Source organism: Chryseobacterium flavum, from assembly GCF_003385595.1.
GTDB classification, from domain to species: Bacteria; Bacteroidota; Bacteroidia; order Flavobacteriales; family Weeksellaceae; genus Chryseobacterium; species Chryseobacterium flavum.
Genome location: NZ_QNUE01000001.1, coordinates 1 through 57,671 on the forward strand (window position 1 = coordinate 1; position 57,671 = coordinate 57,671).

The window sequence follows — 57,671 nt, forward strand, 5'->3', positions numbered from 1 at the left end:
TTATTATTATTATTATTATTTCAATTGGTAGTTAGAGTATTTACCATCTAAACCTAAAGGAATTATTTTACTCCCAGCAAATTTCCATTGCTCATTTTCAAAAGTCCTTTGTCGTTCAAATCTTATATCAAAAAAATTACTTTTTTTGCTTTTTAAATCATAAACTGGAGAACGCTGACCTTCCGAACTTATTATATAAAAAGCAGATGGTCTATTTTTGATAATAGTCTTTTCAAACTGATCCTTATAAATAATCGTGTCCTTTTGATTATAAACTGTGTATAAATAGTAATTAAAAGGGTTTCCTTGCGAATCTTTTACATGGAAAACTATTTTCTTCCCTCTTTTCAAAGATTCATTAACAACTAATCTAGACCTCTGCGGACTACTGTCTAAAACCAAGATAGTATCGTTTCTCAATTGCCAATTACCAAATATTTCTTCTTTTAAAAATTCTGTTTTTTTATAATATTTAAATGTCCCATCTTTTAGTAGGTTAATGCTTTCACAATAATGCGGAGCTTTATATGAATATTCCCTTAATTTACTCTCTTGAGAAAAAGAAAGTATTGAACACAAAATAAAATACAAACTATAACATTTCTTCATATTAGTTATTTTTTTCCACTGCCTTTTTGATAATCTTTTTCCCATCCTTTATATACTTCTTGGACAGCCGTACCTATTTTACCGGCTTGTATTGTTTGTTGTCGTAATGCTTTACCTTCTTTAGAATGAATGTCTATTGGACCACTAGGTAAAGTTTGGTATGCTGGAGGTGTCATTCCTTTTCCAAAATCTTTAACATTCCCATCAGTCATTTTTAATGGATAGCCCTCTACAACAGCATTTGGCGTTTGAAAGAATTGAATCCCGTCCCTAATGCTCTTTCTCTATTATAAGATGCAGTCTCATCTGTTATATCATACAACTTTCCATAAGCTGAATTATCAACTACTAAAGATGTTTCTCCTGATTCATATTGATAGGCGTGTTTTAATTCGTGTCCTACTAACCCTATCCTTTTATCCCCTATACCTATTTTAATTTCATTCGTCGATAAATCATAATTCATACTTCCTTCCTTGCTCGAACTATCTGAAAATATAGTATATACTTGGTCGGACTTCTCTAGTTTCGTAATTTCTCCTAATGTACTAGTATAAAAGACATTAATTTGCCACCTAACTCCGAGTCAATAGAACCATTATCTATAAATGCTTTTAAAGCCCTCATATTAGAATTGAGTTGATTCTTATAATTTTTAACAATATCATCGGGATCTTAATTTTTCTACCATCTGGATCGATATAACGTATAGGATTATTTACAGCATAAGTAAAAGGAGAGATATTAAGATAATTCTCTGCAAGTTCATCTATCACACCCCATCTCCCGATATCAGGCATATAGAATCTTGCTCCATAATCATACATTCCTGTTTCCTGTAACTCTTTCCCGTTGTACTTGTACTGATAAACTTAGGTATTATAGCTTACCAACCGTCATTATATTCCTCTTTCATCTTAGTACATTTTTTTAAAACTATTCTTTTCTGTGGATTATTATATGGAGCAGGTGGTAAAATTTTAAACTTTTCGTTCCTAGTCTTATTTTCAATATTTATCATACAATTATTCTCAATATTTTCAAAAAAGAAATAAAGTGTATAATTATTATAGACAGAAAATCCTTTCAAGTTCTCTATCTCCTTGGGCATATCACTAGCCAAGAGAATATCCATATGATTCTCATTTTGATCTTTTAAATAAATAAGAATTGATTTTTTAGATTTTTTATCATGTCCATTCTTTTCTAGCTTTTTTATAAAATCATTTAGTTCTCTTTCTAAAGGTTCTTTAATTGTAATAAGATTTAATTTTACTTCAAAGTCTGTTTGAGATACATCATTATTATTTGCTAGCATTCCTTTTTTCTGAGAAGATGAATCACACGCCATACAAATAAAAAGAAAAATTAAAATGTAGAATTTCATAATTTTTTGATTTTTTTCATTACTTGATCATTATATTGAACAGTTGATTTTACCTTTGTACCATAAATATTAAAATATTGAGGTAATCCCGCACCATTACTTTCTTTTAAATATTTACAGTATTGTCTATCTCCAGTATAATCATTTGGAGTACCGTCTGAGTTATAACCTGACGGTTTAAATTCTTTTAAATCTGTTGCATTGGGATGAGAATGCCAGTTATCCAATATTTTTAAATCTTTTCCTTTTCCATAGAATGAATAATTAAACCAAGCTTGAGCAGTATCTACATTGGATTCATGATTCGTTGATATTATATAATAACCAAAAGCCAACTCATTTGAATTGGCTTTGGTTTACAAATATTATAATGTTCCATTCTCAAGTTCGTATTCATCATTTCCATTTAAAAATCTATATAATACAATCTTGTCATCTGGATTTCCACATAATTTCAAATTGTTTGTATGTGCATTATAGTAAGATTTTGTCATTTGCAAAACTATAATAATTACATTCTTAAGTTTATTTTGGTACAAGATATAACCTGATTTTTTCTTTAATACTTCTTGACTAATAACTAATTTATCTAAATAATTAGTCATATAAGGTTTTAAGTCTCCCAACTTGTTTTTTATATTAAGAGAACTTGGAAAAATAAAATCACTACTTACTAATGTATCATTATCTAACTTTGTATAACATTTATCTTTACTACATTTAGATAAATTTTTAATATCTGCGCTTGTAGTAACTAACAATATATTTTTTGACCCATCTATTTCATCATAATTTACCGTTTTCTTATGATGTATGGCTAAATAGTTGAAATCGCTCTTATGCATTATTTTGATAAATTCTATATCTTGTGCAAAAGACAAAAACGAACAAAGTATAAGCAATATGGAATAAATTTTATTCTTCATTTTTATTTTTCTTTTAAACTTTTAGGTTTTAAAAAATTTTCTTTCCCTGTATAATCTCCTGTAACAATTATCCTAAATTGAGATTTACCGATTATTCCTGATGCAGTAGATTTGACTTGTTTATAGTATAGAACTTGTATTAGAGTAATTAGGATTAGACATTTTATCGTAACTTTCAGCATAATTCATCACGCCACCATCATTTTCACCTTGCTCAAAAGTATGACCCATTTCGTGAGCTCTTGTTTTGTCATTGCTGCTGAACTTTTATTAGCAATATATTTCCCTGCTTTTACAAACTTTGCAAAGCTGTGAAATTTGTTTGGTAAATATTCCAATTAATTCCATCTGTAATTAACCAGCTTACAATATTTGCAGTAATCAAATCGGATAAATCTTTCTTTAACATATTATCATCTATAATTGTTTGCATGTGATTAGTTTTAATAAAGTTTTTAAATTTCCAAAAAGAAAATTTGATATCATATTCATTTAAAGGAGCTTTGTCATATTCACAAATGATCCCATTTTTCTCTACTGTAAATCCTGAGCCATGGCATATATAGTTATATGTAGCAACGGTTCCTTTTTCATACTTTCGTTCAACCAGATAACTCCAAATATTCATATCTTTTGGAATATCATATTCTTTTTTTAACACATTCTCAAAATTCACTATGAAAATTAAATACTCTTCTAGCAATTTCTTCGTATTTATATCTTTATTTGAATAATCCACTATCAATTTGTTTTACTTTGTCTTTAAACATTTGCATTGCTTTTTGTCCTGTAACTTCAATAACTTCTAAAGTTTTATTTTCTTGTATTGCAGCCTGTATCCTATGATGCCCATCTAGTATATATCTTTCACCATCTTTTAAGTAAACAACAATTTTTTCACCATAAATGCTGATATCTCCCTCTTTCATTAGTTTAGCTAGTTTTTGTACTTTCTCTGTACTTTGAGCAGCTATTTCTGTTGATTTAAAAGCCTCTAAAGCTTCTTTACTTGCCAATAAATATTTTAATTCTCCTGCACCACTAATATATTCTAATGGTCCAGCTCCTCCTATAGGCTTTACCATTGAGATTTTACCATCCCTAGCCACAAGATAAGTTAATCCCCCGCTTTCCCATTCCCTACTATAAAAATGAGACCAGAATGTATTAATAGGAGGAAGAACTTGAGGCTGAGCATCGTGTTTTCTCTTTTCTTCTCTAAAAAAAGTAGCAATAGGATTTATAATATGCTTTTGTATCCAATTAGATTTTTTTCCAGTTAAAGTTATTTCTCCAATTTCTGTTACTTTTTGACCGTTTACTTTTTTACTAGGAGGATCTTCCTCTGTTAGCCCAACAGGATCAACGAAATTAACTGGATTATTAAAGCTATATCTAAAAGGTGAAAGCTCTTGATATTTTTCCGCCAACGGATCTACTACTCCCCATCTCCCAATATCAGGCATATAAAATCTTGCACCATAATCATACATTCCTGTTTCTTGTAACTCTTTACCATTGTATTTATAATTCCGGTAACCTCCTAATAAACCTTTACCTCCACCAATATGATTGAGTCCAAAAGGATAATAATTGTTGCTGTCTGTAATTTCAAGAACACCTTCGCTGTTTTTGACATAGTTTACCCTTGCATTTCCTAAATGATCTTTATACTGGTAAATATAACGATTTTCTGTAAAGCTGTAAAACCCTTCAGAAGTTGGTACAAAATCAAGATTCCAGGAAGGGGTTATGGTTCCGGGATCCATTAAATCTACACCTTTATAAGCTTCCTGTTCATAAGCAACACTGGTTCTGCACCATTCACAAGGGGATAATACCTCCCTGTAACTGTATTGGAAACCATCTAAATAATCAGTCAGGATATTTGTGGTGGACTGGCCCTTTCCTCCTCCGGTAGTATAGGTCTTTCTCAGTTTTACTCCATCGGCACGATACAGATAACTCAGTCCAATATTGACATAATTTCCCATAATATCTTTCTCAGTAATCGAAAAATTATATGGTAAATTAAGGTAATTGTATGTAATACTCCCAATTCCCTTATCTTTCATATTGACCATATTCCCGTTTGCATCGTAATCAATAATGTTATTTCCGCCTTCATAGCCTGTATCATTCAGAGCATTTTCTGTAATTTTAGTCAAACGGTTTCCGCTCAGCTCGTAATCCAGGTTGTCTACCAGTTTAGGGGTTAACTGTAATGGAGGTACCGCTGTCCTTTTAAGGTTGGTAATATTCCCGTTCAGATCATACGTAAGGTATTCATCAAAATTACCGCTATTTCCGGTTACCGGTTCTTTATAGAAGGCATTTTTTAACCTGTTTAAGGAATCATATTCAAAGTTATAACGCTTAAGAAGAGGATCTGAGCTACTATTCCAGTCGATCTCGGCAATATTCCCATTGTATCTGCCAGCTGCATTCGTTGGATTGATGGGATTATGATAACGGATCTCATATCCAAACAGTTTTCCGTTCAGGTTTACAGGATCATTGATTTTGGTCATCCATCCCCGGATATTATACTTATAATCAATCTGCTGGAGAGGTGATGTGGCTACCACTCCTCCTACTTTCTTATTTTCCAGCTGGGAGAGTTCATTGTATTTGTTCTGGGCCAGGATCTCAACAGGATTGCTGTCCACCTTATGACGGTGCATGGTCAGTCTGTTCTGGGAATCATACGTAAAATATTCAACAATATTTCTTTGGGTATCGGAAGCCAGCCTTTTATGATAGGTATTGGTCTGAAGGACCGTGCCTGAAAAGTCAAGCTTGTGGTTGACAATAGTATATCCCCCAAGATGGTTAATGCTCCTTGAACCGATCACCCTTCCTTTGGTATCATACCAGGTATATGTCTTCGTCCAGTTGTCATCTTCAATGTTTTTGACATATGAAGCTACAGGAAGTCCTTTTGTGCTGCGGTTCTGCGAAGGATCATCCTTCAGAAGGGGCTGGGCAAACACATTGGTCACTGCAGGGGAACCGGGAGGATAGCTATCATAATAATTGACACTCAGTATTTGGGCAATATTGCTTAAAGGAGAGGCCACTGCTGAATAGTATACAGCCATCCCGCTTATGGTAAAGGCAGTAGTGCTTCTTGTTTCATACAAATTATTGTTCAGCTCAACTGCATTCTGTAAAGACAGCCTGCTTCCTGTATTATTAATAAGACCTGTATATACCACTCTCCCGAACTGGTCATACTTGGTAAAAAGCCATTGTCCTTTACCTGCAAGGTTAGCATCCCGGGTCAGAACCAGTTGATCTGCCTTATTGTATACCATATGCTCCCAACCTTTTCCCGGAAGCTTCTTTTCCACCAAACGGTTCTTGCCGTCATAACGGTACTGGTAACACAAATCTTCCAATACAGTGGTGGTTACCTGCGTACCAACAGCTAAGCTTTTAAGGGCTAGGGATGCGGTAGGAGGAATGACAAAGGCAAGCTGGTTGTATTCATTGTAGATATAATAGGTATCTGCATTTTCTGTAGCACTCAGTACTTTACGTACCAGGATAACTTGGCCTTGTCCATTCTTAAATTCTATGGTTTCATTGCCATCTTCATCCTTAACAGAGTTTTTATACAGCTGGTTGGCCTTATAGAACCCATTTAACGCGTTGGTATCGTTAGCTACCTTTAACACAGAATTCGTCCTGTTTTCTGCAAAAGTGGTCGTTGTACTGTATTTTCTTACATCGGTATCGGTATTGACTGCATATCCAAATACAACAGGTTTACTGCTCCATGCATTTCCTACCTGGATCTGCTGTTGGATACGGTCTAAAGGGGATTTTTCCAGATCCTTCTCTGCATAGATCTTCTCTGATCCGTACAAAGAAGGCTGGGTGGCATTGGCCAATGGATTGGGAACGATTGCACCGTTCAAGGTACCAGGCTGGGGAACCGGTAAATAATCCTTTACCTGTCTTCCGAACGGGTCATATTCGATGTGGGTGACCACATCCCTGCCCAGAGGGGAAGCTTTTACATTCACAATTTGTTTCGGCCTGCCCAACCCGTCAAAATACTGGACGGTATGGATCTGTTTATTGGTATTGGCGGAATCAAGGTATACTTTTGTCTGGATATAGTTTTCAGTATTGGGAAGGGTTTGTGCATACATGGAGCCCGTTAGCATCAAAAGCCCAATGGGAGTTATTATTTTCTTCATCGTGTATTAGTTTTTATAATTGTATTTCATTTCCTTCAGTACATTACCGTTCACATCCACTACTTTCTCCAAGCGGTTGGCCGTATCGTAGATATAACTTTCCCTGATCCCGGATGGCGGAGTGATGCTGGTCACACCGATCAGTGGATTATAGGTATAGGTACTGATCTGATAGCCTGATAAACCGCTATTCTTCCTGAAGGTATCCAAAGCCGTAATTAATGCTCCTTCCTGGGCCGGATTTAAAGCATCCGCATTGGAGGCATCCACAATAGCTGTTATCACTCCAAGGCTTACCAGCTGGTCATATGTGGCGCCTTCTACTTTGGCTATAGGCTGGGTATTGTTATACCCCCATACAATAGCAACAGGAACACCATCTTTGGTGGTGTACTGCAGGATATTTCCCTTGGCATCATATTTATCGTAGCTTACTTCAGTACGCGCGTTGCTAAGGTTTTGAAGGTCATAGGACAAGACGGAAGTCGGCAGCACAAGACCGGAGGTTTTGGTATTGGCCTCGGTCTGGCTTACCGGGTAAATGGTTGATGTTTTGGAAAGGGTTTTGACAGTACTCCCGATAGTCTGAGTGCTTATTGTTTCTAATGGAATACCAATCATGTTCTTTTCAATCATCAACTGGTTGCCTTTTTCATGAGCGTAGCTGTAAGTGGTCTCCTGGATCGTGTTATCCGGAAAAGTTATCTTTTGAGAAGTTGGCTGCCAATGTTGATTATTTCCATAAGTTGTACCTGATTTTGTTTCAACGATCTGATTAGTAATATATTCTTTTGAAATGGTTTCTATTAATTTAGAAAAACCATAATAATTCTGATAAAACGTATATGATATATTAGGAATAGGACCATCTTGAGGATTGCTAACATATCCAGGACTTAATGAAAAATTCTCCTTAAATATAAAAGATGTCACATTATTTTGAACAAAATTATAGGAATAGTCAGTACTTTTTATAATGTTATAGTTATTGTTATTAAAACCATATTGCATCTCATTCTGTAGCAAACCTCTTTTTATTTGACCACTATTACTATGTGGAGCATCTAGAATAGGGGGATCGTATAAGTATGCATTTGAATCCCCTGCATACAAATAATTTTTCTCAACAGCTTTGTTATTATCAATTAATTCCGTAATAGATTTATAGAAAATTTTATTTGATCTGTCATTATAATCGCTCAAAATATTATCTTTATAAAATCGATATACAGGAATTGGAAATGATACAAGCGGAGGATTTCCCGTACCGCTACTATTGCATTCTAATGCACAGTTTCTTTTGGTTACTATATAATCAAATAGCTTTGGAGCAGCTGCATTGGCAATGCTTGTTTTTTGTAAATCTTTATCAACAAGTTTATTATAATAAAACCATTTTGTGTATATGCCATTCTCCGTATTATTTTCTTCAATTTTTTTAACTCTACTTCCTCCATAATGCTTCAAAACAGTTTGCAATTCTTTCCTAAAATTATAATATACCGATGCCATCCCATCTATTCTACCTATATAAGAAGAAACAAAATATTCAACCTTATAAAGATGACCCGCTACTGTATTTACAGGACAGTTATAATCTGTAGGCAGTCCTGTAATACATTCCTTGGCTACTAATGGAATGTTATAATCCCTGCTATGACCTCTTACATTTTGTCCAGTTGTCAGATCAGTTATACTAATACCATGTACTTCATGAGAATCGGGATAACCACAGTCTGAATAGTCCGTACTGGCATACGCTGAATAGGTGATTGGGGATCCATTAGAGGTAAAAGAGAAACTTTTTGTCATTGTTTTAGGACTACTGCATAATCTTGATATTTGCAAACCTATACTTTCAGATTTTTCAACCTCTTCAAGGTCAGAAGAACTGTTTGATTCATATGTGATCTCTGAATACCCTCCGGTAGGATAATAGATCCTCTTCAAATTTCCAAGATACATTTTGTCCGGATCTACATCTTTATCAGCAGAAGCCCAACCGTTTGTTTTAGTAAGAATGTAATTGGGAACTTTTCCTGATATATTTGCAAAAGGTGTTTGATTGGCTTTGCCATTTGAATATCCATAAAAATCTGTTGCCAGGCTAAACCTTGCCGGAATACTTTCTTTTGAATAATATTCAAATTTATATTTTTGATTGGAAATGCTTTCATAAACGTTATTTAAGAAATGTCGGTTAACTGTACTCTGCTCATTTAAAGGCAAACCATAATAAGTGACGGCAGAACCTGCATTTATATCATCATAAGCCAACTGGAAATTTTTTATAACCTGGTTATTCTTTTTGGAAAGAACTGCAATTGAGGTAAGGAGCTTTCCATCGCCATTCAGTAAATCTTTCCTTTGTTTATCATACAAAAAATTAAGCTTAACTACATCACTTTCAATTGTTAATAATCTTGGTTTCAGTGCGACCATTGTCGTCTTACTTTTTGTAATGCCACTATTTTCATAGGTATTAGGAACGCAACAGCTTTCAGAAACACTAAAAGAAGCACTCATAGAGGCATAATAACTGATTTGCTCTACAGAATAATCAAAACTGATCTCTTCATTTTTGTTAGTAATAATTTTAGATAAATACCATCCGGAAGTATAGTATTTATCCGGTCCTTTATAATCAATTCTGGATCTTTCCAAAAACTTCTCTTCTCCTCCGAAATAGTATTTATTCCCCTGATTATCTGTAAGGGTAAACTCCAGATTTTTGCCATATTGCGTTACTATTGTAGTTTTATCCGTAATGGTCAATTTTGATCCATCGCCTCCGTTATAATGAACGTTAAGGTTTTTATCAATATAAAATTGTCCGGACATCCCGTTGGAAAGGGAGAAACTAAACCAATCATATTCTGTATCAATAGAATTGTCAGGATGGGCGGCTGTTTTAATAGTATTTGCATCTGCATTAACATCAATGGTACCGGGAAACCAAACTGATGCTGACGTTTCATCCTGTTCATCCCTTACAACCCTTGAAATGGCTCCTCCTGCAACCAACTGCCAGGACATTCCTATATTGTTTCCTGTATCATCTACTTTAATTCCGCTGTTATATCCCAGGCTTACAGGTACATTAATACCTGCATTTATATTATATATTGGTAAACTATAAGTAAACTCTCCTGAAGGCGAATTATTAAAATCCAAACTATAAGTACTGATTTTATACGTTTCTGCCGATGGTGGTTTAATATCAGGTAATGATTTATCAATATTACTTTGTGCGCTAAAATTATTTGTAGTAATGAGTATGCCAAGCATTACCACTGATAGATATATTTTCTTCATTTATATTTTATTTTTTTATCAGTTTAGCGTTCGCTGTTTTGTTATCATTAGTTTTTATTGTCACCAGGTAAGCTCCCTGTATCAAAGCCTGGGTATTGATCTTCGTTACAGAATTCTTTGTTGTGAGACTTTGAAGCTGTCTTCCGCTCATATCGTAAACTGTAATTTGAGCATCTTTAAAGTCAAAACCTATTTCCACATAGGCATAATCAGATACCGGGTTCGGATAGATCTTAATGTCATGTTTCTCGATCAGCTGGTCTACCTGTCTGTCTCCAAGCTTTACGATCTTCCAGTTCTCTTTCCCCAGCTCTTCTGCACTGGTTCCTGCAAGGATTATCGAGCCATCCCGGTTAAGCCTCAGATCTGAAAGCCTTTCCTCCTTCTTTTTAGATTCCCCTTTTACATGCTTTCTCCACTGTTCATTGCCATTGCCATCCAGGTACAGCATCCAGAAGGTTTCATCCCCGGTTTCTATTCTTCCTTCTGCCTGGGTGTAACCACCCAAAAGAATTCCCCTGGTTCCTTTATCATCTGCTGAGTGAAGAACATTCATTCCCATCAGGAGATCACGGTTTTTAAAATTGTAAGATTTCTGCCACTGTTCATTGCCACGTTCATCAAGGGCAACCAGCCATAAGTCCGTGCCTTCCTCTATTCCTGTGGTCTTGTTACCGGATCTCTCTGATCTTGATTCACCACCGATAATATATCCGTCGGATTTCAGAGAAAGGGTCCGTAAATGGTCATCTCCGGTTCCCCCATAGTTCTTTTCCCATTCCACCTTTCCGTTCTTATCTAACTTTATGATCCAGTAATCCCCTTCACCGAAGTTGCTGCTGGATTTTGGCAAATAGCTTATGGCTGTAGAAGCTGCAGAGGACAAGTTCCGGTGGGCAGATGGATCAGCCGGATTCCTTACTTCCGAATCACGCATCCCGGAGCTTCTGGAATACACTCCTAATAAGACTCCTCCGTCTTTCGTGGGAATCATTTTCTCTACCTCATCCAGGCCTTTTCCTCCTAAAATAAGTTGTGACAGTTCTTTTCCATCTTTATCCAATCTGATGATCCAGGCATCTTTGGAACCATAGCCTTTGGGGGAGTTGTGTACGTTTCCTGCGACAAAAAAACCTAAGTCTGTAGTCTGGATCACTGCCCTGGCTTCTTCATCTGAAGAGGTGCCCAGGGTTTTCTGCCAGAGTTCATCCCCGAATTCATTCAAACGGATCAGCCAGATATCTGAACCGCCTTTGGATGCTTCTTTCTTATCCAGCCCTTTCCCGGAATAGGAAGTTCCTGAAATTAAAAATCCACCATCCTGAGTGGCTACTGTTGCGGATAAATAATCATGGTTCTGGCCGGAAAAGTATTTCTCCCAGACTTGTTCTCCCTGCTGGTTCAGTTTCACCAGGTGGAAGTCATAGCCGTTATTTTGTTTATTTCCTGAGACCTGAAGCTTATCGCTTTGAATGCTGCTTCCTGTAATTAAATACTGCTGGTCAATGGTCGTAGTCACCTGGCTCAAAAAATCCTGCGTGGAGGATTTGATGTCTTTCTGCCAGATCGTTTCCTGGGCAGACATACCCAGGACCGTGCATAACGTCAATGCACCAAGATAAATTTTTTTCATAGGCATTTGAATTTTTTTGAAAAATAAAAATTTAAAAATGAAATAAATAGGTTTTTATGTGTATTTCATTTGTAATTTTACATACACATTTATATAATTCTTCCGCAAAAATCATAATATTGTACAACCTGCATACAAATTGTACAAGTTTTTACGGTTTTGTGAGTTTTAGGGAAAGGATATCAAAGAGATGATCAATATCCGGATTCGAAATAAAAGGAGCGGAATACTCCGTTGTAAAATTCTTCATGTCAGTGTTAGTTTAGGCACAGTTATTATAATACCACAAAAATAAGCTTTTCAGTTCACAGAGGAAAGACTTATATCATTTTATGTGTGCTGATTTTCATCATAAAATCATGTGGATCAGATATCTTTGGATTTATAGGGCAAAGATAATCCGCTAATACGTCAAAAGCTGTCGTGTATTCCGGAAAAGTTTTATTTATTCAGAATGAAAACAGACTTCCGGATCCTTTTAACGGAATGGCTTGGGTTTCTCACTTCGGGCGGCATGCACAGCAATTTCATCTATCCTTTTTTGCCGCGTTTCAGGTCTCCTGGCCAGCACGATCCATTGCAGCAGCATTTTCTTTACCGATTTGCTCAGGCCCGTAAAATACGCTTCAGCTCCTGTATATTGCCTGAGAGCTTTATCCAGGTCTGCAGGAATCTGCAATTCCTCTACACTGTCCAATAAGGTCCACGAGCCATTTTGTTTTGCTATACTGATGCTCTTATATCCGGCTTCGGTCATCAGTCCTTCCGAGATCAACCTTTCCACTTTTTCTTTATTGATCTTAGACCAGGTTCCGTTAGGTTTACGTCTGCTGAACAACTGCCTGAAAGAGTGTTCATCAATAGTCTTTCTCGTGCTGTCTATCCATCCAAAACAAAGCGCCTCATCCACCAGCTCACTCCATTCCACCACCGGCCGGCCTGATTTTTTGGTATTGCAAACCACCCATACAGATTGTTCAGAGTCATGATGCTGTTCCAGCCATTTTCTCCAGTCCTTTTTTGTATGAACGGATATAATCTGTCTGTTTTTTGAAGTTTGCATAGAATCTGTTTTTGCAGTTACTAAAATAAGCTTTAAACCATTACGATCAATACATCTGGTGAAAAAGCGGGATAATGAATTGATTTGTTTTCCTCTCTTCCATCATTCCCGGCTCCGAACCATTCCCAAAACTAAAATACATAAAACAAATGCCTCGGAAACTATTTTAGGAACAAAGGTTTATTAAAATATTTCTTTAAATTTGTGTACACTTCACAAAACTTTAAAAAAAACAATCCCAACATGATACAGCAGGAATTCGCCAGTAACGCAGTTAAAGTTCTGGAACCGGACGACCAGGTCATAGGACTGGCTGTAGCCGGCTCATGGCTTACCGACGAACTTGATGAGTTTTCTGATCTTGACCTGATCCTGGTAACAAAGGAAAAAATCTCAGATGATAAGAACCTGATGCTTGAATATGCAGGAAAGCTGGGACATCTATTATCCGGTTTTACAGGAGAACATGTGGGAGAAAAAAGACTGCTGATCTGTTTGTATGACCACCCGCTTCTGCATGTTGACATTAAGTTTCTCACCCTTGAAGAGTTTCATGACCGTGTAGAAACCCCTACCCTGTTACTGGACAAAAATCATCAGCTGGAAAAGGTAATCCACCATTCAGAAGCCATATTTCCACATCCTGATTACCAATGGATAGAAGACCGCTTCTGGACATGGATTCATTATGCTTTAACAAAAGCCGGCCGCGGAGAATATATGGAAGCATATGATTTCCTGGGATTTTTACGGATGGTGGTGCTGGGACCATTATTACATATTAAAAACGGAACCCTTCCGCGGGGAGTACGAAAAGTAGAAACAGAACTAAGCAGTAATGATCTGGCAGATTTACTACACACCATTCCGGAGGTTTATAACAAACGTTCAATCTTAAACAGCATAGAACATGCGGTGTCCCTGTACCGCCAACTGAGAACCGAACTGTACGGCAAAAACGTCCACTTACTGACAGATACCGAAAAACGTGTGATGGAGTACTTTAAACAATTATCCTGATTCCAAAAATGGATCTGAAAACAGAGTACACCGCTGATCAGGTAAAACTGAAAGAAAAGTGTTATCCCTGTACAATAAGCCTGTCCATGAATCTAATGGGCAGAAAATGGAAAGCCGTTATTCTTTACCATTTAAAAGATAATGCCAAAAGATATAGTGAGCTACGCAAAGAAATGCATTTTATAACTGAAATGCCCCTGAGCCTGCAGCTGAAACAATTAGAAAGAGATGGTCTGGTGTCAAGAAAAATCTACGGTAAGAAACTTACGGTGAAAGTAAATTACAACTTAACAGAATTTAGGGAAACTTTAATTCCGGTACTGGATGCCATGATGAACTGGGGAAAACCAGGTTATTGCTGAAAAGGGGGAATTTATTAAAAAAAAATATATAATCCCATCCTGCACTTCAAACCGGTAATCCTGCCAACGGGATAAATAATCACCGGCCAATTTTGAAGACTTTCAAAAAAATAGGCTGTCTCGCTTTTGAGACAGCCTGTTTTCTAGTCTGTATGCTGAATTCATTAAATTACAGGCTGAATTTTTCCAGGATGGCTTTTAATTCTTCTAGCGTAATATTATTTCCGGTACCCGTAATATAATACCTCTTCCCTTCCAGATATTGGATGCTTACAAATTTATCTTCAGCATACATGGATTCATCAAAAAAAGCGGGATATCCTTTAAAATCAATAATTTTCGTTTTTGAATCAGGAGTCACATATTGCTTAAAATCCAGATTGCTGATCAGACTCTCGGCAACCTGAGATGCTGCTTTTCCTGCTCCGTCCGTGATCATAAGGTATACAGACTTTTCCCCGTTTATGTATTGGGCTGTACAGGAAGATCCTGTCTCCGGTTCGTTATAAGCTTCAACTTCAGCTAATGTAAAACCACTTATTTCTTTTTTAATTTTAGATTTGAAAGTATCCGGATCAAGCGGTTTCAGCTTGCTAAGCTCTTTTTTCAACTGGATGATGGAGGCTGAATCGCTTACCATCTCAATATGCTTTACAGGCTGCGTACCCTTTAATGTTTTAGCCTCTGCCTGGTTAATTCCTCCGGAGATCGTAATGCCGATCATCATTGTTAAGATGTGTTTCATAAATATATTTTGATTTTTCGAAATTTCAATGTAATGTGAGGAATATGAATCCTGATTGTTTATTATTCAAATTCTATCCTCATGGGGTTAGATTTATATCCTCTCATATCATAATATTCTATTTTTCACGACATTAAGATATAGCATTATAAACGGCTGCAAATCTACTAATATTCTATCGTATGCGGCTCCTGTAACCGCATGATTGTTTACCAATTTTCATGCCAGCAAAAAGAAAGTGTAATCCATTATAAATAGAATAAAATGCATTTAACAAAAATATTTTATTAATAAATTTACTTCATTTGATAAAAAATAATTAATTTCGAACAGAACTAAACTCTAAATATTATGAAAAATTTAAAAAAAATCGAAAGACAGGAACTAAAAGCTATTAAAGGAGGGATCAATTGCCCTGGGGGCCAAATATGCCTGATTAACGGAAAATGGACCTGCATGCCATATGATGGATGTGGCGGAGGAAACCAACCCTAATTTTCAAGTTTAACCAAATAACTTTATCATGAAAAATTGTAAAAAAATTTCAAGAGACCAGTTAAAGGTAATCAATGGCGGAGCACTAAGCTGTTCCGAAGCATGTTGCCCACCTCCGGGAATAAAAAGATGTCCGTGGGTGATTTGTGTTGCACCTTGTGATATATTAAGTTAAACCTGATAATATCCTTTCAAAAACAACAGGCCTTAGAATCTTTGATTTTAAGGCCTTTTTCCAGGCATCATCCAAAACAGAATCATGCTTTACCTAATGTTCCTTCACACCGGTATGTATTAATAAACAACCCTGTAGGGGTTATTTTTGAATCAGCAAAAACCAGTTTTTGGGCAGAGAACTGATCTGACAGCAACCGTTTACCTTGTCCTAATAAAACGGGATAGGTAATAAGAACAACCTCATAAGCCAGTCCATGTGCCAGCAACAGGGAAGTAAGCGTTGAACTTCCTATAACGATCAGGTCCGGCCCCTCTCCTGATTTGAGCTTCCGGACCTCGTCAGTAACGTTTTCGCCCAGGCTTTTTACCGGTCCCCACCTCAGGCTTTCCGGCCTGTGTGTAACCGTAAATTTTGTTGCTGAATTTATGGCATCTGCCATTGGGAACCTTCCTGCATTGGGCCAGAAAGAACTGAATAAATCATAAGTATGGCGGCCAAGCAGTAAATCGAAATCCGGTCCATATGATTTCAAAAGCATTTCAGCTCCTTCAGCACTTCTATACGGTGTTGTCCATTCACCATAAGCATAGTCTTTGTCATGCTCTATTATCCCGTCAAGCGAGATATGCTCAAAAATTCTGATTTTTCTCATTGTTATGGCTTATTGATTATGTAGCAAATTTAAAGAGTACAAAATATTCTCATGAGGGGTAATCACGACAATTGCAGGGTATAAGCTTGCAGGAACATCATCAGGAGGATTATTTTAAAAAAGCCTGTAATTTGTAATTACAGACTTTAATATCTTTAAAATTCTAAATTTTCACAAATCAAAAAACCGGCTCATACATGTTCACATCTTGTTTCCTGAATCCCTGTTTCCTCGGCCTTTTCATAAACTGCAATATCTTTTGGAAAAGTAATAAAGCTCAGCAAAAATGTAATTCCAAGCAATAATATACTTCCCCAAAGAACATAATGCACCCCGTAACGGACACTTATTACTCCCCCGAGAAAGGCACCCAGTGAAATCCCGATATTGTAGGATGATGTAAGTAAGCTGTTAACAAATTCCAGCGCATGATGAGGCACAAATTGTGTAGTCCGTATATTGGCAACCAGAAATCCTCCTGTATGGATCATTCCCCATAAGGAAACAATAATAACCATAAGCGTAAAGGCACCTCCAAAATAAAAAGCCAGAACCTGAACGATAATTAAAAGGACAAAAAACAGCCTTGCTGTAAGAATTACATTTCTGCTCAGGGCAATTCCCATAAGCCAGTTCCCTATAGTTCCCATTCCTCCGAAAAGAAGAAGCATCATACTGACCTGGGCCCCGTCCATACGGGTGATATCTTCAAGATAAGCAGTAAGGTAGGTATAGCTTGAAAACATAGCAGCCAGTGTTGAAATAGCAGAAATCAGGTTGATCCACAACAAAGGACTTTTCAATATACTCAACTGATGATTTGCAGATTTTCCTTTATCACCCGGAATGGAAGGCACAAACAATAATAATCCCATAAAAGCGATTAAGCTTATTCCGCTGCTAAGATAAAACGAAGCCTGCCAGTTATTAAACAGATCTGCAGCAAAAGTTGTCAGAGGAATACCAAGCACAGTAGCAAGGCTTAATCCGAGCAGTATTGTGGAAACTCCTTTGGCCCCTCTTTCCTTGAATGCAATAGCAGATGAAATATTCCAAAATAACGGATGTAATATTGCCGGTAATATACGGGCCACCATTAGCATCGTAAAGTTTGCAGAAAATGCAGATATTAAATTCGAAATGACAAATATGCTCATTACCAGGCACAAAAGTAGCTTCCGGTTAATTCTGGTTGTAAATGAAGTAATAAAAGGAGAAGACACTGCAACAGTTATGGCAAAAGCACTTAAAAGCCATCCTGCCGTATCAATAGATACTCCAAATTGCCGGCTGATATTTGGTAAGACCCCGATTACTCCAAATTCAGTTGTAATAATACCAAAAGCGCCTAATGCAAGGACATAAATTGATCTTTTCATTGATATAAAATTTTTATATAACAAATTTGAACAGAAAATATCTAAAAAATCAGTACATTTTAATGACAAATAAGTATTTTTACTATATGAAAAAAGAAAATATTGATCAGCTGGTAAAAATAGAATATCATCAGACAGATAACCTTAGCTTAATAGACAGCCAGTTAACTTTCTTTCAGATCTACTATGTCATTTCCGGAAAGGGCACATTTAAAATAAACAACAATATTGCCTGCTTCAGTGAAGGAAGCCTGATTCTGCTCACTCCCAATGATCAGCAACATCTTGAAATTATTGAGAAAACTGAACTCCTTCTCGTCAAATTCAGTGAAAGATATGTAAAGGATTATAAATGGAACAGTATTAATTCCATGGACTGCCTGCTGTACCGGGCCTCCTATCTTTCAGGCTGTATCCTTCAAAACAAGCCTGATATTGTACTGGTGAACTCAATAGTCAGCTCTCTTCTTCACTGTTTAAACCATCCTGACCTCTACCATGAGGAGCTTACCCTCCATTATGTGAATGCATTGATTGTAATTGCAGCCCGTAATATTTCAAAGATGAGACCGGAAAACCTTCCTTCAAATGCTGATAAAAGAATATTGGACATTATCAATTATATTCAGGGAAACATCCATGATCCTGAGCTTTTGAAAGTCTCCGTCATCGCCCGGGAGTTCGGATTGTCTGAAACCTATCTCGGAAGTTATTTCAAAAGGCAATGCGGAGAGACCATCCAGTATTATATACTTAACTATAAAATGCGTTTAATTGAACATCGTCTTCTTTTCAGTGATATGCGGATCAATGAGATTGTGACAGAATTCGGTTTTTCCGATGAAAGCCACCTCAACAAGTTTTTTAAAAAAAAGCATCACATGAGTTTAACAGAGTTTAAAAAACAAAGAAAATAAAAGTGAACAACCAAATTACAATAGAGAATCAGCGATCTCAAAGTTTGGAGGGAATGAGGAACTTAAAAGTTTAGTAAAAATAAAAGAACCTACTGAAATATAGTAGGTTCTTTTAGTATTTAGCGGAGAGTGAGGGATTCGAACCCCCGGACCTGTTACAGTCAACAGTTTTCAAGACTGCCGCAATCGACCACTCTGCCAACTCTCCTTAAACTCCGGCTATACCGTCGTTTTCAGTGGTGCAAATATAGAAAGTTTTTTATTACTGACAAAATATTTTTTTACAAAATTTACTGTTTTTTAATTTCAACTGCCTTTTTTAGATAAACATCAGTGTGATTCAGGAATTCCTGATCTGTTGTCTGAATTTTAATATGGGGAACCACCCCGCTTCCTTTCTTCTGATCATCAAGCACCTGAGCGTCCTGAATCACATGGACGATTGAAAATCCGGTCTGAATTCGGGTATTCGGCAGCTCATAAACAACCGGAAGATGCCCGTTATGCTCATAATAACCGCCGTTGGTCTCTCTTCCGATCACAATAGCATTCGTATAAGATTTTATCAGGGAAGCCAGGTGTGATCCTGCGGAGGCCACATGTTCATCTATAAACAGGTAAAGCTGGCCTTTAAAAGTTTTCTTATTGGGTAATATTAATGGATTTTTCTCATCTGTCCAGTAATATTTTCCCTGTACTTCCTTAGGATAAAGCTGTTTAAGATAGGCATCCAGCCCATACCCGTCTTTCACTCCATTGGCAAGAAAAAGAGGACTCATTACCAATCTTTCCTTTAAGGGCGCTTCATTAAATAGAGTGTAAGCATAACGGCTGTCCCGAAACGGATGCTGTGTAAGATAGGAGAATACTTTTTCGTAAAGTGCACCTGCTCCTCCTCCATTTCCCCTCAGGTCAATAATAAGATGTCCTGCTTTTTCATTTTCAAGAGTTTCCATCATTGCATCCAGGAAGCTGCTGAATTTTTTGTATGCAGGATCATTCTGATCCGTAGCAAAATCAAAAGTTTTTACGACAAGCCTGTACATCCCATCCGTTACCTTATCTAACCCGTACTTTTCACCGTCCTTTCCTGAATACGAAACTGAATAACGGGATTCCTGAAGTTTTTTGGCCTGATCAAACGATATTCCGGACAAACGTATCCCATGTAGCCGGCCTTTCCATTGGTAAGCAATATCATAATTTTTATGTGTTCCGAATTCTATATAAAATTTATCCAGCAAACCCTTCTCGAATCCTGCTGCTTCTCTGAAAACTACAGAAAATCCATCTGCAGAATAATATTGAGACAACCTGCTGATCATCTGTTGAGAACTGATACCATTGATGGACACAATTTCAGCGCCAAGCGGAATAAGAGTCTCCTGTGAATCCTGCAATAGCCGTCCATCTACATTTTTTAGGGTAATGGGCAAATATTCAGGTTTCTGTGTCAGGTAATAAGAGGTATAATTAGGAAGTTCTGTAAAATTGTGGCAGCTTCCTTCAAACACTGTAAGTTTTGCAATGACCTTATAGAAATCAAAAATATTCCGGCTGGCTGCCACTTCCCTTTCTGCCCATTTATAAATACTGTCGATCTGCGGTTTACTCCGGTATACATACAGTCCTGAATTCACTTTCTCCCTGATGGAACGGAACATGTGGAGGTCTTCCAGAAACTCTTCCGTGCTGAAACGGCTTTCCACCGGGGACAGACGCTCTGATTCTTTAATAATAACCTGTACCGTTCTGGCTTTTTCAACGTAAGAGGCAGCCCATACTTTAAATTCATAATTCCGGTTTTTGCCGGGGACAAAATAAAAACGTTCGGTACTTTTTATGCCTTTTGAATGATTTTGCTCTTTTATCTTTTTTCCATCCTCAGAAAGTGAGACTGCCAGGTTGGCTTCGTCAGATGTCACTGAGATCCAGGCAGGATTCCGGGATTCCGGCACATAAGTTACTGTATCCCCGGATTTTAATTCTAAACGGGTCTGTGCATAGGCTGTATTGATTAACAATAGCAACGGGACTATCAACTGCTTGGTCATTGTCTTTTTTTGAGCTGTGAAGATACGAATAACCTTAATCTCTGAGAAGATTACCCACCAAACAAATAAAATTTGCAATATGAATAAACAACTTATATTTTAGATAAAAATAAATAACACATGAAAACATGGTTCCTTTTGTTTCTGTTCGTAATAACAAATCTGGTTGCACAAACAGGAAAAGCAGATCCGGCAAAATTACTTGAGTACTATGAAAACCAGCATTATGCTGAAGCCGCACAATACTTACAGAGCATGTATCCGGATGATACCCGGGATATAAAAGTGCTGAATCAAATCGCATACTGCAATCTGATGGCGGGAAAACTGACGGAGGCAGAAAAAAACTACATAAAAGCCAACGCCATTCAACCTGATAATCCGGCAATATTATTCAGTTTGGCTCACATCAGTTCAAAACGGGGAAACCCTGTAAAAGCAAAATCTTATCTGCAGCAGATCATCCGCCTGGACAGTCTTAATTTCAGTGCATACAAACAACTGGCTGTTTATGAAGATGCCCCTGAAATAAAATTAAAATATCTCAGGAAAGCCAATGCCCTGCACTCATCTGATCCCGATGTAGCGTATGACCTTGCAATGGCATACAAAGATCTTAAACAATATCAGCAAGCGTATGAGGTTTTAAAAACCGCTATTGCTTCAGACACAGAGAATTTTACTTTACAGCAGGCACAGTTACCATTATCCAACCTGCTGGGCAAATATCAGGAAGTGATTGATACCGGTAAGCAATTGATGGAAAATCATACAGATGTTAATGTCATGAATGAAATGGGACAGGCTTATTTCTATTTAAAAGACTACCAGAAATGCATCATGATCTATAAAACGCTTGAAGATCTCGGCATCCGGAATGAAGGAACTCTTTATTATATGGCTTTAAGTTACCGTGAACTGAAAGAGTATGATCATGCAGCCATCTATGCCCAGAAAACTATTGATGAAGCTGTTTCAGACCACATCACTCTGTATTATACAGCACTGGCGGGAATTTATGAATCTAAAAGTCAGTTTAATGATGCTTTGGAAGCTTATAAGCGAGGACTTACCTTCAGCATTCACAATACTATTTATTACCGGTTGGGATTGCTTTATGACCTGAATCTTAAGCAGCCAAAAAATGCGGCAACCTATTATAAGCTATACCTTAAAAGCAAGCCGGATCAGGAAAAGGAAAAAGAACAGATTACCTATGCAAAAGAAAGGATAGCTCTTCTAGCAGGTATCAATAAATAACTTTATCTTATTATTCAATAATGTTCCGCCATGCTTAATTTGGATAAAAACATAATATTTTGTGACGATAATCACAAAATGAACAGAAACCAATACCCTAAATTTGTTATCATAAAAAACAGTATTATGGAAAATACAGCCAATAATCCCGTAAAACAATTCATTCAGTACCTCAATGAAGAGAATTTTGACAAAGCTGAGACCTGCCTTGATCCTGAATTTAAATTTAAAGGAGTCATGGGAAGCAGGGAAAATGCAGCAGTATATATTAAAGACATGAAGCAGATGAAATTTAAATATAAGATTCAAAAGCTTTTTACAGCAAATGAAGATGTGTGCCTCTGGTATGATATTGATATGGGAGAAAAAACCATCACCGCCTGCGGGTGGTACCGGGTGGCAGATGGAAAAATCAAATCATTGGAGGTTCTTTTTGATCCGAGGCCCTTACTTGATCATCAGAAATGATTTACTTGTGATTTATACAGCATCTATATTAATATAGGTGCTTTTTTTACCTGCGCTATGGTCAGGATATCAAAATTCTTCATATCCAGCCGGTTTTTTTCCTCCAGATCGTATATTCTGTATCATTCCCGTCTATTTCGGGGATATCTTCAGCCTCCGGTATCCTATTTATTTCCTTAACAGTAAATGAAGGCAGATTGACCTTTTCCCGTTCGCTGTTCAGTAGGTGTTTATCTTCTACCGGATAGACCCTTCCGTCAGCAATCAGCTGTGTCCCGTATTTCTGAGGTTTACCCTGAAATACCTGAATCCTGTCAAACAGATAAGCCAGGTTTTGAAGTTTAATATCATGGGCATTTTCCATCATCATTTTATAACATTCCTTCATAAATCCCGGCTCTCCAATTGAATGCTGAATAATCAGCCAGGCTGCATTACTTGCATTTTCGCCTACTTTTGAAATGGTAGGAAAACCAATTTCCTTTATTATTTCCCTAAGCCTTTGCGCATTGCTTCTGTGAACACGTTCCATTTCAGGATGATATCCTTCTGAAAGCTGTCCCTGTGATATTAATGCTTCTCTTACCTCCAGATCTTTGTTAGCAAGTCCGATAAGTTCCTGTGAAAAAAAATGATCCATGATTTATAATTTTTAATAAGATATCCAGCATTATTCAATTACCCATTTCCGGTCATCTTAAGAATAAAACGGACTCTTTGTTCTACTGTATCCCGGGGAACTTCGATTATCTGATATCCATATTCCAGATATGTTTCCCTGATACAGTTAAAAGTATGTACGGCCTGTTCAGGACTTTGCTTTCTTTCCGGATCATTTTCATAGATTTCATTCCACGGAGGAAGAATAAAAACCTTCTTCTGATAGGTCATTTTTAAGGCCCGCGTTTTCATTTCTTCCGGAACAGGAATATTTTCTGTACGGAGATAACCGATAGTATCCAGGATGCCCCGGTCAAAGAATGCTGTTTTCACACCTTTTTTGTTCCTTATTTTCTGATAAGTTTTTACTGAGGCATCAAACATCAGTTCTGCAAAAAGAATCCTGTTCTTCCAGGGTACCCCTTCCCCATTCATCTGAAGCTGCTCCCTGATAATCCGCCGTCCTTCTTCAGGTGCGGTCACATAACCGTTTTTGTGTAATGCTTCCAGTAATGTAGTTTTTCCGGCTCCAGGTCCACCCGTAATTATATATAAATGTGAACTCTCCTTTTCCATTTTCTATTTTTGAAACGTTCTTATATTTCTTTAACAGAAAACCAAACTTCTGTTAATAATTGTTTTTTATAATACTCTTATAGGTATCCATACGGTCTTTCTCTCGGTACATATTGCACAATAAAAGAAGATTATCCGTATTGTACTTTTCTGCAATCTGCTGTAGTTCTCCTGAGATCGACTGCGGAGTTCCGATGATCATCCTGTTCAGAATGGTAAAGAATTCCTCCTCATCTTCTGTCCCTGAAATCTTTTGTTCTACAACTTCGGGAGGAAAAACAGCATCCGGACTTACCCGTTGGTGTGACTGTAAAAACTGATAAGCCATTCCATAAGCGTTTCGTCTGGCCACTTCTATATGATCGGCTACAGATACGGCTACAGCAACCTGCAAGGAAGGAATATCAGAATAACCGGTGTTATCAAATCCTTTGAGATATGCTTCCGTATTTTCAGGTCCGTTTTCACTGTTCATAAAAGCAGCAAAAGAATATCCTATTCCATGTCTGGCAGCTTCATTTGCAGAAGTCGTTCCTGAGCCCAGCCAAAGGATTTCCGGCAAATATTGCAAATTTTTTGGTTGGGCAATAAGTCCTTCGTAGATTCCTTTGTCTTCTTTGATAAACCCGATAATTTCTTCCAATTTAGTTTCCATACTGGACAGTACAACCGGCTTATGATTGTTCAGGGCCATTACAGCATCTTTTAACCCGCCCGGAGCTTTTCCCAGTCCCAGGATAAAACGTCCGGGATATATACTGCTCAGCAATTTGCTCCATTCTGCTATTTTATAGGCTGAATAATTTTTCATCATAATTCCTGCCGTCCCTATCTTTATCTGTCTTGTCCTGCCCAGCGCAACAGCTGCCAGAAGCTCAGGGCTTGAGCTTCCATATGCTTCCACCCCATGATGCTCAGCATACATCACACTGTGGAATCCGGCTTCTTCAGCGAACATGGCGAGATTAATACTGTTCGTTAATGCAATGGCTGCAGTACCTCCCATAGAGACAGGAGACTGGTCTAATATCCCTAGTTTTAACTTCATGACAAATGCTCAGGAAATGTGAAGATAAGAAAAAAACAATACCTGAAGGTGAAATTTATCAGGTATCTCAATGAACAATGAATTATAAGTCGTAATTTGTAGAATAAAAATGATTCATACTCAAAAACTGAAAATATGAAGAGAATATTTCATCTCAACTGTGTAAAGATAGTTATACCTATGAATGACAATGTTATAGGACATTGCCTGTTGATCGAAGAAAACAATGGTGACCTGATTCTTATTGATACCGGGATTGGTGTTCAGGATATAGAATCCCCCGACAAACGTCTTGGAGAGGAGCTTATAAAAGCTGTAGGTTTTCAGCTTGATATGGAACTTACCGCTCTTAATCAGATCAGGCAGATTGGCTTGGATCCTGGCCGTGTAAAACACTGTATTCTGAGCCATCTGGATCCTGATCATACCGGAGGCATCGCCGATTTTCCCCAGGCCAAAGTTCATGTAGCCAAAGAGGAATATCAGAACTTTGAAAGCGGAAATCCCCGCTATTTAAAAGAACACCTTGCCCATCATCCTGAAATCCTTGAATATTCATCTTCAGATGAACAGTGGTTTGGACTGGAAGCAAGAAGGATTCATACCCAACTGGAAACTGAAATATTGCTTATCCCTTTATTTGGCCATACCTTCGGGCATTGCGGGATTGCTTTTCAAAGGAATGAAAAATGGATATTCTATACAGGTGATGCTTATTACCTGAGGCTTGAACTGGAAGATGAACAACATCCTGTGAATCAGCTTGCCGCTGCAAGAGCAGATGACAATACGAAACGTCTTGAATCCATAAGAAAAATTAAAACATTAATGAAAGACCATCCGGAAATAGAAATTTTCGGATATCATGATGCAAAAGAATTTTCAAAATTTATTACAGAAAATCAATCTGTATAACGGATAAGATCTTGGAAAATACAATAACCCTTGCAGACTGCAAGGGTTTATTGTATAGTAAATGATCTGATTCTGCTATTCCTGCATGATTTTATTCACCTCGTCAAATTCATGTTCTATTACCTCATCAGGCCGATAAGTCAGCAATGAAACAATGATATTCGTTAATAAGGAAAGAATGAACCCCGGAATCATTTCATACCAGTCTTTGAAAGGATGGTCAGTATATACCCATGCAAGTACTGTAATCCCTCCGATAAGCATTCCGGCAAAACCTCCCTGCCAGGTTGTTTTTTTCCATAAAAGGGAAAGAAGAATCAACGGTCCGAAAGCAGAACCAAAGCCGGCCCAGGCATTCCCAACAAGGTTAAGAATACTGTCCTTAGGATTTAATGATAAAAGAACTGCTATAACAGCTACCAATAAAACAGAAAGTCTGCTTGCTACCAACAATTGTTTTGAAGTAGCCTTCCTGTTAAGAAAAGCCTTATAAATATCTTCCGTTAATGAGCTGGAAGTTACCAGTAACTGCGAGGAAATGGTACTCATTACGGCCGCTAAAATCGCTGTAAGCAAAAATCCTGCAATAAAAGGATGAAAAAGGATTCGGGAGAAATAAATAAATATGGTCTCTGCTTCAGTTTTTGAACCATCAAACTTCATCATGGTTTCCAGATCAAATTTCTGAAGATAAGCAATTCCTACCAAACCTATCGCTAAAGCTCCTGCCACAGTAAAAATCATCCATGTAATTCCGATCCGTCTGGCCTTTATAAGATCTTTAGGTTTATCTATTGCCATAAAACGTACCAGGATGTGCGGTTGTCCGCAATATCCCAACCCCCATGCTAACAGGGAAACAATACTTACAGTAGTAGTTCCTCTGAATAGATCAAGGTATTTGGGATCTTTAGCTTCTATCAGCGTAAAGGTCTCCTGAAAGCTTCCTATTTGTGAAATTGCAACAATGGGTACAATCACCAGTGCCAGTACCATAATAGTCCCCTGTACAAAATCCGTAAGGCTAACCGCCAGAAAGCCGCCCAGAAATGTATACAATACCACAACCACACTGGTCAGCAGTAAACCCGCCGTATAATCCATCCCGAATGCTGATTCAAACAGTTTTCCTCCCGATACCATTCCGGCTGAAGTGTATAATGTAAAAAATACCAGAATAAAAATAGAGGATGTAATCTTCAGAAGATGGTTTTTATTTTTAAACCGGTTTTCAAAAAAGACAGGCAGTGTAATTGCATTTTGAGCCACTTCCGTGTATATCCTGAGTCTCGGGGCCACAATAATATAATTGAGATAGGCTCCTATTGTCAGGCCAATTGCGATCCAGGAGCTTGAAATTCCGGACAAATACATAGCCCCGGGAACTCCCATCAGCAGCCATCCGCTCATATCGGCCGCACCTGCAGACAAGGCTGTGACAGCTGCCCCCATTTTTCGGCCGCCTATTAAAAATTCTTCTGAATTACTGGTTGATTTTCTATAAGAATATATGCCTATACCGATCATTAACAAAAGATACAACCCCACAGAAATCGCTTCATATACTTGCATATCATTTTTTTTAAAAAGCCGAATATAACTATTTTCTAAAAAATATTGAGGTCATATATGCATGTTGATTTATTTTTTCTGAAAACAAAGGCTAATTTTTTCACATTTATTTATATTAATTCCAAATAAATCATTTTATTTACGCTTATAATCATAAATAATTAATACATTCGCTCTATAATTGAAACAAATGGGATTACTCCTTAAACCAATTGATATTGTAGATGACATTTCGCAGGAAGATTTCCGGGAAAAATATCTAAAGCCATGCAAGCCAGTGGTAATCAAAAATATGGCAAAAAAATGGCCTGCCTATCAGAAATGGACAATGGAGTACATGAAAGAAATAGTAGGTGATGTTACGGTTCCGTTGTATGACAGTTCAAAAGCTGATCCTGCAGCTCCCATTAATACCCCAACCACCCGAATGCCTTTTGGAGAGTATGTTGACCTGATCCAAAAAGAACCCACAGACCTGAGGATATTTTTCTTTGATCCCATTAAATTTGCGCCAAAGTTACTGGAAGACTATGTACCACCCAAAAATCTGATGGGAGGATTCTTAGACAAATATCCCAGTATGTTTTTCGGAGGAAAAGGATCTGTGACTTTTTTACATTATGATATTGATATGCCCCACATTTTCCATACCCACTTTAACGGGAGAAAGCATATCCTTCTTTTCGAGTATAAATGGAAGTCACGTCTCTATAAGCTACCATATGCCACGTATGCACTGGAAGATTATGATATTGAAAATCCTGATTTTAAAAAGTTTCCGGCTTTGGAAGGAATTGAAGGAATAGAGTGCTATCTTGAACATGGAGATACCTTGTTCATGCCTACGGGCTGGTGGCACTGGATGAAATACCTGGATGGCTCTTTTTCCATTTCATTACGCGCATGGGACAAAAGCTGGGCTGTAAAGGCTCATTCCCTGTGGAATCTAACTGTTCAGCGTAATTTTGATAACTTTATGAAATCCCGTTACAAGAAAAAATATATGGACTGGAAAGAAAGCAAAGCCATTAAAAAAGCGGATGCAGCTCTCAGAAGAGGACTTCCAAAATAAAAAAATGATTACAACAGATTGATTTCCTTTTCAATCTGTTTTTTTATCCTATGATAACAGAATATAATTTTAATCTTCTTCACATTCTCAATTAAAATTTTATTTAAATTGCAATTACAAACCATCCTTCCCGTATGTTTGAAAAACTAATTGATAGCTTTGAAAAACTCTGCCTTCAGATTATTATCGAAATTCTTCTGGTTCCGGTAACGATCTTCAGGCTGTTTCAGAAGCCCAGCCGCTGTTATGAGTTTTCGGTAGAAGAAATGGAAAAAGAAGAAACAGAGCGTTTCCGTGATTATCTTTCTCCTATCAAACTCTCGGTATACACCTCTGTCATCATCTCAGTCCTTTTAATGGATTACAGCGGTGAACAAAACTTTATTTCCAGGGTTAAAGGACTAAGTATGGTAGAAAAGGCTTTGTTTATATTCCTGTTCAATAATTTTACAGCAGTATTGTTCAGTGTGATCCTGCTATGGTATAAAAAAGAAAAGGTGAATACAATCACCTTCCGCACTTTACTGTTTTCCTTTATCTATATTCATGATGCCGTTTAATTTGAAATTAATAAATTCTTATGTGTAAATTGCAAATATAGTTATACAAACAAAGAATCAGACTGTAATTCCGGTTATAATTGTCGCTCCCGGATTTTTATATACAGATAGCCTTCAGATCAGGTTAATTTCTTAATATCAGTATTTTTTCCTCTATTGTCACGTATTGTTCACTAAGTCTGTCAGACAAAGCAGAAAACTGTATATCAAACTGGTACAGGATAAGGTATTTGGAGGAAAACCACACCTTTTTTTCATATAATTTTATCAGACTTTAACTAAATTTACCCATCAATTTACAAGATGCATATACCCGATATCAAATCCTTTCTCAACACTGAAGTTCAGCTGTTTCAGGAAGTAACATACCCGGCAAAAACAATTCTTCTTAATGAGGGACAGATTTCAGCTAAAATGTTTTTCGTGGAGAACGGAGCGCTCAGGGAATATTTTTATCAGGATGGACGTGAACTTACGCTGGAATTTGTAACGGAAAATCAGGCTGTAGCCTCTTTCGACAGTTTTCTGAATGCTTCTCCCAGTGAATTTCTGATAGAAACACTGGAACCTTCTACCGTTTATGAACTGACTGCTGATTCTTTCCGGAAGTTGTTGGAAAATCAGGAATTCCAGCAGGAATTTAACACTTTATTCTATAAGAGGTTCAGTGAGATCAGTAAAAGGCTGATGTCTTTTATTAAATATTCCCCGCAGGAACGGTATGAACAGCTTCTGAAAAACCGTCCGGAACTTCTTCTCCGCTTTCCCCAACACTATATTGCTAGCTATCTGGGAATTACCAGTGTTTCGCTGAGCAGGATCAGAAACCGGAAATAATATCCCCAAGCTTAATCATTTACATGGCCCTATCATTTCTTTACAATTGTTATCGTCCGGCCAGCAATACCTAATGTAATTTTGTTTCATATTAAAAAACTATGAAACAATTTATCCGGCAAGTCTTCACCGACATTTTAGAAAATCCTGTATTTGATCACAAGCTGATTGAACATTACTTTTCAAAAGACTATGTCCAGTCTGTAGATCGCACACAGTTAAATTACGAAGAGTTTATTCTTCATATTAAAAAACTGAAAGAAAAAGTGATTGTTCAGAAAATTGATATCATCAACTATGCTGAAAGAGAGAGCACTATTTTCACCAATCATATGGCCAGATCGGCCTTAAAAGATGGAAGTACTGTTGTTCATAAAGTAATGGCAGAGTTTACCATTCAGGAGAATAAGATTATAAAGTGTGATGAACTGACCTTATTGGTGGAAGGAAAGCCTGCCGAAAAAGATCTGGGATCTGAAATCTGAAATCATACTGCTAAAATATTATATTAACAAATCTTAAAACAACGTTAATTTTTATTTCAAACCTTTCCCCAAACAGACGTTTAATTTTGTTCATGATTTAAATCTACTTTAAAGTGAAAAAAATTTTTACATCTGTTTTGTTTTGTGCCGCTGTATTTTTTTATGCCCAGACAGGTTCTCTTTCAGGAAATATCAATGACAATTCAAAAATAGCTTTACCGGGAGCCAGAATATCCCTGATCCCGGGAAATATTTATACGACTTCGGATGAGCATGGAAATTTTGTATTCCTGAATGTTCCGCCGGGAAATTATACCATGAAAATTGAATACCTGGGATATGGAACCCATGAATACCAGGTAACGGTTGATCCTGAAAAAAATACCCGGCAAAATATTGTTTTTGATAAAAAAGAGACCTCTATTGCTGAAATTATAGTTTCCGGATCAACTCTGAAAAACCAGGCCAGAGCTTTAAATAAGCAGAAGAATAATGCAAATATTACCAATGTGATCTCGTCTGATCAGATCGGACGTTTCCCTGATGCCAATATCGGGGATGCTCTGAAACGGGTTCCCGGAATTACCATACAAAACGATCAGGGAGAGGCTAGAAACCTTATTATCAGAGGACTTGCCCCGAACCTGAATTCGGTAACACTGAATGGAGACCGGATTCCTTCTGCTGAAGGAGACAACCGGAATGTACAGATGGATCTCATTCCTTCTGATATGATCTCTACCATAGAGGTTAACAAAACACTAACTCCTGACATGGATGCAGATGCTATTGGTGGTTCTGTAAATCTTATTACCAGGGCCTCTCCCAACGGTCAAAGGATTTCAGCTACATTAGCCGGAGGATATAGCCCGATCCGCGAAAAAGGAAACTATACAGCAGGATTAGTCTATGGAAACCGGTTCCTGAATAAAAAACTCGGAGCTGTATTCAGTTTTTCCTATAACAACAATAATTTTGGTTCTGATAACATCGAACCGGTGTGGAGCCTTGCTGACGATATTGCCCAAACCGCATATATAAGTAAAATGGGAGTACGTTACTATAACGAGCACCGCATCAGGCATAGTTTTGATCTTAATATGGATTATGAATTCAATTCGCGGAATAAGATCTATGCTTCAGCCATGTATAATTTCAGAAACGATAAAGAAAACCGGTTTGCCCTGGGATATAAAATAAAACCGGTTTACAATGACGACGAAACAGAAATCACCGGATGGAAAGGAAGTATTACCAGACAAAATAAAGGTGGTGATGTTGCCAATGACAATACCAGACTGGAAAAGCAGAAAGTACAGAACTATGCTTTAAGAGGAGAACATCTGCTGGGATCAAAGGTTGATCTGGACTGGTCGATGAACTATGCCACTGCAAGTGAGGACAAACCCCACCAGCGTTATATTGAATTTGAAAACAGCAAGATGACCTTTTCCCAGAACCTTAATGATCCCCGAAAACCTATCATCACACCTCTTGCTGCTGATCATCTGGGAAGCTATACGCTAAGTGACCTTTCTGATGCCAATAGTTTTACACAGGAAAAGGAATTTGGAGCAAAAGTTAACATCCGATTCCCTTTTACTATTATTGATGGTCAGAAAGGAAGACTTCGTACCGGTTTACGAATGCGTTTAAAGGAAAAAGAAAGAAATAATGATTACTATGCTTTTGAGCCTCTTAGCAATATCGGAAGCCTTCTTTCTATTCCTACCATACACTTTGACGGGCATCATTTTCAACCGGGAAATTATGTTCCGGGAACGTTTGCTGATCCATCCTATCTTGGAGGACTGGATCTGTACAATTCCAGCCTTTTCAAAGGAGAGCTTAAACCGGAAGAATTTCTCTCCGCCAACTATATGGCAAAGGAGCAGATCTATGCAGGATACATCCGATGGGACCAGGATTTCAATGATAAACTGTCCATGATTGTAGGAGCCCGTATTGAAACTACAAAAATCGATTATACCGGAAATTATGTAATGGACGAAGAAGATCTGATAGGAAAGATCAACAATACCAATACGTATACGAATGTACTTCCCAATATTTCATTCAAATATGTACCCGTTCAGGACCTTGTGCTAAGAGCTGCCTTTACTACAGCACTAGCGCGTCCTAATTATTATTCATTGGTTCCTTATCTTAGTGTGATTTCGGGAGATGAAATTATTGCTGCAGGAAATCCCGGCCTGAAAGCAACCTATGCCTATAATTTCGACCTTATGGCCGAAAAGTATTTTAAATCTGTAGGAATCCTTTCAGGAGGTGTTTTTTATAAGAATCTCAATGACTTTATTTACACGTATTCACGCAGAAATTATATGGCAAATGACTTTGCTGCTGATTTTCCGGGACAGACCAATCCTGTTCCTGCCGGTGAAAGCAACTGGAATTTTACCCAGCAGCGTAATGGTGATAACGTAGATATTTACGGATTCGAGGTTGCCCTGCAGAGACAGCTTGATTTTATTCCGGGAGCATTCTGGAAGGGACTGGGAGTGTATGTTAATTATACTTATACCCACTCAAAAGCAAAAGGAATTACCAATGAAGATGGTATTGAAAGAACAGACGTAGGTCTTCCGGGAGCAGCACCTCATATGTTCAACGGGTCTCTTTCCTGGGAGAACAAGAGATTTTCAGCCAGAATATCTATGAATTATGCCTCTCATTATATTGATGAATTAGGAGGTAAAGCTTTTGAAGATCGTTATTATGACAAACAGATCTTCCTTGATGCCAACGCTTCCTATAAAATTACAAGCCAGCTGAGAATTTTTGCAGAAGCCAACAATCTGACCAATCAACCGTTACGATATTATCAGGGAATACAGAGCAGAACAGCACAGGCAGAGTATTACAGACCACGATTTACTTTAGGGGTAAAATTTGATTTCTAGATCATGAAAAAAATAAAATATTATATCATCGCACTTTCAGTTTTTCCTCTTGTGACGAACTGCACAGGACAAAAACATTTGGGAGAAAAGCTGAGACCAGCCGTTATAACAGAAACAGTAGCACATGATACGGATGATCCCGCAATATGGATTAACCCGGACAATCCGGCTCAAAGCATTATTATCGGAACGGATAAAGATTCTGACGGTGGTTTGTATGCCTTTAATCTGAGCGGCAAGATCCTTCATAAAGTTACAGGGCTTAAACGTCCTAATAATGTAGATATTGAATATGGATTTATTTTAAACGGGAAAAAAACAGATATCGCAGCAGTTACGGAAAGAGAAACCAATAAAGTAAAGCTATATGCACTTCCGGAATTGAAAGAAATTGGCGAATTCTCTGTATTTGATGGAGAAACTGAACGTGGACCAATGGGAATATCCATGTATAAGAATCCGGAGACCGGTGATATTTTCGTGATTACCGGAAGAAAATCCGGCCCTCAGGACGGCTATTTATGGCAGTACAGATTATCCGAAAAAAATGGTTTCATCACCGGAGAAGCAGTCCGTAAGTTTGGAAAATACAGTGGACTGAAAGAAATTGAAAGTATTGCGGTGGATGATGAAAAAGGCTATATCTATTACTCTGATGAACAATTTGGAGTTCATCAATATTATGCTGATCCTGGAAAGGGAAATGAAGAGCTGTTGGTTTTCGGAAAGGGAGACTTTAAATCAGATATAGAAGGAATATCAATATACCCTACTTCCAGGGACAAAGGATACATTCTGGTTTCCAACCAGCAGAATGATACGTTTAATGTATATCTGCGGGAAAATCCGGCACAAGGAAGAATTGCGGAGATTCCTGTTTCAACCAATGAGAGTGACGGCTCTGAAGTAACCAATGTTAATTTAGGACCTCAGTTTCCCAAGGGGGTATTTGTAGCTATGAGCAATGGAAAAGTTTTTCACCTGTATGACTGGCGGCTTATTGAAGAAAGAATCGAAAAGGCTTTAATGGCTTCTGAACATGCAAAATAAATATCAGTTTTTAGACCATTAAGATCCGGCTAATTGTAAGAATAGTAAACAGGGTTCAAATAAAAAGATTTTTCATACCGGTTTGCAATAACACTCTGAACCTGCCTGTTTTTTGAAATTATCCTTTACCTTAATGGTCTTTGTATTTATATTGAAGGTGCTTTCTCAGAAATTCAGCAGTGAATGATTTTTTATCTTTCAGGAGTTCTTCAGGGGTTCCCTCAAACATAATCTCCCCTCCGTATTTCCCTGCTCCCGGACCAATATCAATGATTCGGTCAGCATGTGCAATAATGTCCAGATTATGTTCTATAACGATCAAAGTATGACGCTGATCTGCAAGATGATCAAGAAAAGCCAACAGCTTTTGGGTATCACTGGGATGAAGTCCGGTGCTTGGTTCATCCAGAACAATAACCTGTTGACCGGGTTTCAGCTCTTTGGTCAGTTTCAGCCTTTGCCGCTCTCCACCAGAAAAGCTGTCAAGCCGTTGTCCTAAGGTGAGATAATCCAGTCCCAGTTTTGTCAGCATCTCAAAGTGTTTAAGAACAGCCTCTTCGGTAAAAAAAAGTAAAGCTTCCGAAACCGTCATATTCATTATATCTGCAATTGTTTTGTCATGATACCTGTATTGTAAGACCCGGGGATCGAACCCGGTTCCTCCACATTCCTCACAGGGCTGTTCAATATCATCCATAAAAGCAAGGTCTATCTTTTCAACACCTAATCCTCTGCAGTTCTTACAGGCTCCCTCACTATTTCTGCTGAACAGCTTTTCTGAGACATGATTCGACCTGGCAAAGAGCCTGCGTACAACATCTGAAATATTTAAGTAAGTAAGCAGACTGGAGCGGGCACTGGCTGCAGATAAGGACTGATCAATTACCGTTATATCCGGATAAAACACAGGAAGTACCTTATTAATCAGGGTACTTTTCCCGGAACCTGCCACTCCGGTAACTACTGTCAGCACTCCTTTCGGAATATCTACATTCAGATTCTTAAGATTGTACAGATTAGCGTTTCTTATTTTCAGATATCCTTCCGGTGTGCGGGACTTTTTTTTGAGTACGGGAGATCCTGCAAAATACAACCCGGTTTTGCCTTTTGATTTTTTTAATTTACTGAAAGGGCCCTGGTAAACAATTTCTCCCCCGTTTTTCCCTGAGCCTGGTCCCATATCCACTATCCAATCTGCCATTTTAATAAGATCAGGGTCATGTTCCACAATTAAAACAGAATTTCCTTTATCTCTGATTTGCTTGATAATCGTGGTAATATTTTGTAAATCTTTCGGATGAAGGCCAATACTTGGCTCATCAAAAATATACAATAGGTCAACCAGACTGTTTCCCAAATTACGAACCATCTTAATCCGCTGGGATTCTCCTCCCGAAAGTGTATCTGTATTCCGGTCCAAGGTCAGATACTGAAGTCCGATAGTAACAATATTTTCAAGTTTTGCGGAAAGTTCTTTCAGAATGACTTCATATGTTTTGGAGGTAAGGGAGTTCACAAATTTCAGTAAGTCATCAACAGAAAGTGCAGCACAATCGGCAATATTCCTGCCTTCAATCCTACACGACAGTATTTTCTCATTAAGACGCTGTCCCTGACAGGCCGGACAGTTTTTTTTTATGATCACATTCGTAAGAGCCTCTTTCCTGCTTACATTTTCTTTTGAGTCTTTTTTAAGGAACGCCTTTTCAATTCTTGGAATAATCCCTTCATACTTTACTGTTTTTCCCCAATCCTTATCCGGCTTTTTGGGTTTATGCTCGGCTGCGTACATTAGTTTTTCCCACTCTTCCGGAGAAAAATCTTTCAGCTTTCTATCATTGTCAAAATAGCCCGAGAGAGTATATCTGGTTAAACGCCATCCTCCCGGCTGGAAAGTCGGAAAACGGACAGCTCCCTCGTTTAAAGACAAATCTCTGTCAATCAGAGCATCAATATTGACCGTTTGAACCCAGCCCAGCCCTTCACATACCGGACACATTCCCTGAGGGTTGTTAAATGAAAAAACATTGGAATATCCCACAAACGGCTTTCCCATTCTTGAAAACAAGAGTCTTAACGTAGCATAGATATCGGTAGCTGTTCCAACTGTTGACCGGGCATTTCCTCCCAGTCTTTTCTGATTAATGATAATGGGTACATTAAGATTTTCAATTTTATCTACGTCAGGTATTCCGTAATGCTGTAAGCGATTCCTGATAAAACTGTTCTGTGTTTCATTAATCTGCCGCTGAGCTTCCCCTCCTATAGTTTCAAATACAAGGGAAGACTTTCCTGAACCAGAAACTCCCGTAAAAACCACAATCTTATTTTTAGGAATTTTTATAGAAATATTTTTGAGATTATTTTGTCTGGCATTTGTAATTTCTATATTTTCCATATTATAATACTTACCTTTGTCAATAATTAACTAAGTTAAGCATTTATCTTATGAAACCCATTGAAAAACAATTTTTTAACACTTTCACTGATTTTCAATGCCTTATTCTTGCCCATATGAACAGAGGTGATATTAACGGTGTAACAGCTGCCCATTATAATATTATTGAATTTATTCTGCGCAAAAAAATGACCACCGGAAGAGAGATATCAATAGCTTTTAACGTAAGTCAGGCCGCCATTTCCAAGCAGCTTAAATTTTTAATCAATCATGACCTGGTCATCCAGAAACAGGATAAAGCAGACCGCAGGAAGTTTAATCTTTCTGCTACAGAAAAAGGAAAGTTTATTGTAGAAAATTCTGAGACATTCCGGAAAAATATGACCCGCCAGGTGTCTTCAATATTATCCCGTAATGAGCTTGAGCAACTTAATGTTCTTCTTGATAAAATTCTGAACAGCCTAAATTTTAAACCGGAATAAAATGGCTTAACCTGGCAGGCAGATAAGTAACGGTGTTACATCATCAGATTTAATCTTCTTATTTCTATTTATAAGTTCCAAACAACCTGTCCCAGATTGAAGTATAGAATCCGAAATTTTTATGCTCATCCAAATGATGCTGATTATGAAACCGGGTTGTACCAATAAAGTATCTGTCAAACTGAGCCGGAAAAAACTCCCTGTTCAAGTGTCCTATTGTACCCCAGATGAGATTAATCAGCAAATAGATTGAAATGGAAACCACAGAAAAATCATATAGCGTCATTACAGCCAGCATCATCAGTCCGAATCCAATGGTTTCAAAAGGATGCAGAACGAAAAGACTCAGGAAATTGGTGCTTACATGCTCATGATGCTTAGCGTGCAGAATATTATACACAAACGGTAAATGGGCGGCATAATGGAAGAAATACATCAGCAGATCCATTAAAAGCAGTAAGGCAATCACCTCTAAAAAAATCAACCCTCCTGGCTCTCCGGCTCTTACTTCTATCCAGCCGTTTTTCCATAATACGACCCCAAAAAGCAAAACCAGGCAATTGCAGATCACAGTAATAAGACTGAGACAGAAATCAGAAAAAGTAACCGGATGATCCTTTTGCTGTAACAGGCTTTTACGACATGTTTTATCTATAAAAAGATATAGGCCAATGGAAAACAGGTATAAAAAAATATTAATTACAACACTGAATACAGTCCATTGGAACCATGAAAACTGCCGGAACAGATACAGGCAGCAGGAAAGTTCAGTTTCATTAAAGTTCATAATTCTTCATCAGCCAACTTGATGATATAAATGTATGAAATTTACTGAAAACAAAAGGCAATTTACCTCTGTTTCGCTTTTCTTTTGAGTTCCCGGAGCCTGACCGTTAACCTTTTCCTAAGATGATCATGATACTCTCTGTAATTTTTAATACTTTTTTCCAGGTTCTTTTTATTGAATAAATAGTCATCATACAGATTACCAAGTTCTGAAATCTGCAAAAAAAGATCAGAAGACTGAGATTCTGCGTCATCTACAGCTTCTATTAACAGGCGATAATATTCAATACGGCTGGTCAGGCTCGTGTGAAGTTTTGGCTCTATTCCCTGCATAATCTAAATTTTATCTAATTATTATCCTTGAAAGCTAAAAACGAAACAGATCGTTTTGTTTTGCTGTTTTGTAATTATCATTTATTGCTGCCGTCCTGCTGGTGTCCTTAATCTATTTCCTGCTTCTGCAAAAGGAACATCGCTTTGGAATAAATTTTTAATTTTTTCATACTCCGTTTTATGAACGGCTCCTTTTGAATAAACATGACTTAAAGCTGATGAAATAAGGGTTTCTTCGGAATCCCCCAGTGGCAGCAATGGCAGTACCTCATATTCATTAACTGTAATTTGTGGCTGGATCCCATTACTGTAGCCTCCCTCCCCACTGGCATTGAATACTTTATAGATTACAGGATGGATCTGCCATGAGATCTTTCTGGGTTTACGTTTATCTTCTACTGTAAATCCGGCCATATCCTTTCCTAAAGTAGTATCGCCGGCCTGGATAACCTGTACATAAGGTTTCAGATTATTAATTACTATTTCCGCTGCAGAGGCTGTACTGTTTGAAGTAAGAATATAAACTTTTCCTAATCCCAGTGCGTTAATTCTTAATGTATTAAAATCAATTGCCTTCGGATCATAAGCGATCTGCTGTGCAAACGTCCTTTTCACTTCACCTCCGTTTTTATTACCTTTAAAAAGAATAAATGGTGAACTTCCGGACAACCCTGCAGGAATAAGAGAACAAAGGGCTGCTGCAGATGAAACAGAACCTCCGTAGTTGTACCTTAAATCCAGGATCAGATCCTGTATCCCGGCCGCTTTAAAATCAGCAAACTTCTGGTAAAGTGCTGCTGTCATACCATCCGGAAAATCATATATGTATAAATATCCGGTTTTTTTACCATTTTTTTGAAAGACCTTTGCTAAAAGAGGTTGTTCAAAAGAATACCCGTAATATACTGTAAGATACTTTTCATCGGCAACGGTTCCGTCTTCCCACCTTCCTACAGTCAGTCCGATTACGTTCTGATCTTTCATGGATGAGGTTATTTCTTCAGCATTGGCGGCTGTAATTTCTTTCCCGTTAACTTTGGTAATAATCATCCCCCTTTCCAGTCCCGCATTGAATGCCGGAGAGTTTTTAAGAACCAGTTTCACAACAGTGACTACTTTACCGCTTGTCAGCTGAAGAACCGTATAGTCAAAACCGTACATATTGCGTATGGATCGTGGATAACTGGCCGGGTCTTCCGTATTGACGATGAAAGAAAACCGGTCCTGGGATGATAAAAGACTTTTAAAAAAATCTTTTGTTGGAAGACGGTAATCCGGTTTTGCAGGCATCTGATCTGCCCAGTAATAATACCTTTTCATACTGTCCTGCACCCAAAGGTTCACAGACTCTGTACTTCCTTCAGGAAACACAGGAGGAGCCTCATCATTATTCGTACACGAAATAATCAAGGTAAGTATAACAATAAACTGAAGCTTGAAAAAATTATTCATCATATTAAAGATATTCTGAAACATCTATATCTCCCCTTACCACCCATGTTCCGTTTTCAGGCTTTTCCTGAAGTACAATAAGATTGGCACCTGTATGCTGCTTTAGTTTCACCTGAATCAATCCGGTTCCGGCATAGGGTTCCGTAGTTCCGGGTTTATACAGTTCCAGAAAGACCGGGGCAGACGCACTGAAAGAATTATAGATTTTGACTTCTGTAAAACGATCTTTTCCAATGCTTTCAAATTCGGCGAGCACCGTTCCGTTTTCCCTTTTTAAAATGCCTTTTACTTCCTTAAGAGATGTTCCTGAATATTCTCCAAGGTTTGGAAAAATAAATTCAAATCCTACTTTTCCAAAATTGACCTGAGGTTTTTCTACATATGTTTGAAGAAAAATTCCCGGAAGATTAAAGAAGTACAGAGTTTTATAATCATCAATATTATCATAGGTAATATTGTATTTTGCAATTTCAGATCCTGTTTCATGATTATAGATAGCCAGTTTATTAGCCTCTCCTTTATCAAGGACAAAGTCAAGTTCAGTTTCTATCTGGTTGGTATAGGATGTATTTCCATTAATTGATACCGGAACACCGTTAAACCTAAGCTGAAGCACATCAGGCTTTGAGAATCCTTTAATGGTCACTTCTCCTGGTTTTTGTATTTTATCGTAAGCCTCCATTACCGTATTGTCTGTACACGAAAACAGTAATGTAAATAGTAACAATGCAAAGATTTTATTCATCTTTCTTAATTATATCATTTGAATTAAAAATATTGCCCCGCCCTCATGTGCAGGGCAATAAACAATTATAAAAAAATGGTTGGATATGCTCTGGATAATCCCTTTCCTGATCATCCATACTTGTATATTTAAATTTTCATGGTTTCTTCGGAATCAGTTTTGACGATCGGTTATTTTTTTATAAACTTCAATCGTTCTGTAGTCTTTCCGTCAGTCACTTCTATCAGATAAGCACCTTTGGATAGGACTGATACATTAACAGACCGGGAGTACGGAGCAGAAAGTACTTTCTGACCTGCTGCATTATAAATGGTAATAACGGTTATATTTTCTTTCAAGACCGGATTAAGCTGTAGTTGTAAATATTCTCTTACCGGGTTTTCTGCTATTCTTGTTATATTTTTATTTCCTTTCACATCTTTGGTTCCTAAAAATGAGGAAGCATAGATTGAAATTTCATCTATATTGATATTCTGGATGTTATTTCCGTTAGGCTTTCTGTTAGACCACAGTCCAATATAAATTTTCTTCCCTGCAAATGCGGAAATATCTACAAGATCTTCTACAAACTGGGTAAGGTCAGACGGAAATGGATTATCTGAACTTCCTACCTGTATTTTATATGGGCTTGGAAGATCATTCCCGTTTGCATCTACGGTCATTGCCTGAAAATCCGCTAAATCCGGAACTTGTTTTTGAGGAGTACTCACATAGATATAAAGATCCCTTCCAACAATAGTATGACTTGTTCTCTGCCTTCCCACATAAGCTGCCAGAGTAATTGTCCCTGTAGCAGATGTCAAATCAATTTCCGGGGATATGATCCAGTCATTTTCTGTCCCAAAACCTGCAACACTACCGGTAGGAACCAAACTTATAGAATGACGAAGCACGCCTGCTGTACCGTATGTCAGAGAAGTTCCGTCATGATAGATATTCTGTCCCTGTATCCATCCGTTACTATTGCTATTAAGATCATGGAATGTCCATCCCTGAAGATCTGCAGCAGTATCAAATGAATTACTCCATACCAGCGATTGTGCTGTAAACATCTGGGATAATACCAGAACAGATGATAAAATTATTTTTTTCATAATACATTATTAAGTTTTTTTAGAAATAAAAAGCAAGGAATCGGCATATGCCATTCCCTGCTCTTCAAAGTTTTATTCTACAATTGCAAAATTGTATTTTGTCCAAAGTCCCTGGAAGTTTCCACAGTTTCTCGGAGATACATTCCAGCTTCCTTCATTAAAGAATGGCTGGCTCATTCCCCATGCTGAAGCCGTAGCTCCTGTAAGAAGGTTTGCTGCAGGTATTCCTGCTGTACCTGCTCCTGTAACAGAAGTTGTAAAGCCATGAACTTTAATAGTGCTGTATGTAGAAGCAGAAGAAAGCTCAGAACCTGTTCCTTCTACTTTGATTCCTACAGGATACCCTGTAATTACAGCATCATTTAATGTTAATCTTCCATGTCTTCTGATATGGATTCCGTTTTCGTATAAAGCACCTTTACTGGAGTTCTTCGGACCTACGATTGTTAAGTTTTTAATCACTGGATGCGTTAAAAGTGTAGTAGAAGAACCATCAGCATTATTATCAAGCTCGATACCGTTAGAATCCGGACTTGTTCCGCTAAGACTGTGCGTAGAATTATAATCTGCCAAAGCAAGTGCACAGGTAATTGTTCCTGTATATCCGTTATCAAAATCAAAATTGTCGTCATCTGCTGCAAAAGATACAAGGTTTGATGCATTTACTGTTCCTCCGAAGAACTCAAAAGAATCATCTTTACCGTAAGATACCTGGATATGGTCTAATATAGTTCCGTTTCCAACTCCTCCTAAAGTAAGTCCATTGATCTCATTTCCTGAGTTTGGAGCTAAAAGGTCATACCCTGCGAATTCAATACGAACATATTTCAATGTTCCTCCATTATGTGCTGAATTTGTTCCTCCGTAATAGTAATCAGAACCACTTAATCCTTCAATGGTTTTGGTAGACGGAGTATTGGTAGGAGCATCTCCTAAGATAATAACACCTCCGAAATCACCAGGGGCTGCAGTGGTATCTTCATTCCCGTCCAATAATTTATAACTTGTGAAAATGATTGGCTGTGCTTCAGTTCCTGTAGCATTGATTTTACCTGTTTTAGCAATTACCAGAACTCCTGTAGCAGTATTGGTTGTGTTTGGTTTTGCTTTAATGAAAGTTCCCGGCTGAATAGTCAATGTAGCACCATCTTTTACGGTTACAATACCATTGATCTCAACCACTCCACTCCATGTAGTATTTGTAGTGATATTACCGCTTACACTTGTTACAGGAAGTGAAGAAGCTGTAAGGTATTCAGCAGAAGTCGGCTGCATTTCAAACGGAGATGAAGAATCTGACAGTTGATCGTGTTGACAAGCTGTAAGTGATAATGCTGCAACTGCAATTAGAGTTAGTTTTTTCATTGTTATAATTTTTAATAAATCCGGTCGTGTCATTTTTTTATACCAGATCAGTTTTTTAATATTCAGGAATATCTTCCTCTTATTCCTTCGATTTGTTTTTTGGTGTTCATCCCATCTCTGCAGGAGGAGCTGCATTGCGGGAGTCCCCGTAAGAGTCGTTAATGCCTGGGAAAGCTGTTAACGCCGGCTTTTCAGAACTGTACTGCTGTGCGCATCATCAGTATCGATCAGTTTTGATCAGGCTACCGGAACCTGTACATTACTATATCAAGAGCTCTTTATCATATTTCTTCCGGCTACCATAGGCCGGGATTTAGAAAGTATAGTTCACACTCAGGCTGAACAGTCTTCCGCTGTAGGCCCGAAACATAATCTTATCAATATTCTTATCATATCTGTCTGTTGCGCCGGGTAAAAGTCCCCAGGCTTCCCGCTCAGTTCCTACAGTACTTCCTCCATCACCTTTTGCGGCCAGATAAGAATTAAAATTGTTATAATATTCTTTCACTCTGTCAAATAAATTTCTCACGTTGAATTTTAGCTCCAGATTCCTGTTCTGAAGGAATTTGTATGAAATTTGTGCATCGGCTACAGCATAAGGGCGCTGTATTTCTTCTCCTTTATATGCGTATCCCACCGTAATGTATTGGTCTCCCTTAGCATTATACAGAAAACTCAGCCCCAAACGGTTACCATCATACATCAGCCCTAAATTATAAGCATAAGGAGTCTGACCATAAAGTGGCCGTTTTACCTCATAGGTTTCATCAGTATCTTCTGTCTTATATAAATCTTTAAAGGCAATTACTTTAGTGTCATTATATGTGAAATTTCCACTTATAAAAAGCTTTTGTAAAAAAGCTGCGTCAGTTATAAAGCCCAGATTTTTTCTAACTTCCACTTCAAAACCTTTTAGTTTAGCGTTCTTTGAATTTCCATTGTAAAGGAATAAGTTCCCTTCACTTGAAATATGCCCCTCACGCTCTATAGGCCGGTCTATGTTCTTATAATATAGTCCTGCCGAAAATATTTCTCCCAGTCCTGGAAACCATTCGAATTTGAAATCATAATTGTTAATAACAGAAGAGGTCATCGGTGTATTATAAATTAAGCCATTCGCAATCGGATCAAAATAAGGTAGTCCTGTTCTTTCGTTGAATTGAGGGCGTATCACAGATTTGTTATATGCCAGCCTCAGATTAATCTTGCTGGTAGGGCTATAAGTGAAATTCAGCGAAGGCATCCATTGCCATGATTTGTCCGCTATCTCTGCTTTATCAACATATTTAGAATCAGTTGGATCTAATTGTTGGGAAATCTGATCATATTTAAAATATTCAGCCCGAAGTCCCCAGACCAGTCTTAATTTATTCTTCCAGCGGCTATCAAACATAAGATAAAAAGCATGCTGCTTTACATCCCCTTCGTACTTATCGTTTTTGTACAACGCCCGGGTTTCCCATCCAATTCCTCCGGGAACATAATGAGAACCATTGAACCATTCTGCAAGAGGGCCATACATGGTTAAATAATTTTTTTCACTATTCGGAACATCCCGGTTTTCATCTACTCTCAGGAAAAATTTCTGTTGTTGATTGGTATTATTTTTTAAAGCACCCGCATACCCTGCTTTAATTGCATTTTTGAAATTTCCGGTATCCAAATCCCATTTGACTGAAGCGCCGAAATTATAATCTGTTTCCCTGTTTTCTATATATCCTCTATAAAAATCAGCACCGGAATTATAGATTTTATGATAGGTTAATATCTCATTCCCTATAAAATCATAACGGGTCAGATATTGCGTATAATCTTTAGTATCTGATGCCACACCAGTACGGGCAGCAAACCAACTGACCTCTATATTTCCCGTTTTATGGTTTCCTTCCAGCTTATTCTGCAAAAGAGTCTGAAAAATAGGATAATTAGTATTGTCGGTATAGGGTCTGTCCAGATTTTTGATCTGAGCAGGATCATTGCCAGGCACTATTCCGTAATAAAAATAATTATAGGCAGCCTCAGCATTGGAAGCCATCCCACTTCCTGTGGAATATTCATTCCATCCCGTTACTCTGGTAAGTGTATTATCAAAAATATGGGTATATGAGTTACGGAAAGAAAATCTGTTTTTACCCAATTGAAGGCCAAAGTTAAGCATTCCTGCCATCGTAGAGTTGTAGTTATAGGAAGCGCCTTTGTTTTTAAAATTATAAAATGGGATCTGTCCATTTTCATCAGGCATTCCCGTTGTATCCAGCCAGTTTCCTCTTCCGGTATGGTCGATGTCCAGTTTATTCTGTTCATTCCTGATCACAAATGCTCCGGCAAAACCCCATTTATTATTGTTTTTAAGAGCGTATGTTCTTCCTATTGCGAACTGTATATTTGACCCCATGTCACCTTTAGTTTTGTAGGTACTGAAGTTGTCATTTGTAAATTGTCTGGACTGCTCAAAAAATCTTGGATCTGTCCAGTTCATTGGCTCAAGTCCTTTGGGAAAATCCCTTGTTCCGTCATCATATCCGAAATAATCATACTTTCCGCGCTTACGGGTCAGAAATTCCTTAAAGGCTGACTGATCATTATAAGAAGTTCCCATTGTTACTGTCGTAAAATTTTCATTGGGAATATCTTTGGTTCTCACTTCCACATATCCTCCTGCAAAACTGGCATTCATATCAGGGGTTGCGGATTTGCTTACCACTACGCTTTCCACCATTGCTGTTGGAATGATATCAAAAGAAAAGTTCTGGTTATAGGCTTCGGTACTTGGCAGATTAATTCCATCCATGGCTGCAGTATTCCAGCGTTCTCCCATAGACCGTACCACTACATATTTGTTATCTATGGTAGTAATTCCTGTAACTCTTTTTAGGGTTCCCCCCACATCGCTGTCCGGAGTTTTGGAAATCTGTTCAGCAGAAATCCCGTCACTCATCTGTGCTGCTTTTTTCTGCTGCGCCAGTAATCCTGCCTGGGTATCTGCTTTACGGGTTGCTGTTACTACCACTTCTTTAATATCGGTTACTTTATCAGAAGCTTTATTCAAAGCAAATGAAACAGTATTGGTTTCCTTGTTAGTCACAGACAGCTTTTCTACCCTTAATGTATTATATTGGGGAGCCTTTATAGTCAATGTATAGACACCTGAGGGAAGATCGACTGCAAAATCGCCATTATTATCCGTCGTGGTGGTTTTCTGTGCAATACTTACTTCCGCACCGACAACAGGATTTCCTATTTCATTAACAATTTTTCCTGAAATCCGGCCATTTCCCGGCACAGCAAAGCCAGAACCCTGATATTTTATTGAGATGAGATCACCATGGAGACGGAATACAACAGGAAGTCCGTTGGTAATATCCTTCAGGCAATTATCTATTGAACTGCTCTCACATTTTACTCCTTTTATCCTCAGTTCTTTAATGTCTGTTTTTGAATAGGCCAATCTCATTCCCGTTTTTCCGGCAAATTCTTCCAGTACTTCAATTAATGGTCTGTTTGAAGGAACAGAAAATGAAACTTTCTGAACCAATTCCTGCGCTTCTGCTGCTACAGTAAAAAATAAAGCTGCTACGGTAAGACCACATTTCAAACTTTTCATACGTAAGTGTTCTCTTTTTTAGAATTTTATGATTATTTATTTTTTTAATATCACTGACTAATCTTTTTCAGGGTATAGGCATTTTCTTTTTTCTGCACCTCCAATCCCAGTATAAAGGCCAGTGATTCTATATTTTCTGCAACAGTACCTCCGGTAAAGTCAGCCGTAATTTTCTTGTTTTCTGCTTCTTTAGGATAATAGATTTTTGTATTATAATTGCCCTCCAGCACTGCAATAACTTCTTTGAGAGGTACATCATTAAAGCTTAAAGAAAGGAGTTCAGATTTTTGTTTTCCCTGAGCCTTAACTGCTCCCATTGATATAATAGCAGTGGTGTGCAGCACACCAAAGTTGGTCCATTTCTGATTGGGTTTCAGATAAGAAACAGGTACTCCTTCAGATGATACTGCCACTTTACCTTCATAGAGGTCAACTGTTTTTTTCTTACCGGATTGTGAAATCTTAAATACTGTTCCCAATACTTTGGTACTGAATCCGTCAGCCTGAACAATAAAAGGGTGTACTTTTGATTTTGCTACTGAAAAAACAGCATCCCCTTTCAGATGAACCACCCTTGTTGATGCAGGAAATGACTTGTCAACAGTAAGCTCTGCACCGGGTAACAGGGTAATAACCGACCCGTCTTTCAGGTGGATCTCCTTTTGTTCTTTTGTTGCCAAATAAACATTCTGTTTAAAAAATGTATTATAGGTAAAAAGACCTCCTACTGATAACAGCAAAACAATAACTGCTGCGATTTTATAAACCTGCGTTTTAAAGTGGCCGGCATTTCCGGCTTCCTTATGTGGCTTAAAATAGTATTCCAATGCATTTAATACCCGTTCTCTGGATTCTCTCATATGAATGGGGTCCATATCTTTTCCCACATGGATTTTCCAGTGCTCTATAATTTCATTTTCCTTTCGGGTTATTTTTTGCCCTGATACCTCACGGGCCCAAAGCCTGAAAACAAAGGCTTCGATATCTTTATATTTAAAACGTTTCATAAAATGGTTCATCGTATTCACAGATACTTCTATCTATAAGACAGTGAAAATGAAAAACTTCCCTACCGAATTGTTAACATTCTATTCATATTACAACCTGATTCAAGATCATTTTCAACTTTTTTTACATTTACTCAACATTAGATTCATATTTAAGCCCAGATTTCAAGAAATATTTAACCTTACCATAATTAAAGTTCACAAAAAGTTAATTTTCCTTTAGGTAATTTTGTAACAGCAATATGAACCTAACAGACTATACTTTACTAAAGAAAATAAAATCAGGCGACCGCCCTGCATTTATGCTGCTGTATGACCGATACTGGGATAGTCTATATAGCTTTGTTTTTGTCCGGACCCGTGATAAAGAAATTACAGAAGAACTGCTTCAGAATCTTTGGATGAAAATCCTTGAAAATACGGATGCCATACAAACAGATGAATCCGGAAATGCCAAAGGATATCTGCTCCGCTATCTTCATTACCGGGTTATTGATTATTACAACAGTTATAAAAAAGTACCTCCCACGTTAAGCATTGATGAGCTGGATGCCCCGGAAATAGAAATAACTGATACTGAATATTTTGAAATTCTTGAAGAAAATGAAATTTCTGCCCTGCTATCAATGATTGACAGTGTGGTTTCACAGCTTCCTCCAACAGAGCAGAGAGTATATGATATGAGGATCCGCAGAAATATGTCTGTCAATGAAACGGCAGAAGCACTGGGAATCAGTAATAAAACGGTAAGTAATAAGCTGAGTAAAGCTCTTGGTGAAATACGGGAACAGCTGAATCCTGAATACCAGTCTTCTAAAAAACTGATATCCATGCTTGTACTTATTGAGTTCTTTACAAGATAGATTAAAAAATGACTTTACAGAATTACCTATTCTGTAAAGCAAGACTTATAATGAAAACTCGGGTAACCGGGTCTCTTTAAAATTCATGATTTTAAAATCTGCAATGTCAAAATGAATGTCTTCGTTATCATTTGTGAAAACAGCCGTTTTCATACCGGCGTCTTTTGCTGCTTTTAAACCTGAATAGCTGTCTTCAATGGCAATGCACTGTTCAGGAGAAACTCCTAATTTTCTCGCAGCAGTAAGATATACAGCTGGATGTGGTTTTCCCTGAACCTCAGATTCTGCCGAATGTACGGCATCAAACAGGTGTCTGACCTCAAGTTTTTCGAGCACAGCTTCTGCAACCTGTAAAGGAGCATTGGTTGCCAGTCCTATTTTATAGGCTTTATTTTTAAAACGTCTGATCAGGTCCTCAATGCCTGGCATTGTACAATTATCTGAACGGATCAGCTCAATAACCCTTGTGATCACTTGCTGTTCTACAGAAGGAATATCAAGTTCACCCCATGGAAATCTGTTGTACCAGAATTCTGTTACTTCCCTGGTAGTCATATACCGGGTGAGAGATGCCAGATCTTCCGTTACCTGTACCCCATAAGATGAAAATACATCAAGTTCTGCCTGAGCCCAGAAACCTTCGGAATCTACAAGAACTCCATCCATATCAAATATCACTGCCTCTAAAACCATTTATATTGAATTACCGGTTATTTTATAAATACAACGCTGCCCTCCTGAAATAATATGATCTACCCTTTCTATGACGTATTCTTTGCCAATCAATGACTGAAAATTGGATAATTCGGCACGGCAAAATCCCTGACATTCCTTTGCTGCGGCACAGATCGGACAATGATTTTCTATCAGAAAATACTCCCGTCCTTCTTTTTTCCATTCTGCCATATATCCTTCTTCACTGCGGATTTTTGCCAGAGCATCCAGACGTTGCTCCAGTGTTCTTGTTCCCGAAAGTACTTTTTCATACCGGGTATGGGTGTTTTTTTCACGATCACTGATCAACAATTCCAATGCATTTTCTCCCAAAAGATTCTTTACAGACCTTAAAAGCTGAACCGTTATTTCCGCATGAGTATCCGGAAACTGAGACAATCCTTTTTCTGTAAGCACATAGTAAGTAGACGGACGGCCAACTCCTTCACTTTTTACCAGTGAACGAATCAGGCCTTCCTGCGCAAGGTTCAGCAAATGCTTTCTGGCTCCTTCTTTAGTGATAGATAATTCTTCGGCAATAAGAAGTGACGTTGCTTCTCCTCTCATCTTCAGAAACATCAGAATACGGTCTGCCGCCGGCTTCTTCATTTGACAATATTTAGGTTGTTTTATTTTCCAACAACAAATATAGTCATTTTCTATAACCTTAAAAAAATAAGCTTAAACAAAACATTTACAGCGAACTAGCTTTTTAACTCATAACATTAATAAAACAACAATAAAGTTGTTTTATTTAAATATATTTTTACCTTTGTCATACATTAATTAAAAAAATAAATACGATGAGGCCATTTACATTACCCCAGCTGAATTATAATTATAGTGATTTAGAGCCTTTTATAGATAAGGAAACAATGACTATTCATCACCAGAAGCATCATCAGGCTTATGTAGACAATCTGAATGCAGCTCTGTTGCAGACCAATGAGATCAATCCAGATCTTGATTCACTACTGCAAAGAATCAGCGAGTATAGTCCTGCCGTAAGAAATAACGGAGGTGGGCATTATAACCACTCTTTATTCTGGGAAATTCTTTCGCCGAACCCTAAGCTGAGTCCTGAAGGCATGCTTCATGACGATATAACAGCTACTTTCGGAAGCCTGGAAGAGCTTAAAGCAGAAATGAAAAAAGCAGGGTTGGCTCAGTTTGGCTCAGGATGGGTGTGGTTGTATGTAAAGTTCAACGGATCTCTGGCCATCAGTTCTACCCCTAATCAGGATAACCCGATGATGGATATTCTTTCAATGAACAGAGGTTTTCCGATCCTTGGAATAGATATATGGGAACATGCTTATTATCTGAACTATCAGAATAAACGTGCAGATTATCTGGATGCCTTCTGGTCTGTACTGAATTGGTTTGCTGTTGAGAAAAAATATGAAGAGGCTTTGTCAAAAGTAAGATAATAACATTGATTGTAAATAATCTATGACTGAGGAAATTTTTATCAATAAAGCAAAGGCTTCAGGCATTATTGCTCTTGACCTTTCAGACTACAAGCCGACAACGGAAATTGTAGAACTGGATATTAAAGACCATCTTTTCATGGGAATGATTGTGAAGGAAAAAGAATTTAAAGAATCTATTGCTGCAGTAGATTATTCTGTTTATGATGAAAAAGCAGTAGGAATTATCTGTTCTACAGATGCCATCATCCCACCCTGGGCGTATATGATGATCATGGAAAAACTTTCTCCTTATGCTTCCTATGTGGATTTAAATAATGCAGAAACAATTCTGCTTGATCTCTGGAAACGCCGTCTCATTTATGCTGATCTGAAACAGTATAGAAATCAGAAAGTGGTTGTCCGGGCCAACACCAATTATGATCCTTCTCTGTATTTGTTAGCGGCCGGACTTCTGAAACCTTTGGTAAAAACATTGATGTATGGTGAAATAGGACTGCCCAAAGTAATTTTTAAACAATAAAAAATGAAAGCAATTATATTCAACGGATCATTGGAAAGAAGAGCCTTATCTACATCCGGACTGATTTCGGATTATTTTTCAGAACATCTGAAAATGCTGGGGATTCAAGCTGATATTTTTACACTTGCAGACTCGGGAATTCCGTTATTTGATGTCACACTCACCAAAACTCCTTTGGCAGTGGAACGCATGGTCCAGATGTTTACAGATGCTGATCTTCATTTCTGGCTGGCTCCTCTTTATCATGGAAGTATTCCAGGGGTAATGAAAAACTGTCTGGACTGGCTTGAAGTAACGTCAAACAGATATGAGCCCTATCTTACGGATAAAACAGTGGGTCTGATATGCTGGGCAGATGGCCTGCACGCTGTACAGGGTATTAATGCAATGGATGTTATCGCCAAATCATTAAGGGCATGGCCACTTCCATTCAGCGTTCCCATTATAAAGTCATCCTTACTTGCCTCCGAAGATAAAACAAAAATTTCGCCACTTTATTCCGCAAAACTTGATAAGCTGATCAGTATTGCAACAACAAAGAAAATAGAAAAAACTACAATAAATCACTTATAATATGACAGAAACATGTATACTGATAATCAGCGTTATACCTTAAAAATTGAGATTAAAGAAGCTTCAGGCTATTCAATTCCAATATCTCAGGCAGATTAGCCTGCAAGCTATCTGGCCGCTGAAATGGATGGTCTGTCTGCAGAATAGTTGCAGATTAACGCTTTCAACATAAAAGTTTGCACAGTTTATGATGCTTATAAATTGTTGAAACTGTTTTAATTAAGTTTGTAGGGGTTTCTAAAACAGTACAATGTTAAAGAAATCCCTTTTTTTAACAATCTAAAAAGAATATCATGGCTATAAAAATAACAGATGCTTGTATCAACTGTGGTGCATGTGAACCGGAATGCCCCAATTCAGCCATTTATGAAGGGGCTATCGACTGGCGCTGGAAAGACAAGACAAAGCTTACAGGACATATAACATTCCCGGATGGCATGGAAGCTGATGCCGACGCTTACAATGAAGCGGTTTCAGATGACGTCTATTATATTGTTTCCGGAAAATGTACAGAATGTAAAGGCTTTCACGAAGAACCACAATGCAAAGCAGTATGCCCTGTGGATTGTTGTGTAGATGATCCTGATCATCGTGAAACCGAAGAGGTACTATTGGAGAGGCAGAAATTCATGCACAGCGCTTAAACTTCTATCTTTTATATTAATTTCAACAAAGGCGGGTTTTTACCCGCCGGTTTTCATATTTTTCTTTTTCGGCTTTAGCCTGACTTTATTTTGCTTTAATCTCAGTGTAGATTTTCTGAGTGAAAGGAGTATCAATACCTGTTTCAGAACCATATTTCAATACAGCTCCTGCAAACAGTTCCAGTTCGTTTTCTTTCTTTCCTGAATTAATATCAAGCTGTAAGGAAGTTGGAGTTTCAAAAGGAAATGTAGAGGCTTTTTCGAATGTTTTATCGATGATATCTTTCTGAAGATAGATTTCTTTTTTATCAGTAATCTGCTTTATTTCTTTCATGATTTCAGTAGCTTCATTCCTCTGTTGTGCATTTGTGCATACTGCTCCAATGGATGAATTATATTTAGCAGTTACCAGTCCGAAGCTGGCAATAAATATGAATTTTGTCCAGATATCCGTTAATGAATTATCTTTAAAATCAAAATCAATTTGGCTTTCTTTTAGCAGATCTACAATCCAGTCTACATTATCAGAAAAATGTTGAGGATCTCTTCCGATAATCATTTTTCCTGCTTTTCCTTTGTGCTCCACCATTCCTTTCTCTTTAATATGAGATGCAACATAGATACAGGTTGGAAGAATCATATGTTCAGGAATTATTTTCCGTATCCTGTCATAAATATCCGCCCCGTTCATCATAGGAAGCAATATGGTATTTTCATTAATGACCTGCAGCAACTGTCGGCATACATTTTCAAGGTCATATTCCTTCACACAGATCAATACAAGGTCAGGATTTTTAATATCACTGATGTTCTGCAATATAGCATCAGGATGAGTCTGCGGCCTGGAATGCTCCGGAGACAACAAGGTCAACCCGTTTTCTTTTACTTTCTCATACGTTTCCCCGCGGGCAACAAAGGAAACATTATATTTTTTGGAAGCTTCATTGGCCTGATTGATTTTAAAACCAAAATATCCGCCTACACCACCCAATCCTACAACAATAATATGTTTTTTATTCATGAATTATTTTTAAACAAATATCAGCGATTATGCAGGAAATACCACTTGACAAATGAAAAGAAATTACATTTTATACATATCCCTTCTGATCCTGCTTAGTGAACTGTCTTTGATTCCGAGATAAGAGGCTATTACTTTTAAAGGAACATACCGGAAAATTTCAGGATCTTTCTTCATCAGGTTCGCATATCTAGTGGAAGCTTTCTGACTGGCCATTTCAATCAGCCTGTCATGAATATTATAATAATTAAGAACAAAAAGAAGCCTGCTGAACTCCCTGAATTCGGGAATATTATGAAAATTATGCTGTACGTTTTCCAAACCCGTTTCCCAGAAAACACAATCCGTTACGGTCTGATATATTTCTTTGGTTGGCTGCTGCCTGAAAAAAGACAAAAAATCATTAACAAAGCAGGGTGCCGTATAAATATTGGTGGTAATTTCTTCATTATCTTCGTTCAGAATATAGGAACGGACATATCCTTTTTCGAGAAAATAAGTTTTGGTGCTGATCACATTTTTATCCAGCAAAACAGTGTTTGCCTTTAATTCAAAACGGCTGAATTTTTCTGTGATTTTTTCAACCACTTCTTTTCTGATTGTAAATAAGGAATGAAAATAGGTATTAAGTGATGATTTGTCCATAGAATAAAGGCTGCAGCATATTTACTTTTAAAAATCTTTTCAGAACAAAAATAGCATTTATAAACTATAAAGATAAACCACGGACTTTTTAATAAATCCAGTGATAATTTTGTAATTTTCTCCTTTAAAAACAGATCAGATCAATATGGAAAATGACTTCACTTACAATTTCATCGAACCCGACAAAGAAATCGCAGATTTTGTGGAAAATCTGGGAACATTTCAGAATCTTTCGGATGAAGCTAAAGAAGTGGTTATTATTCCTGACGGAAGAATTGATCTTTTTTTCTCCCAATCAGCTTCAGAACCTTTTCATGTTACCCTTCTCGGTTTAGAAACCTATCCTGAACAAAGGTATATTACCCCTCATACAATTGCTTTTGTTGTAAGTTTTAAGCCTCTTGCAGTTGAATATATTCTGAATACCTCCATTGCCAATTTACTCAATCTGGGAAAAGAACTCGCCCCTGATTTCTGGAGTTTCAGTGCAGACGATTTAAAAGATTTCAACAACTGCTGTATGAAAGCTACCCAAAAGATAAAGCAACTGCTTCCTGCAAAAACAGATGAAAGGAAATTAAAGCTCTTCGAACTGGTTTATGCCTCAAAGGGTGAAATGAGTGTGCAGGAGCTTTCTGAAAAAACAGGTTGGAGCAGCAGGCAGATCAACCGTTATTTTACCAAACAGCTTGGATTGTCGTTAAAGGCTTATTCTACTATTCTACGTTTCAGAGCTTCATTGGAACATATTGCACAGGGAAGATTATTCCCGGAACTCAACTATACTGATCAGAATCACTTCATCAAAGAAGTAAAAAAATTTTCCGGAGTTGCTCCCAAGGAATTATCCCAAAATAAAAACGACCGATTTGTACTATTATCAGTATTGAAAGGAAAATAAATTTGCATTGTAAAATTTAAATTAACAATGCTGATAGACAATAAATCAATAGCAATCGTTGGTGGAGGTCCTGCCGGACTTACACTGGCAAGACTTTTACAGCTGAAAGGAGCTGACGTAAAAGTATATGAAAGAGACTTTAATAAAAATGCCCGTGTCCAGGGTTCTCCTCTTGACATGCACGAAGATTCGGGGCTGGAAGCCATCCGTAAAGCAGGATTGCTGGATGAATTTAAGAAAAGCTTCCGTCCAGGAGCTGACAGAGCACTGATTGTGAATGAAAAAGCAGAAATATTTTTTAGTGATCACGAAACAAAGCCTGAAGAAGATTTTGGGTATGAACATTTCCGTCCGGAAATAGACCGAGGTCCATTAAGAAATATGCTCCTGGATTCTCTCCAGCCTGAAACGGTAGTCTGGGACAGTCATTTTACCTCTATGGAGCCTCAGGATGAAGGCTGGATACTGCATTTCAAAAACGGAACTTCTGCGTATGCCGATCTTGTCATTGCCGGCGACGGGGCCAATTCAAAAATACGACCTTATCTTACAGATATTAAACCTGTTTATTCAGGAGTGATCATGCTGGAAGGAAATGTTTCAAAACAGGAAGCTCCCCATATTGACGCACTGGTAAAAGGTGGTAAAATCATGGCTTTTGGAAACAGTCAAAATATTTTGCTTGGTCAGAAAGGTAACGGAGATATTGGGTTTTATGCAAGTTTTAAGGCTGATGAAAACTGGCCTACTGCCAGTGGACTCAATTTTTCTGATAATACCCAGATGCTGAAATGGTTTAAAACAGAATACTCTGAATGGAGCTCTGTATGGGAAGAACTGTTTGAAAATGCTGTAACTCCTTTTATTCCACGTCTGATTTACTATATGCCCTTTGATCAGACCTGGGAAACCCGGCCGAACCTGACCTTAATCGGTGATGCTGCTCATGTAATGCCCCCATTTGCAGGAGAAGGAGCTAATATGGCTATGCTGGATGCTCTGGAGTTGAGTGAGCATTTAACGGATAACCATTATAATACGTTGTGTGAAGCTATTTCCAGCTACGAACAGAAAATGCGTGAAAGAGCTGCCATTGCCACCCGGGAATCCCTGGAAAATGGGGAACGGATGCATTCTGAAACAGCACTTGCCACAATGATTGAATTTTTCACCACCCATCCTGATTAAAATAAAAAGCTGTCTCAAACATTGAGACAGCTCATTTCCCTCTGAATAAAGTTTTTTCCTCCCTGGATTCTGTTCAGGAGTTCATTTGTATTATTTCTTGATTAACTTGGTATTATATGTATTCTTATCATTTCTGATCGTAATCAGATACATTCCTTTTACCAGTGAAGCCACATTTATTCGCTCTCCGTTAAATTTACCTTCCTGAACCAGCCTGCCATCAGCACTGTAAATCTTGTAATCTGATTCTCCTTTCAGGTTTCTGACTTCGATAAAAGTGTCAGCCGGATTAGGATAAACAGATATTTCTGATTTTGTATCATCTACTTCTCTGACCGCAAGGTTTGTATTTTCAGAAATTTTCACAGAAAAGTCTCTGAACGAACCGCTTGAAACCACTCCACCACCGTTCACAGGAACTGTAGGACTTCCACAAGGTCCGCTGGCTGCATTAAAGAAGGTACTTGCTACCCTCATTCTTACGGTTTTATCTCCCGAATATGCTGTATTAGGCACAGTAAATGTTACATTACCATCACGAAGATAAGCCTGAGCGGCAGCTGAATACTGAGGAAGAGCTCCGTTAGATACTACTTTTTCCGAATCTTCAAAAACACCATTCCTGTTATAATCTATCCAGATTTCAAGCCAGTCATTATAATTACCTCCGGCCAGATTTCTGAAATTCGCAGTATACTGAACTCCTTTTGTAAGGTTCACTACTTTAGTGGCATCATTGCTAAAATCCAGATATGTTTTATAAACATCCAATCCGGTAAATACATAGGCCAGGTTTGATAACGTCAATCTTATCAGCCCACTGTTAAAACTACCTCCATTACCTCCTGTTGTCATCAGACAATAGTCTGTTCCTGTCCTTAAGCCTTTTGTTTTAAAAGTATAATTATTTGAAAATGTTCCGGGAACATTATTAACAACCGCGGCAACCTGTACTTCATAATTGGTTTCATCTTCCAGATTGCTCAATACAACAGAGTTGGTCTGGCTTACTGCATTTGACCAGTTTGTAGTTCCTGCCTTTCTGTAATTAACAGAATAAGCGGCTCCGGAAACTTTATTCCAGGACACCCTTGCCGTGGTCTTGAAAATTTCTGCATCTAAAGCAGAGACACCTGTTGGTGCAGCCGTTGCGGATGTAGGTGCAGCTCCTACGGTAACGGCAGGAGAAACAGCGTAAAAGATATTGTTTAAAGCTGATATTCTTAATTTGATATTTCCTGTTAAATTGGCGGGCAGCTGTGCAGAATAACTTCCGCTATTGGGGGTGGAAGCCGTCAGCAGTGTCCATGTAGCTCCGTTATCTGCTGTGTAATCAATTTTTACATTGGCAACATTATAAGGTGCATTACTGGTATTGGCTGTATCCCAATAAAGGGTATTGGATGCATTGTTATATAAAATAGATGAAGTTGTAAGCCCGTTAAACTTAAAAGGTCCGTCATTCCCTACCCTTACTACAGTTTCTGAGGTGGAAGTCATCGGACGTTGTGCATTTTCATCCCGAACAGTAAC

At 37.8% G+C, this 57,671-nt stretch carries 55 protein-coding genes, 1 tRNA gene and 1 pseudogene (1 of these 57 running past the window's edge); 22 read left to right on the plus strand and 35 right to left on the minus strand.

Annotated features, from left to right (window positions below; genetic code table 11):
* Positions 1 to 15: 15 nt before the first annotated feature.
* From DRF59_RS00005 to DRF59_RS00065, 12 genes and pseudogenes are all read right to left on the minus strand, one after another.
* Positions 16 to 609: a hypothetical protein gene (locus DRF59_RS00005; RefSeq protein ID WP_123873633.1), complete on the minus strand. Its 594-nt coding sequence runs from the start codon at positions 607 to 609 to the stop codon at positions 16 to 18.
* Positions 610 to 614: 5 nt separating this feature from the next.
* Entirely contained in the window at positions 615 to 821 is a 207-nt protein-coding gene (locus DRF59_RS00010; RefSeq protein ID WP_115956259.1) for a hypothetical protein, read from the minus strand.
* 17 nt (positions 822 to 838) lie between these two features.
* Complete coding sequence (locus DRF59_RS00015) at positions 839 to 1,075, minus strand: hypothetical protein (RefSeq protein ID WP_115956260.1); 237 nt, start codon at positions 1,073 to 1,075, stop codon at positions 839 to 841.
* 220 nt (positions 1,076 to 1,295) lie between these two features.
* A pseudogene (locus DRF59_RS21240) lies at positions 1,296 to 1,478 on the minus strand (RHS repeat-associated core domain-containing protein); the annotation flags it as partial.
* Between the two features lie 17 nt (positions 1,479 to 1,495).
* Positions 1,496 to 1,996, minus strand: coding sequence for a hypothetical protein (locus DRF59_RS00025; RefSeq protein WP_123873634.1), 501 nt, complete (start codon positions 1,994 to 1,996; stop codon positions 1,496 to 1,498).
* Complete coding sequence (locus DRF59_RS00030; protein ID WP_115956263.1) at positions 1,993 to 2,331, minus strand: hypothetical protein; 339 nt, start codon at positions 2,329 to 2,331, stop codon at positions 1,993 to 1,995. Before DRF59_RS00030 ends, DRF59_RS00025 begins: the two co-directional genes overlap by 4 nt.
* A gap of 30 nt (positions 2,332 to 2,361) precedes the next feature.
* A complete protein-coding gene (locus DRF59_RS00035; RefSeq protein WP_115956264.1) occupies positions 2,362 to 2,922 on the minus strand; it encodes a hypothetical protein in 561 nt (186 codons plus the stop codon).
* 292 nt (positions 2,923 to 3,214) lie between these two features.
* On the minus strand, positions 3,215 to 3,661 hold the full coding sequence (locus tag DRF59_RS00045) for a DUF6896 domain-containing protein (protein ID WP_115956266.1): 447 nt from the start codon (positions 3,659 to 3,661) through the stop codon (positions 3,215 to 3,217).
* Positions 3,645 to 7,130 (minus strand): DUF6443 domain-containing protein, encoded by a 3,486-nt coding sequence (locus tag DRF59_RS00050; RefSeq protein ID WP_115956267.1) that lies wholly within the window; start codon positions 7,128 to 7,130, stop codon positions 3,645 to 3,647. The genes DRF59_RS00045 and DRF59_RS00050 overlap by 17 nt, the downstream gene beginning before the upstream one ends.
* A gap of 6 nt (positions 7,131 to 7,136) precedes the next feature.
* Complete coding sequence (locus DRF59_RS00055; protein ID WP_123873635.1) at positions 7,137 to 10,445, minus strand: RHS repeat protein; 3,309 nt, start codon at positions 10,443 to 10,445, stop codon at positions 7,137 to 7,139.
* A 7-nt stretch (positions 10,446 to 10,452) separates the two neighbouring features.
* Positions 10,453 to 12,078 carry a T9SS type A sorting domain-containing protein gene (locus tag DRF59_RS00060; RefSeq protein ID WP_115956630.1) on the minus strand — a complete coding sequence of 542 codons (1,626 nt, stop codon included), beginning with the start codon at positions 12,076 to 12,078 and terminating at the stop codon, positions 10,453 to 10,455.
* Positions 12,079 to 12,556: 478 nt separating this feature from the next.
* On the minus strand, positions 12,557 to 13,141 hold the full coding sequence (locus DRF59_RS00065) for a YdeI/OmpD-associated family protein (protein ID WP_115956269.1): 585 nt from the start codon (positions 13,139 to 13,141) through the stop codon (positions 12,557 to 12,559).
* A gap of 243 nt (positions 13,142 to 13,384) precedes the next feature.
* Between DRF59_RS00065 and DRF59_RS00070 the strand changes: the two genes are divergently transcribed.
* Positions 13,385 to 14,161, plus strand: coding sequence for a nucleotidyltransferase domain-containing protein (locus tag DRF59_RS00070; protein ID WP_115956270.1), 777 nt, complete (start codon positions 13,385 to 13,387; stop codon positions 14,159 to 14,161).
* 8 nt (positions 14,162 to 14,169) lie between these two features.
* The gene (locus DRF59_RS00075) at positions 14,170 to 14,523 is read left to right on the plus strand and encodes a winged helix-turn-helix transcriptional regulator (RefSeq protein WP_407643375.1); all 354 of its coding nucleotides are present in this window, start codon (positions 14,170 to 14,172) and stop codon (positions 14,521 to 14,523) included.
* Between the two features lie 169 nt (positions 14,524 to 14,692).
* Here the strand turns inward: DRF59_RS00075 and DRF59_RS00080 are convergent, their stop codons facing one another.
* Positions 14,693 to 15,268, minus strand: coding sequence for a hypothetical protein (locus tag DRF59_RS00080; RefSeq protein WP_123873636.1), 576 nt, complete (start codon positions 15,266 to 15,268; stop codon positions 14,693 to 14,695).
* Between the two features lie 351 nt (positions 15,269 to 15,619).
* On the opposite strand from DRF59_RS00080, the gene DRF59_RS20675 reads away from it, so the two are divergent.
* Positions 15,620 to 15,763, plus strand: a complete 144-nt coding sequence (locus DRF59_RS20675) for a bacteriocin-like protein (protein WP_157967423.1) — start codon at positions 15,620 to 15,622, stop codon at positions 15,761 to 15,763.
* A 28-nt stretch (positions 15,764 to 15,791) separates the two neighbouring features.
* Complete coding sequence (locus DRF59_RS20870) at positions 15,792 to 15,938, plus strand: bacteriocin-like protein (RefSeq protein ID WP_167456625.1); 147 nt, start codon at positions 15,792 to 15,794, stop codon at positions 15,936 to 15,938.
* A gap of 82 nt (positions 15,939 to 16,020) precedes the next feature.
* Here DRF59_RS20870 and DRF59_RS00085 read toward each other — a convergent pair whose 3' ends face one another.
* Positions 16,021 to 16,593, minus strand: coding sequence for a dihydrofolate reductase family protein (locus DRF59_RS00085; RefSeq protein ID WP_115956272.1), 573 nt, complete (start codon positions 16,591 to 16,593; stop codon positions 16,021 to 16,023).
* Between the two features lie 191 nt (positions 16,594 to 16,784).
* Positions 16,785 to 17,972 (minus strand): MFS transporter, encoded by a 1,188-nt coding sequence (locus DRF59_RS00090; protein ID WP_115956273.1) that lies wholly within the window; start codon positions 17,970 to 17,972, stop codon positions 16,785 to 16,787.
* A gap of 86 nt (positions 17,973 to 18,058) precedes the next feature.
* On the opposite strand from DRF59_RS00090, the gene DRF59_RS00095 reads away from it, so the two are divergent.
* Positions 18,059 to 18,889 carry an AraC family transcriptional regulator gene (locus tag DRF59_RS00095; RefSeq protein ID WP_115956631.1) on the plus strand — a complete coding sequence of 277 codons (831 nt, stop codon included), beginning with the start codon at positions 18,059 to 18,061 and terminating at the stop codon, positions 18,887 to 18,889.
* Between the two features lie 123 nt (positions 18,890 to 19,012).
* Here DRF59_RS00095 and DRF59_RS00100 read toward each other — a convergent pair.
* Together DRF59_RS00100 and DRF59_RS00105 are read right to left on the minus strand one after the other, a co-directional pair.
* Positions 19,013 to 19,097, minus strand: a tRNA-Ser gene (locus DRF59_RS00100).
* Between the two features lie 82 nt (positions 19,098 to 19,179).
* A complete protein-coding gene (locus DRF59_RS00105) occupies positions 19,180 to 20,943 on the minus strand; it encodes a S41 family peptidase (protein WP_115956274.1) in 1,764 nt (587 codons plus the stop codon).
* 120 nt (positions 20,944 to 21,063) lie between these two features.
* Between DRF59_RS00105 and DRF59_RS00110 the strand changes: the two genes are divergently transcribed.
* Together DRF59_RS00110 and DRF59_RS00115 are read left to right on the plus strand one after the other, a co-directional pair.
* A complete protein-coding gene (locus DRF59_RS00110; RefSeq protein WP_115956275.1) occupies positions 21,064 to 22,203 on the plus strand; it encodes a tetratricopeptide repeat protein in 1,140 nt (379 codons plus the stop codon).
* Positions 22,204 to 22,329: 126 nt separating this feature from the next.
* Complete coding sequence (locus DRF59_RS00115; RefSeq protein WP_115956632.1) at positions 22,330 to 22,671, plus strand: nuclear transport factor 2 family protein; 342 nt, start codon at positions 22,330 to 22,332, stop codon at positions 22,669 to 22,671.
* Between the two features lie 79 nt (positions 22,672 to 22,750).
* Here DRF59_RS00115 and DRF59_RS00120 read toward each other — a convergent pair whose 3' ends face one another.
* The 3 genes from DRF59_RS00120 to DRF59_RS00130 are packed head-to-tail and all read right to left on the minus strand — an operon-like array spanning position 22,751 to position 24,955.
* Entirely contained in the window at positions 22,751 to 23,311 is a 561-nt protein-coding gene (locus tag DRF59_RS00120; protein WP_115956276.1) for a DUF6624 domain-containing protein, read from the minus strand.
* A gap of 38 nt (positions 23,312 to 23,349) precedes the next feature.
* Positions 23,350 to 23,907: an AAA family ATPase gene (locus tag DRF59_RS00125; RefSeq protein WP_115956277.1), complete on the minus strand. Its 558-nt coding sequence runs from the start codon at positions 23,905 to 23,907 to the stop codon at positions 23,350 to 23,352.
* A gap of 52 nt (positions 23,908 to 23,959) precedes the next feature.
* Positions 23,960 to 24,955: an MsnO8 family LLM class oxidoreductase gene (locus DRF59_RS00130; protein WP_115956278.1), complete on the minus strand. Its 996-nt coding sequence runs from the start codon at positions 24,953 to 24,955 to the stop codon at positions 23,960 to 23,962.
* Positions 24,956 to 25,090: 135 nt separating this feature from the next.
* Between DRF59_RS00130 and DRF59_RS00135 the strand changes: the two genes are divergently transcribed.
* Positions 25,091 to 25,870, plus strand: a complete 780-nt coding sequence (locus DRF59_RS00135) for an MBL fold metallo-hydrolase (RefSeq protein WP_115956279.1) — start codon at positions 25,091 to 25,093, stop codon at positions 25,868 to 25,870.
* A 75-nt stretch (positions 25,871 to 25,945) separates the two neighbouring features.
* Here the strand turns inward: DRF59_RS00135 and putP are convergent, their stop codons facing one another.
* Positions 25,946 to 27,442: a sodium/proline symporter PutP gene (gene putP, locus DRF59_RS00140; protein ID WP_115956280.1), complete on the minus strand. Its 1,497-nt coding sequence runs from the start codon at positions 27,440 to 27,442 to the stop codon at positions 25,946 to 25,948.
* Between the two features lie 190 nt (positions 27,443 to 27,632).
* Between putP and DRF59_RS00145 the strand changes: the two genes are divergently transcribed.
* The 6 genes from DRF59_RS00145 (at position 27,633) to DRF59_RS00170 (ending at position 34,370) form a co-directional block, all read left to right on the plus strand.
* Complete coding sequence (locus DRF59_RS00145; protein WP_115956281.1) at positions 27,633 to 28,514, plus strand: cupin-like domain-containing protein; 882 nt, start codon at positions 27,633 to 27,635, stop codon at positions 28,512 to 28,514.
* 134 nt (positions 28,515 to 28,648) lie between these two features.
* Positions 28,649 to 29,074 (plus strand): hypothetical protein, encoded by a 426-nt coding sequence (locus DRF59_RS00150; protein WP_241505445.1) that lies wholly within the window; start codon positions 28,649 to 28,651, stop codon positions 29,072 to 29,074.
* A 303-nt stretch (positions 29,075 to 29,377) separates the two neighbouring features.
* Positions 29,378 to 29,911 (plus strand): Crp/Fnr family transcriptional regulator, encoded by a 534-nt coding sequence (locus DRF59_RS00155; RefSeq protein WP_115956282.1) that lies wholly within the window; start codon positions 29,378 to 29,380, stop codon positions 29,909 to 29,911.
* Positions 29,912 to 30,012: 101 nt separating this feature from the next.
* Entirely contained in the window at positions 30,013 to 30,396 is a 384-nt protein-coding gene (locus DRF59_RS00160; protein ID WP_115956283.1) for a hypothetical protein, read from the plus strand.
* A gap of 113 nt (positions 30,397 to 30,509) precedes the next feature.
* Positions 30,510 to 33,320 carry a TonB-dependent receptor gene (locus DRF59_RS00165; protein ID WP_115956284.1) on the plus strand — a complete coding sequence of 937 codons (2,811 nt, stop codon included), beginning with the start codon at positions 30,510 to 30,512 and terminating at the stop codon, positions 33,318 to 33,320.
* A gap of 3 nt (positions 33,321 to 33,323) precedes the next feature.
* Entirely contained in the window at positions 33,324 to 34,370 is a 1,047-nt protein-coding gene (locus DRF59_RS00170; RefSeq protein WP_115956285.1) for a phytase, read from the plus strand.
* Between the two features lie 130 nt (positions 34,371 to 34,500).
* On the opposite strand, the gene DRF59_RS00175 is transcribed toward DRF59_RS00170, so the two are convergent.
* Complete coding sequence (locus DRF59_RS00175) at positions 34,501 to 36,768, minus strand: ATP-binding cassette domain-containing protein (RefSeq protein ID WP_115956286.1); 2,268 nt, start codon at positions 36,766 to 36,768, stop codon at positions 34,501 to 34,503.
* A 50-nt stretch (positions 36,769 to 36,818) separates the two neighbouring features.
* On the opposite strand from DRF59_RS00175, the gene DRF59_RS00180 reads away from it, so the two are divergent.
* Positions 36,819 to 37,250, plus strand: coding sequence for a MarR family winged helix-turn-helix transcriptional regulator (locus DRF59_RS00180; RefSeq protein WP_115956287.1), 432 nt, complete (start codon positions 36,819 to 36,821; stop codon positions 37,248 to 37,250).
* A 64-nt stretch (positions 37,251 to 37,314) separates the two neighbouring features.
* On the opposite strand, the gene DRF59_RS00185 is transcribed toward DRF59_RS00180, so the two are convergent.
* From DRF59_RS00185 to DRF59_RS00220, 8 genes are all read right to left on the minus strand, one after another.
* A complete protein-coding gene (locus DRF59_RS00185) occupies positions 37,315 to 38,037 on the minus strand; it encodes a sterol desaturase family protein (protein ID WP_115956288.1) in 723 nt (240 codons plus the stop codon).
* A gap of 62 nt (positions 38,038 to 38,099) precedes the next feature.
* A complete protein-coding gene (locus DRF59_RS00190) occupies positions 38,100 to 38,369 on the minus strand; it encodes a hypothetical protein (protein ID WP_115956289.1) in 270 nt (89 codons plus the stop codon).
* An 81-nt stretch (positions 38,370 to 38,450) separates the two neighbouring features.
* On the minus strand, positions 38,451 to 39,824 hold the full coding sequence (locus tag DRF59_RS00195; RefSeq protein ID WP_241505446.1) for a S41 family peptidase: 1,374 nt from the start codon (positions 39,822 to 39,824) through the stop codon (positions 38,451 to 38,453).
* 1 nt (position 39,825) lies between these two features.
* Complete coding sequence (locus DRF59_RS00200) at positions 39,826 to 40,566, minus strand: hypothetical protein (protein ID WP_241505447.1); 741 nt, start codon at positions 40,564 to 40,566, stop codon at positions 39,826 to 39,828.
* Between the two features lie 170 nt (positions 40,567 to 40,736).
* Positions 40,737 to 41,660 carry a T9SS-dependent choice-of-anchor J family protein gene (locus DRF59_RS00205; RefSeq protein WP_115956291.1) on the minus strand — a complete coding sequence of 308 codons (924 nt, stop codon included), beginning with the start codon at positions 41,658 to 41,660 and terminating at the stop codon, positions 40,737 to 40,739.
* Between the two features lie 72 nt (positions 41,661 to 41,732).
* Positions 41,733 to 43,025, minus strand: a complete 1,293-nt coding sequence (locus DRF59_RS00210; protein WP_115956634.1) for a hypothetical protein — start codon at positions 43,023 to 43,025, stop codon at positions 41,733 to 41,735.
* Positions 43,026 to 43,338: 313 nt separating this feature from the next.
* The gene (locus tag DRF59_RS00215) at positions 43,339 to 46,629 is read right to left on the minus strand and encodes a TonB-dependent receptor (protein WP_115956292.1); all 3,291 of its coding nucleotides are present in this window, start codon (positions 46,627 to 46,629) and stop codon (positions 43,339 to 43,341) included.
* Positions 46,630 to 46,679: 50 nt separating this feature from the next.
* Positions 46,680 to 47,636 carry a FecR family protein gene (locus DRF59_RS00220; protein ID WP_241505448.1) on the minus strand — a complete coding sequence of 319 codons (957 nt, stop codon included), beginning with the start codon at positions 47,634 to 47,636 and terminating at the stop codon, positions 46,680 to 46,682.
* Positions 47,637 to 47,878: 242 nt separating this feature from the next.
* Here DRF59_RS00220 and DRF59_RS00225 point away from each other — a divergent pair, with 242 nt between their 5' ends.
* A complete protein-coding gene (locus DRF59_RS00225) occupies positions 47,879 to 48,499 on the plus strand; it encodes an RNA polymerase sigma factor (RefSeq protein ID WP_115956294.1) in 621 nt (206 codons plus the stop codon).
* Between the two features lie 45 nt (positions 48,500 to 48,544).
* Here the strand turns inward: DRF59_RS00225 and hxpB are convergent, their stop codons facing one another.
* Together hxpB and DRF59_RS00235 are read right to left on the minus strand one after the other, a co-directional pair.
* On the minus strand, positions 48,545 to 49,192 hold the full coding sequence (gene hxpB / locus DRF59_RS00230) for a hexitol phosphatase HxpB (protein WP_115956295.1): 648 nt from the start codon (positions 49,190 to 49,192) through the stop codon (positions 48,545 to 48,547).
* Complete coding sequence (locus DRF59_RS00235; RefSeq protein ID WP_115956296.1) at positions 49,193 to 49,822, minus strand: helix-turn-helix transcriptional regulator; 630 nt, start codon at positions 49,820 to 49,822, stop codon at positions 49,193 to 49,195.
* A 194-nt stretch (positions 49,823 to 50,016) separates the two neighbouring features.
* Here DRF59_RS00235 and DRF59_RS00240 point away from each other — a divergent pair, with 194 nt between their 5' ends.
* The 4 genes from DRF59_RS00240 to DRF59_RS00255 all read left to right on the plus strand — a co-directional run bounded on the left by DRF59_RS00240 (position 50,017) and on the right by DRF59_RS00255 (position 52,383).
* Entirely contained in the window at positions 50,017 to 50,643 is a 627-nt protein-coding gene (locus DRF59_RS00240) for a superoxide dismutase (RefSeq protein WP_115956297.1), read from the plus strand.
* Positions 50,644 to 50,665: 22 nt separating this feature from the next.
* Entirely contained in the window at positions 50,666 to 51,166 is a 501-nt protein-coding gene (locus tag DRF59_RS00245; RefSeq protein WP_115956298.1) for a DUF2480 family protein, read from the plus strand.
* 3 nt (positions 51,167 to 51,169) lie between these two features.
* Positions 51,170 to 51,739: an NADPH-dependent FMN reductase gene (locus tag DRF59_RS00250; RefSeq protein ID WP_115956299.1), complete on the plus strand. Its 570-nt coding sequence runs from the start codon at positions 51,170 to 51,172 to the stop codon at positions 51,737 to 51,739.
* Positions 51,740 to 52,032: 293 nt separating this feature from the next.
* Positions 52,033 to 52,383, plus strand: coding sequence for a 4Fe-4S dicluster domain-containing protein (locus DRF59_RS00255; protein WP_115956300.1), 351 nt, complete (start codon positions 52,033 to 52,035; stop codon positions 52,381 to 52,383).
* A gap of 85 nt (positions 52,384 to 52,468) precedes the next feature.
* Here DRF59_RS00255 and DRF59_RS00260 read toward each other — a convergent pair whose 3' ends face one another.
* Together DRF59_RS00260 and DRF59_RS00265 are read right to left on the minus strand one after the other, a co-directional pair.
* Positions 52,469 to 53,404, minus strand: coding sequence for a ketopantoate reductase family protein (locus DRF59_RS00260; protein ID WP_115956301.1), 936 nt, complete (start codon positions 53,402 to 53,404; stop codon positions 52,469 to 52,471).
* Between the two features lie 63 nt (positions 53,405 to 53,467).
* Positions 53,468 to 54,049: a Crp/Fnr family transcriptional regulator gene (locus tag DRF59_RS00265; RefSeq protein WP_115956302.1), complete on the minus strand. Its 582-nt coding sequence runs from the start codon at positions 54,047 to 54,049 to the stop codon at positions 53,468 to 53,470.
* 145 nt (positions 54,050 to 54,194) lie between these two features.
* On the opposite strand from DRF59_RS00265, the gene DRF59_RS00270 reads away from it, so the two are divergent.
* Both DRF59_RS00270 and DRF59_RS00275 read left to right on the plus strand, forming a co-directional pair.
* The gene (locus tag DRF59_RS00270; protein WP_115956303.1) at positions 54,195 to 54,950 is read left to right on the plus strand and encodes a helix-turn-helix domain-containing protein; all 756 of its coding nucleotides are present in this window, start codon (positions 54,195 to 54,197) and stop codon (positions 54,948 to 54,950) included.
* 27 nt (positions 54,951 to 54,977) lie between these two features.
* A complete protein-coding gene (locus tag DRF59_RS00275; protein ID WP_115956304.1) occupies positions 54,978 to 56,138 on the plus strand; it encodes an FAD-dependent oxidoreductase in 1,161 nt (386 codons plus the stop codon).
* A 90-nt stretch (positions 56,139 to 56,228) separates the two neighbouring features.
* On the opposite strand, the gene DRF59_RS00280 is transcribed toward DRF59_RS00275, so the two are convergent.
* Positions 56,229 to 57,671 carry the 3' end of a reprolysin-like metallopeptidase gene (locus DRF59_RS00280; RefSeq protein WP_115956305.1) on the minus strand. 1,596 nt of this gene lie beyond the right edge of the window, so 1,443 of the gene's 3,039 nt are visible here — the last part of the coding sequence; its start codon lies beyond the right edge, outside the window; it ends in the stop codon at positions 56,229 to 56,231.

Bases quoted from the DNA above. Each gene is read 5' to 3' on its own strand.
- DRF59_RS00005 (WP_123873633.1), bottom strand. From the start codon at position 609: ATGAAGAAATGTTATAGTTTGTATTTTATTTTGTGTTCAATACTTTCT.
- DRF59_RS00010 (WP_115956259.1), bottom strand. From the start codon at position 821: ATGACTGATGGGAATGTTAAAGATTTTGGAAAAGGAATGACACCTCCA.
- DRF59_RS00015 (WP_115956260.1), bottom strand. From the start codon at position 1,075: ATGAATTATGATTTATCGACGAATGAAATTAAAATAGGTATAGGGGAT.
- DRF59_RS00025 (WP_123873634.1), bottom strand. From the start codon at position 1,996: ATGAAATTCTACATTTTAATTTTTCTTTTTATTTGTATGGCGTGTGAT.
- DRF59_RS00035 (WP_115956264.1), bottom strand. From the start codon at position 2,922: ATGAAGAATAAAATTTATTCCATATTGCTTATACTTTGTTCGTTTTTG.
- DRF59_RS00050 (WP_115956267.1), bottom strand. From the start codon at position 7,130: ATGAAGAAAATAATAACTCCCATTGGGCTTTTGATGCTAACGGGCTCC.
- DRF59_RS00055 (WP_123873635.1), bottom strand. From the start codon at position 10,445: ATGAAGAAAATATATCTATCAGTGGTAATGCTTGGCATACTCATTACT.
- DRF59_RS00060 (WP_115956630.1), bottom strand. From the start codon at position 12,078: ATGAAAAAAATTTATCTTGGTGCATTGACGTTATGCACGGTCCTGGGT.
- DRF59_RS00065 (WP_115956269.1), bottom strand. From the start codon at position 13,141: ATGCAAACTTCAAAAAACAGACAGATTATATCCGTTCATACAAAAAAG.
- DRF59_RS00070 (WP_115956270.1), top strand. From the start codon at position 13,385: ATGATACAGCAGGAATTCGCCAGTAACGCAGTTAAAGTTCTGGAACCG.
- DRF59_RS00075 (WP_407643375.1), top strand. From the start codon at position 14,170: ATGGATCTGAAAACAGAGTACACCGCTGATCAGGTAAAACTGAAAGAA.
- DRF59_RS00080 (WP_123873636.1), bottom strand. From the start codon at position 15,268: ATGAAACACATCTTAACAATGATGATCGGCATTACGATCTCCGGAGGA.
- DRF59_RS20675 (WP_157967423.1), top strand. From the start codon at position 15,620: ATGAAAAATTTAAAAAAAATCGAAAGACAGGAACTAAAAGCTATTAAA.
- DRF59_RS20870 (WP_167456625.1), top strand. From the start codon at position 15,792: ATGAAAAATTGTAAAAAAATTTCAAGAGACCAGTTAAAGGTAATCAAT.
- DRF59_RS00085 (WP_115956272.1), bottom strand. From the start codon at position 16,593: ATGAGAAAAATCAGAATTTTTGAGCATATCTCGCTTGACGGGATAATA.
- DRF59_RS00090 (WP_115956273.1), bottom strand. From the start codon at position 17,972: ATGAAAAGATCAATTTATGTCCTTGCATTAGGCGCTTTTGGTATTATT.
- DRF59_RS00095 (WP_115956631.1), top strand. From the start codon at position 18,059: ATGAAAAAAGAAAATATTGATCAGCTGGTAAAAATAGAATATCATCAG.
- DRF59_RS00105 (WP_115956274.1), bottom strand. From the start codon at position 20,943: ATGACCAAGCAGTTGATAGTCCCGTTGCTATTGTTAATCAATACAGCC.
- DRF59_RS00110 (WP_115956275.1), top strand. From the start codon at position 21,064: ATGAAAACATGGTTCCTTTTGTTTCTGTTCGTAATAACAAATCTGGTT.
- DRF59_RS00115 (WP_115956632.1), top strand. From the start codon at position 22,330: ATGGAAAATACAGCCAATAATCCCGTAAAACAATTCATTCAGTACCTC.
- DRF59_RS00120 (WP_115956276.1), bottom strand. From the start codon at position 23,311: ATGGATCATTTTTTTTCACAGGAACTTATCGGACTTGCTAACAAAGAT.
- DRF59_RS00125 (WP_115956277.1), bottom strand. From the start codon at position 23,907: ATGGAAAAGGAGAGTTCACATTTATATATAATTACGGGTGGACCTGGA.
- DRF59_RS00130 (WP_115956278.1), bottom strand. From the start codon at position 24,955: ATGAAGTTAAAACTAGGGATATTAGACCAGTCTCCTGTCTCTATGGGA.
- DRF59_RS00135 (WP_115956279.1), top strand. From the start codon at position 25,091: ATGAAGAGAATATTTCATCTCAACTGTGTAAAGATAGTTATACCTATG.
- putP (WP_115956280.1), bottom strand. From the start codon at position 27,442: ATGCAAGTATATGAAGCGATTTCTGTGGGGTTGTATCTTTTGTTAATG.
- DRF59_RS00145 (WP_115956281.1), top strand. From the start codon at position 27,633: ATGGGATTACTCCTTAAACCAATTGATATTGTAGATGACATTTCGCAG.
- DRF59_RS00150 (WP_241505445.1), top strand. From the start codon at position 28,649: ATGTTTGAAAAACTAATTGATAGCTTTGAAAAACTCTGCCTTCAGATT.
- DRF59_RS00155 (WP_115956282.1), top strand. From the start codon at position 29,378: ATGCATATACCCGATATCAAATCCTTTCTCAACACTGAAGTTCAGCTG.
- DRF59_RS00160 (WP_115956283.1), top strand. From the start codon at position 30,013: ATGAAACAATTTATCCGGCAAGTCTTCACCGACATTTTAGAAAATCCT.
- DRF59_RS00170 (WP_115956285.1), top strand. From the start codon at position 33,324: ATGAAAAAAATAAAATATTATATCATCGCACTTTCAGTTTTTCCTCTT.
- DRF59_RS00175 (WP_115956286.1), bottom strand. From the start codon at position 36,768: ATGGAAAATATAGAAATTACAAATGCCAGACAAAATAATCTCAAAAAT.
- DRF59_RS00180 (WP_115956287.1), top strand. From the start codon at position 36,819: ATGAAACCCATTGAAAAACAATTTTTTAACACTTTCACTGATTTTCAA.
- DRF59_RS00185 (WP_115956288.1), bottom strand. From the start codon at position 38,037: ATGAACTTTAATGAAACTGAACTTTCCTGCTGCCTGTATCTGTTCCGG.
- DRF59_RS00190 (WP_115956289.1), bottom strand. From the start codon at position 38,369: ATGCAGGGAATAGAGCCAAAACTTCACACGAGCCTGACCAGCCGTATT.
- DRF59_RS00195 (WP_241505446.1), bottom strand. From the start codon at position 39,824: ATGATGAATAATTTTTTCAAGCTTCAGTTTATTGTTATACTTACCTTG.
- DRF59_RS00200 (WP_241505447.1), bottom strand. From the start codon at position 40,566: ATGAATAAAATCTTTGCATTGTTACTATTTACATTACTGTTTTCGTGT.
- DRF59_RS00205 (WP_115956291.1), bottom strand. From the start codon at position 41,660: ATGAAAAAAATAATTTTATCATCTGTTCTGGTATTATCCCAGATGTTT.
- DRF59_RS00210 (WP_115956634.1), bottom strand. From the start codon at position 43,025: ATGAAAAAACTAACTCTAATTGCAGTTGCAGCATTATCACTTACAGCT.
- DRF59_RS00215 (WP_115956292.1), bottom strand. From the start codon at position 46,629: ATGAAAAGTTTGAAATGTGGTCTTACCGTAGCAGCTTTATTTTTTACT.
- DRF59_RS00220 (WP_241505448.1), bottom strand. From the start codon at position 47,636: ATGAAACGTTTTAAATATAAAGATATCGAAGCCTTTGTTTTCAGGCTT.
- DRF59_RS00225 (WP_115956294.1), top strand. From the start codon at position 47,879: ATGAACCTAACAGACTATACTTTACTAAAGAAAATAAAATCAGGCGAC.
- hxpB (WP_115956295.1), bottom strand. From the start codon at position 49,192: ATGGTTTTAGAGGCAGTGATATTTGATATGGATGGAGTTCTTGTAGAT.
- DRF59_RS00235 (WP_115956296.1), bottom strand. From the start codon at position 49,822: ATGAAGAAGCCGGCGGCAGACCGTATTCTGATGTTTCTGAAGATGAGA.
- DRF59_RS00240 (WP_115956297.1), top strand. From the start codon at position 50,017: ATGAGGCCATTTACATTACCCCAGCTGAATTATAATTATAGTGATTTA.
- DRF59_RS00245 (WP_115956298.1), top strand. From the start codon at position 50,666: ATGACTGAGGAAATTTTTATCAATAAAGCAAAGGCTTCAGGCATTATT.
- DRF59_RS00250 (WP_115956299.1), top strand. From the start codon at position 51,170: ATGAAAGCAATTATATTCAACGGATCATTGGAAAGAAGAGCCTTATCT.
- DRF59_RS00255 (WP_115956300.1), top strand. From the start codon at position 52,033: ATGGCTATAAAAATAACAGATGCTTGTATCAACTGTGGTGCATGTGAA.
- DRF59_RS00260 (WP_115956301.1), bottom strand. From the start codon at position 53,404: ATGAATAAAAAACATATTATTGTTGTAGGATTGGGTGGTGTAGGCGGA.
- DRF59_RS00265 (WP_115956302.1), bottom strand. From the start codon at position 54,049: ATGGACAAATCATCACTTAATACCTATTTTCATTCCTTATTTACAATC.
- DRF59_RS00270 (WP_115956303.1), top strand. From the start codon at position 54,195: ATGGAAAATGACTTCACTTACAATTTCATCGAACCCGACAAAGAAATC.
- DRF59_RS00275 (WP_115956304.1), top strand. From the start codon at position 54,978: ATGCTGATAGACAATAAATCAATAGCAATCGTTGGTGGAGGTCCTGCC.